Genomic DNA, 56,944 nt, shown 5'->3' with positions numbered 1-56,944 from the left:
GGCTACCGGCTTGACATCACCTCCGGGACCCGCGAGGACTTCTCCTGGGACGCCGTCACCGACCTGTCGAACGCTGCCTGGACCGCCACGACCGACAAGACCGACTTCCAGGCCAGCGGCCCCGGCGGTTCAGCCGCATCGGAGATCCCGTGCCCGGAGCAGGGCACCGAGGTGGTCGAGCCGGTGCTGATGTATGGCTGCCAGGTGTTCGTGATCCCCGAGGGTCAGCAGATCCAGTCGATCACTGTGGAGGACGTGGCCACCTGGGCCGTGGAGGAGTGAGCCGGCCGGGTCAGAGCTCAAGAGCCACCAGAGCAACGGAACAGCGAGCAGGGCGAATGTCGCCAGGGCCGCAACCATGGCCGCACCCTGGAACTGTGCGTCGAAGATCTCGAGCCCGAACGCGCCTTCCGGGATCGTCACTACCCCAGCCCAGCCAGGAGGAGAGCCAGCGACCCCCACTCACGCTCAGAGATGAGGCGATCCTCTCAAACCCAGGTGGCTACGCTCCGCCGTCGGAGGTAACGGCCATCCCACCGCCGATCGACCGTGTCCGGCTGTGCGGACTCGCGCGGGTAGTGGCGTCGAGTCGGCAGGCTCCGATGCTGACCGGGAATGTCACTGGTCGCTGGTTCAATCCGAACCATGAAGAAGATCACGATCATTGGAGCGGCGTTGTTGCTGCTCGTGGGATGCGCACCAGCGGTCGAGGACGCCGCAGCGCCGACGCCGACGGCGACCGCTTCACGCTCGGAAGCCTCATCGCCGGAGAAGTCGACGCGCCAGTCCGAGACGCCCGGCTCCGACGGAAGCGAGGCTGAGTCCCCTGAGGCCCACACCGAACCGACAGAAGAGGCGACGGTGGATGAGTACGGCGTCTCCGAGGAGACCGATCACGGGCTGCTGCTGAAGGACGTCGGTCAGCTTGCGGGACTAGTGTCGGCCTACGACGAGGAAACCGTGGTTCAGTTCACGCTCACAGATATTGTGCTGGATCTCGAGTGCACGTCGGAGTGGCCGGACCAGCCTGAGAACGGCCACTACGTCGGTCTGCACTTCGAGGTCGAGACCTTTCCGCGTCTAGCGGACGAGCCGGAGCCGCAGCTGTTCATGTCGAGCTTTGACTTTGTGGCTTGGGACGATTCCGGACGACGGGTGAACGGCCCGGCACCGATCGGTATGTGCCTCGACCCTAGCGACGAGATCCCCAGCCCAGTGGGTCCGGCTGAGACGCTCGAAGGCTGGGTGGTGCTGGATGTGCCGACAACGAGTGGGACGGTCGGATACGTGCCCAACGGGATCGGCTATGGAGGCTGGGAATGGCGGTATGACGGGTAAGGCCGATCCCTTCGCCGCCTTGACAGACAGTTTCGCTAATACGAAACTATCTGTTATGTCCCTTCTTGGTGTGCAAGAAGCTGCCGTGCGCCTGTCGGTGTCGGTGCGACAGGTGCAGCATCTGGTTGCGCTCGGCGAGCTGCATCAGGTCGCCAGGGGGCTCGTGGACGAAGCGTCGGTGGAGCGCCTTCGTCTCGTTCGTGGCGCATCACCCCGCCGCGCCTGGGCTCCGGCGACCAGCTGGGGCGCGGTGGCGATTCTCCTAGGACACACACCAGACTGGATGGGAGCTACCCAGCGGTCGCGCCTGCGAGCTCGTCTGCGTGATCTGACCGTCGACGGGCTTGTGGAGCGGACTCGCGAACGTGCGCACGCGGTGCGCTATCGCGCCCACCCGACCACGGCGTCCCGGTTGGAGAAGGAGATTGTCTCGACCGCCGAGCAGGCGGCGGCACTCGGCCTCGCTTCCGGAGGGAGCGTCGATGGTTACATACAGAGCGGCTCCCTCGACGAGCTCGTCGCCCGCCATGGACTCATCCGTGACACGGAGGGGCAGGTGACTCTGCGCGCCACCGACTTTCCGATCCGGACCGTCGGCGAGCTTGCCCAGCATGGCGTTGTCCTTGCCGCACTGGATCTTGCGGAGTCCCTCGATGTCCGTGAACGGCGCGCAGGGACCGATGGCCTGGCGCGCGCTCTAGATGTATGAGGTCATGACGTTGTCTACACGTTCGTGGACTCGGCTGGCCGGTGGCTGATCTGCACAGGCGGTATGAGGCCGATGATAGTTGTAGTGATGGACCCACACCCCGATCGCTCTCCTGCGGGCCTGCTCGGACTCATAGACGCGGGCATAGAGGCATTCCTCGGCAAGGAGTCGCTGGTAGCGTTCGACTTTCCCGTTATGCCGCGGCGTGTACGCCCGTGTCCGCTGGTGCCGCGAGGCATGCGACTGCACAGCTCTGACGAAGCGTGAGGCCCGGTAGTTCGCGCCGTTGTCCGTCACGACGCGGATGAGGCGGGTGATGCCGTGGGCTGCGAAGTACGCGCGAGCCCGGGCGAAGAACCCGATCGTGGTCTGGGCGGTCTCGTCTTCGAGTGCTTCGGTGTACGCCAGTCGGGAGTACCCATCGATGGCCGAGTGCAGGTAGGTGTATCCGACGCGCTGCTTGTGAGCGCGCTTGGACGCCAGTGCTTTGTTGCTGCCGCGTCCGTGTGCCCACCAGCCGCCCCCGTCGGGGATCTTGCCGACTTTCTTCACGTCCATGTGGAGCATGTGGCCGGGGAACCTGGCGGTGATCGTTCCGACCTGCCGGTTGTTCTCTCCTGTGGGGTCGAGGTCGCGACGCCGGCCGATCCCGAGTCGCTTCAGCCACCGGGATACCGTGCGCAGGCAGCAGTGGTGGCCGAGGTGGGCCAGTTCGTGGTGGATGCGGCGGGCCGACCACTTGTGATCGCGACGCCAGCGATCGATGAGCTCCAGCATCTCCAGGGGGATTCGTGTGGGGCGGGCTGCTGGTGCGCTGGAGCGGTCTTCAAGCCCGTCGGCGCCTTCGGCCCGATAGCGGGCCACCCATTTCGTGAGTGTGGAGCGGGCGATGCCGGCTTCAGCGGCGACGTGAGCGATGGGCCGGCCGCCTGCGAGGACGCGGGTGACGAGGCGCTGTCTTCCTTCCGGGGTCAGTGGGGCGTTAGCGTGGGTCATCGGAGCGGGTCTCTTTCTGCTGGATGGTTGCTTAGACACCACCCATCGTGCAGTCCAGGGGCCCGTTCCTTCATCCCCGCTCGGTGACTACAACGTCATGACCCACAACATCTAGAGGACTTCCGTGGCCGAGCGTGAGGAGATCAACGTGGGCGCTCCACCAGGTGGTTGGGGCGCGCCGTGGCCGCTGGTCGCGGAGATCGAGTCGGTGGTGCCCCACGAGCACTGGACTCTCGTCGGTGGACTCATGGCCCAGCTGTACAGCATCGACCGCGGCATCGCCGTCGTGCGGCCGACGGACGACGTCGACATGGTGGTGCACATAGAGACACGGCGCGGTGTACCGAACATGGTGGCCCGCGCCCTCGAGTCCATCGGATTTGTGTTCCAGCCGTCGATTGACGACCGTTCCGGCCATGGCCACAGATTCGCGAGGGTGGCGCCATCCGCGGGGGTGACAGCTGAGCGCGACGAGACGGTCGACGTCCTGATCGCAGACCATCCGGCGCCGCGTGTTGTCGAGAGACTGCATGGCCGGACGATGGTGGGAATCGAAGGCGGGACCCAGGCACTCCGGCGTACGGTGAACGCACCCGTGGAGATCGTCTCAGGCCGTGTCACGACGGTCAGCGTCCCGTCGCCGTTCGGTGCGGTGATCCTGAAAGCGGCTGCGTACCGAACGGACTCCCGTGGCTCAGTCGCTAGCGGAATGGGGCGCACGCGACCACCCGTCCCTGTCCACCTGTGAGAACGCCGCAACAGCGCGATGATAGAGACGTGTGCCCGAGACGCGGACGCACTTTCGGGCTAGGAGGCCTCTACATACGCGCCATCCGTCAGGTTCTCGCTCTGGTCGCCGTCGCTCTGCTGGCGACGATCACCGCGTGCGGCACCATCACCAACCCGGCCATCGGCACCTGGGGAACCGGAGCGGACGGTCAACCCCAGCTGAAGCTGACCCACGAGGGCGTGGTCAGCGGCACCGACGGGTGCAACAGCATCAAGGGCACCTGGGCAGAAGAGGGCAGCACCGTCACCTTCTACAACTTCTACACCACCAAGATGGCCTGCCCGGATGTGGACGTCTGGCTCACCGACCCCGCCACCGCCACCCTGGACGGCGACACCCTGCACATCCTCAGCAGCGACGGCACCGAGCTGGGCAGCCTGGAACGTTCCTGACCCTCCCGTCCGCCGGCTGCTGATGCGGGGCACGATCAGCTGCGCTCTGCTTGAATGGCAGCATGTGGACGTGGGTGCGGCGCTATCCGCTGGTGGCCTCGACCCTGGTTGCCGGCCTGGTGGTCCTGCTGCTCGCACTGCTCGGCCTGCCGGTCGCCGCCCAGGTGACCGCCACCGTCTACGTGGCCGGGATCGTGCTGGGGACCGCGGTGGACATGGTGCGCGACATCCTCCGCGGCCACTGGGGCCTGGACGTGCTGGCCGTGGTGGCGATGGTCGCCACCCTCGCCGTAGGGGAGTACGTGGCAGCACTGGTCGTCGCGCTCATGCTCACCGGCGGCGAAGCCTTGGAAGACTACGCGGCCCTACGGGCCCGGCGGGAGCTGACCGCCCTGCTGGACCGCGCACCCGAGGTCGCCCACCTGCTTGCCCGCGGCACCGATACGCACGGTGAGAACCAGGCCGAGGTGACCTCCGCCGTCGAGGACATCCCCGCTGAACAGGTGGAGATCGGGGATCTCCTGCTGGTCCGACCCGGCGAGATCGTGCCGGTGGACGGGACGCTGCTCACCGATCGCGCCTCCTTCGACGAGTCCTCGCTGACCGGTGAGCCGCTGCCGGTCACCCGCGGGGCCGGTTCGGAGGTGCTTTCCGGGGCGGTGAACGGTGCCCGCGCCGTACGTCTGCGTGCCCTGCGCCGCAGCGCGGACTCCCAGTACCAGCAGATCCTCGCCCTGGTGCGCGAGGCGGAGGAGGCCAAGGCACCGATCGTGCGCCTGGCCGACCGGTACGCCGTGCCGTTCACCGTGTTCGCGCTGCTGCTGGGCGGGGTGGCGTGGGCAGTCTCCGGCACCCCGGTGCGGTTCGCCGAGGTGCTGGTGCTGGCCACACCGTGCCCGTTGCTGATCGCCGCCCCGGTGGCCTTCCTGGGCGGGATGTCCCGCACCGCCAAGAGCGGCGTGATCGTCAAGGGCGGGCCCGTGCTGGAGACGCTCGCCCGGGCCCGGTCGGCAGCGTTCGACAAGACCGGCACGCTCACCCGCGGCCGGCCCGAGCTGGTGGCCGTGCACGCGGCAGCAGAGCTCGACGGCGATCGTCTCCTGGCGTTGGCCGCCTCGGCGGAGCAGTACTCCTCGCACGTGTTCGCCGCCGCGATCGTCACTGCCGCGAAGGAGCGGGGCCTGCCGGTGGTCGCTGGCACCGCGGCCCGCGAGCACGCCACCCACGGGGTGCAGGCGGACATCGACGGGCAGACGGTCCGGGTGGGCAAGCTCGCCTTCATCCAGGAGGTCGACCCGGGGGCCGCCGCGACGGACGTGCCGGTCGGTCAGGCGGTGGCGTACGTGTCCGTGGCCGGACGCTACGCCGGCGCCCTCGCGCTGGCGGACGCACCCCGGGAGGAAGCCCCCAGCGTGCTGGCCTGGCTGCACCAGCACGGGGTGGCCACCACCGTGATGCTCACCGGTGATGCCCGGGCCACGGCCGAGGCCGTGTCCGCTGCGGTCGGCACCCAACGCGTGCACGCCGAGCTGCTCCCGCAGGACAAGGTGCGCCTGCTGCGCGAGCTGGAGCCGAGACCGGTGCTCATGGTCGGCGACGGCGTGAACGACGCCCCCGTGCTGGCCTCCGCGGACGTGGGGATCGCGATGGGCGCCCGCGGTGCCACCGCCGCCGGGCAGGCAGCCGATGCGGTGATCCTGCGCGACGACCTCACCGGGGTGGTGGACACGGTGCGGATCAGCCGGCACACCGTGCGGGTGGCGCTCACCGCGATCTGGATCGGCATCGTGCTGTCCGTGGGGCTGATGCTCATCGCCACCACCGGCGCGATCCCGGCCGTGGTGGGCGCCCTCACCCAGGAGCTGGTGGACCTGGCCACCATCCTGTACGCCCTGCGCGCCCGCAGCGCACCCGGCCGGGACTGAGGCTGGGCCAGCGCGGTCAGCCCACCGGCGCCGGTACCGCCGCCGCCTCCGGGTGCAGGAACAGCAGCATCCCGGCCACCTGCGCGCCGGTGGCATCACTCAGGCACCGCCGGTAGGCCTGCACCTGGGCGCGGTAGTAACCCGCCCGGGCCTCGATCGCAGCGGCCCGGACCGCATCGGTCTTGTAGTCGACGACCATCAGGGTGCCGTCGTCCTCCCGGTAGACCAGGTCCACATACCCCTCCAGCACCTGCCCCGCCCCGGCGAGCTCGGCGCCGTCCTCGGTGCGCAGCGCACCGTCGGTGGCCACCGTGCCCAGGTACACCTCCCGCCAGTGCTCCCGGACCGCCGCCCGCTGCACCACCTCGGACCCCAGCGCCGAGCGCACCAGGGCGGCGACCAGCTCCTCCTGCCCGGTCACCCCCTCGGCCACACACTGCGCCGCCACCACGTCAGCCAGCCCGGCACCACTGGCCAGGTCGACCACCTGCAGCACCCCGTGCACCGCCCGCCCGACCGCCGAGCCGTAGCGGCCCTTGGACCAGGCGGGGAGCATCAGGTCCCGCACCCCCTTCGCCTCACCGTCCTGCGGCTCCGGGTCCGCGGCGAGCACCACCTCCGGTTCGGTGCCCTCCAACCCGCTCGCGCTCTGCGCCGGCACCACCGCCGAGGCCTCCCGTGCCGCCTGCACGCCGGCCAGCCACTCCTGCCACTCCGGGGGCGGAGCCACCGGCACCGGCGCAGCCGGCGGTGCCTCGACCCCCTCGCCACGGAACGGCACCGCACCCGCCGCAGCAGCGCCGTCCGCCTCGGCGATCCACCGGGCCGCGATCTCGCTCTCCGGTTTCTCGCCCCGGTGCAAGGAGACCACCAGGTGGTCCCGCGCGCGAGTGGCCGCCACATACAGCAGCCGCCGCTTCTCCTGCTCGTCCATCGACTCGTCCACCGGGGCCGCCGCGGCGAAGTCCTCGGTGGCCATCTGCGCAGAGAACCGCACCTCATAGCCGCCGTCGGCCGGCCAGAGCAGCCGCACCCCGCGCGGACGGTTCGGCCGCGCCGAGGTGCCGGAGAGGACCACGATCGGGAACTCCAGCCCCTTCGCCGCGTGGATGGTCAGCACCCGCACCGTGTCCAGGTCCGTCTCCGGCAGCACCGACTCCGCCACCCGGGTGGTGTCCTGCCCCTGCTGCGCCGCCCAGTCCAGGTACGCCCGCAGGCCGCCGCGGGAGGTCTGTGCCCACGCCCGTGCCTGGTCCACCACGAACCGCAGCCGCCGCCACGCATCCCGCGACCGCGGCCCAGAACCGGCCAGCTCGTACATCCGCCGGTCGGCCACGATCGCCGCCAGCAGCTCGCTCGGGGTCATCCACCGGGACCGGTGGTGCAGCCGGCGCAGGTAGGCCAGCGCATCGGCCACCGGCCCGGACCCACCCTCCACCTCGGAGTAGATCCGGATGCTGCCACCAGCCTGCCGCCACGCCCACAGGTCATCGTCCCCGCAGCCGAACAGCGCCGAACGCAGCGCCGCCAGCAGGGAGAGCTGGTCGGTGGGGTCGGCCACCGCCCGCGCGCACGCCAGCAGCGCCCGGATCTCGCTCGCGTGGTACACCAGCGAGCTGGCCTCCGCCCGGTAGGGGACACCCGCCCCGTCCAGGGCGTCCTCCAGGTAGGGCAGGCTGGTGCGGGAGGGCACCAGCACCGCGATGTCGCTGGCCCGGGCCGGGCGCCACCGGCCGGTCTTCGCATCGCACACCTGCCAGGGCTCACTCAGCGCCTGCCCGATCACACCGGCCACGTCGGCCGCCTCCCAGGTGCGCAGCGCGTCCACCTTCGGCGCGCCCGGGTGCTGCTCGGCGCCCAGGATGGTCACCGCCGGTCCGGCGCCGGTGGCCTCACGGTGCCAGCGCAGCTCCTCGTACGCCGGCTGCTGGTGCCCGTCGGCCACGATCAGCCGGCCGAACACCGCGTTCACCCACTCCACCACCGGGCGCACCGTGCGGAAGTTCGTGGTCAGGCTGACCGGTTCCCCCAGGTGGGTCTGGGCACCGAGGTAGGTGGCGATGCTCGCCCGCCGGAACCGGTAGATCGACTGCTTGGCGTCCCCGACCACGAAGATCCGCCCCGGCGGCACCGCCACGTCCTGCCAGTGCGCCGCCCCGCCGGCAGCACCGGCCGCGATCCGCACCGCCAGCTCGATCTGGATCGGGTCGGTGTCCTGGAACTCGTCCAGCAGCAGCCGCTGGTAGCGCTCGTGCAGCCGCTGGCGCACCTGCGGGTTGCGGCGGAGCAGGTCCCGGGCCAGCACCAGCAGGTCGTGGAACTGCAGCCGCCCCTCCCGGCGGCGGGAGTCCGCAGCCTCCAGCACGTGTTCGGCAGCCCACCGGGTGAGCCGCCGCAGGCAGGCGCCCTTCACCCGCGCCACCAACGCACCGGCCTCCTGCACCACGTCGATGTAGGCGTCCTTGACCTGCTGGATGTCCGGCCAGCTGCCCTTGCGGCCAGTGTTGCCGAGCTTGGTGCGCAGTGCGGCGACGGCGGCCAGGGCGAGCGTGCGGGACTCCAGGTCGGTGGCCTCGGTCACCCGCTGCACGAGCACCTGGAGCTGGTGCAGCCGGGCCAGCAGCCGGTCACCCGGGTCCGTGCAGCTCGCCCCCAGGTCGACGGCGGAACGCACCATGGCCTGCCACGTCGCCAGGTCCGGGAGCACCACCGGCTCCGGGTCGCCGACCAGCACCCGGTCGGCGATCAGGTCCCAGTCCGCGTCCAGGGCCCGGACCAGGGCACGCACCTGGTCGAACGTGATCCCCAGGGTCAGGCCGAGCAGCAACGGTTCGGCGATCTCGTCATCGTCCAGCAGGGCCCGTTGCAGCTCGCGCCACCGGTCCTCGAACGCCACCGACGAGCCGACCTCGTCCAGCACCTCCAGCAGCGGCGGCAGGCCGGCCTCGATCGGGTGCTCCAGCAGGATCCGCTGGGCGAAGGAGTGCAGGGTGCCGATCGCGGCGCCGTCCAGGTCCTCCAACGCACGGGCGGCAGCCTCCCGGTGCGCGCCGGACCCGTGCTGCCACGCCTGCTCCAGGTCCGCCCGGAGCCGGTCGCGCAGCTCCGCCCCGGCCTTCTCCGTGAAGGTGACGGCCGCTACGTGAGCCAGCGCTACGCCGTCGTGCAGCACCAGGTGCCGGATGCGGTGCACCAGCGCGCGGGTCTTGCCCGACCCGGCACCAGCGTTCACGAACAGGGTGGCGTCAGTGGCGTGGGCGATCCGGTCCCGGGCGGCCTGGTCGTGCAGCATCCGGGTGCCCGACTGGTCGGCGGTGCTGCTGGCTGCGCCGGTCGCAGCAGGTCGGGTGCTCATACCGGGTCTCCTGTCGCATCCGGGTCGATCGTGGCCACCAGCTCGGCGAGCACCGGGTCGTGCCGCTTGCGCTCCCAGCCGGCGCGCACCTCCGCGTGGCCGAGCCGGTCGGGGTTGCAGTACGGGCACTGCACCCAGGCGAAGTCCGCCTTCTCCGGTGCCTTCGGCGGGAACAACCCGGAGGAGATGGAGCGGGCGAGCAGGCTCAGCGCGGCCGCATGCTGGGTGGTGACGGCCTCGTTCAACGGCAGCTCGATGCGCCCGGGCTCCTTGCGCACGAACCAGTACTGCGCCCGCACCTGCTGCGCATCGCCACCGAAGGCCTGCTGGGCGGCGTGCGCGTACACCGGCAGCTGTAGCTTCGTGCCGCCGACCACCGGGTCCGCCTCGCTGATGCCGGCGAAGCGGCTCCGGCGGCCGGTCTTGATGTCGGTCACGTACACGGTGCCGTCCCGGGCCTGGTCCACCTTGTCCGCCCGCCCGCGCAGCAGCACCCGCCCGCCGGGTGCCGTGATCTCCACCGGGTCTGCGCCGTCCAGGCCGAACGGCAGCTCACTGGCCACCACCTTGGCGTCCAGCTCAGCGCGCCACCGGTCGTCCTCGGTAAGCATCACCTCCAGGTCGGCCAGGATGCGCTGCCGTTCCCGCTGCCACATCCGCGGGTGCCCGGTCAGGCCGCGGACGGTGTACTCCTCGGCCAGCCGGGCGGCGATCTGCCCCAGCTGTGCCCGGTGCTCCTTCGTCCACGGCTGGCCGTACCCGGGCAGGGTGCCGGCCTGCTTCGCGGTGGTGATCAGCTCGTCGATGCTCTCGTGGATCAGGTTGCCGATGTCCGCCGGGGAGATCTCCACCACGTCCTCCGGGTTCTCCACCGGACTGACCCGCAGCAACCGTTCGGCGAAGAACGCGTGCGGGCACGTGGCATAGGACTCCAGCGCGGTGGGGGAGACGCGCAGCTCGTCCACCAGGTAGTCCGGCAGACCGTCCTGCCCGCTGAGGTTGCCGTCGTAGCGGGTGAAGTCCCGGCTGGCGCGCGCCTCGGTCAGCGCCACCGCCGCGCGCAGCACCTCGTCCGGCAGATCCTCACCGGCGGCCACGGTGCGCACCCGCCACTCCTGCTCGGTGGCCAGCGTCTCGGTGCTCAGCAGCTCGCCGGCGAAGGAGCTGGAGGAGCGCACGGCGGTGTAGCCCACCGTGTCCCACTCGGTCGCGGCGAGCCGGGGGTTGCCGGACAGGTGGCGCAGCGTGGGCAGCAGGAACCGGCTGGGCAGCCTCCCGGTGGCCGAGCGCAGGTCCCCGCGCGGGAAGGACGCCACGGCGTGCCGCGCGGAACCCAGGGCGATGAGCAGGCAACGCTGCGCGGTGTCCACCTGCTCGCGCAGCTCCGGCAGCTCTCCGCCGGTGCGGGCACGGACCTCCTCGGGCAGCAGCGGGTCGGGGGTGATGCGGCCCGGATAGAGGTCCTCGGCCAGACCGAGCACGAACACCACGTCCAGGTCCAGCCCGGGCGCCTGCGAGACCGGCCCCACGAACACGCCCTCACCGAACCGGCCCACCCGGTCGATCGCGCCCTCCAGACCCAGGTCGAGGATCTGCCGCAGCGCGGCCAGGCCGGGGCTCGGGTCCACCCCGTCGAGGGCGGCGATCCCGTCCAGCATCGTCAGCAGCGTGGCGACGGCGTACTGCTCCTCGGGTGGCAGACGCACCAGCTGCTCCTCGGAGCCGAGCAGGGTCCGCAGCAGCTCCTGGCTCCAGGTGGCCAGCTCGCGCCAGCTGGTCAGAGCCTCGGCACGGGCGAGCTCGGTGCGCAGCCGGGTGCTGAAGGCGCGCAGTGCCTCCGCAGTGGCGACCTGGTTCTGGCCGCGTTCGATGAGCCAGTCGCGCGGGTCGTCCGCGGCGGCCTCGACCTCCAGACGCCGGCGCTCCTCGGTGATGTAGTCATCGATCCGGTCGGCCCAGTGGTCACCGGCCACCACGCCGGCGCTGCGGGAGAGGCGCTCCCACGCTGAGACCGGGATGCGGGCGCCGGTGAAGTCGCGTGCGGGGGCGTTGGCCAGCGCCCGGAACAGGTCCCCGCGGGCCAGGTCCCGGTCGGCGAGGGAGAGCACCTCGATCAGCAGCCGGGCCGTGGCCCGCTCGGCGACCGGGCGGGCGCCGGGGCCGTTGATCGTGACCCCGACAGCGGTGAGGTGCTCCTGCAGCAACCGGGCGTAGGGGTCCGCGCTGGCATACAGCACCCCGATCCGGTGAGCGGGGGTACTGCGCAGAGTGGTGAGCACCTCGCGGACCACACAGCGCACCTCGTCGTCGGAGTCGGAGGCGTGGATGACCCGGTCAGCAGTGCGGGGTGCGGCGGCCGCCTGGCTGGTGACCTGGCCACCGGCAGCGCGCACAGCGTCGAGCACGGGAGCATCGGCCCGGTCGGCGCCGGTACGCCCAGCGATCACCACGAGGTCGGTCCGCTCTGCCAGGGCGCGCAGGAAGTCGATCTCCGGTGGGGTGAGCAGCTGGGGCAGGTAGAGCACCACCGTGCCCAGCTCAGCGCAGGCCTCCTGCGCGCGGTCCAGCAGGTCGCGGCGGTCGTACCAGTCCGGGGCCAGGCGGGCTACGACCCGCCGGTGCAGGTCGACCACGTCCGCGCTCACCCCGCCGGCAGCGGCGATCTCATCCAGCGCCGCCGCTGAGACGGTGCGCAGGCGTTCGTGCGCGGCAGCTACGGCCTGCACCGTGGCCGGGTGGGTGGCGACCTCACCGAGACCGGCGGGGTCCTCGGCGAGCGTGCGCCGCCACGCACCGGAGAGGACCGGGCCGGTGGCCGGGCGCCGCGGGGCGAGCAGGTGGGCGGCCAGCCGCTCCGCCAGCCGCGGCACCGTGGTTAGCTCGATGCCCGCTACACCGGGGCCGTCGCTGCCCAGCCCGTGGGCAAGATGCCGCCGCACGGCGATCCCGGCCACAGTGTGCGGCACCAGGATCGTCACCGGTGCCATCGGGTCGGTGGACTTGGCGCTGGCGACCACCTCGCGGAGCGCGTCGAGAGCAGCCGGACCGTACTGCGTGACCTGCACCTGCACCGACATTCGCTTCGCAGCTCCCACCTCGACGTCCTACTCGCATCATCGCAGCCCACCCCGACACCGCGCGCGCAGTCCTGCTCCCTCACCGGCACCGAGGCACGTTTGTGACACTGAGGTGCAATTCGCGCACCTCCATGTCGCAGGAGTGCCTCGGTAGTGGGTGCCGCAGGTGTGGGGGTAGGGCGAGGTGGGCCATGATGGGTCTGTGACCCGGGCCGCGGGTGCACCCCCGAGGAGGAGACCCCACCACATGCACATCGTCCGCAGGAGGATCGCCCTGCTCACCGCGTGCCTGCTGGCCCTGCTGGCCACCGGCTGCGGCACCGGAACGGCCAGCTCCCCGGAGGGCACCTGGACCGGACCGGAGGACACCGAACTCGAGCTGGCCGAGGACGGCTCGGTCACCGGCAGCGACGGCTGCAACCACCTCAGCGGCAGCTGGGAGCAGGACGGGGACACCATCGTGTTCTCCGGCATGATCAGCACCCTGATGGCCTGCATGGACGTGGACGTGTGGCTCACCGACCCCAGGAGCGCGACCATCGAGGGCGATACGATGGTCGTCTACGGTCCCGAGGACGCCGAGCTCGGCGAGCTGCAGCGGAGCTGACCGCTACGATCGCCGCATGCCCTCGCTGATCTTCGGCCTCATCGGCGCGGGGCTGACCGCCCTTGCGGTGTGGTTCCGGGTGGGGACGTCGCGGGCAGCGCGCTGGTGGGTCCGGCCCGTCCCGGTCCCGTTCCGCGGCCATGACCCGTGGTGGGCGAAGGAGCACATCGCGTTGGTCGCCGTCCCCTACGTCGCCCAGCTGTTCCTGCTGCTCGCGATCGGGATGCTGCCGCAGTTCCACGAGATGGTGCCGGTGTTCCTGCTGCTGATCGAGATCCTCGTGGGCGGTATCGGTGGCGGGCTGCTTCGGTACCGCTACATCCTGCCGCTGTGGCTGTACCCCGCCTGGCTACGCCCGGTGCGGGCGAAAGAGCGCGACGAGCTGCGCCGTCTGCGGGCATAGCCCCTCGCACCGGGCCACGGCACTGTCACATCGCGAGTGCTGCTGCACGGTGGTACACACAAGGCATGGACACTGACACCGCTCTCCAGTTCCTCCGGGACAACCACCACGCCGTGCTCGCCACCCGCCGCAGCAACGGAGAGGTGCAGCAGTCGCCGGTGCTCGCCGTCGCGCACGAGGGACGGGTGCTGATCAGCACCCGGGAGACGGCGATGAAGGTGCGTCACCTGCGCCGCGACCCACGCGCCTGGCTGTGCGCGATCCCCGACTCCTTCTTCGGCACCTGGGTGCAGATCGCCGGCCCGGTGCAGATCATCTCCTTGCCGGAGGCGATGGACCTGCTGGTCGAGTACTACCGGCTGGCTAACGGCGAGCACGAGGACTGGGACGACTACCGGGCGGCGATGGCGAAGGAGCAGCGGTGCATCGTGGCCATCACCCCGGAGCAGGTCGGCCCGACCATCAGCGGCTGATCCGACGACCCGCGCGGGAGGGTTTCACCCGTCCCACACGCCCGTGTTAGACATTGAGCACAACTCCCATCGACGTGAGGGACTCACCATGTCTTCCATTCGTGCACGACGCCGCACCACCGGGCTGATCGCCGCCGCGGCTGCCACCCTCCTGGCGCTCACCGCCTGCGCCGACACCGAGGACATCGACGGCGGTGGCGACGGGGACGGCGGTGGCGGCATCATCACCGTCGGAACCACCGACACCGTGTTCAACCTGGACCCGGCCGGCGCCTACGACAACGGGTCCCTGGCCGTGTTCGTGCAGGTGTACCCGTTCCTGATGAACACCCCCTACGGCAGCCCGGACGTGGAGCCGGACATCGCCGAATCGGCAGATTTCACCTCACCCACCGAGTACACCGTCACTCTCAAAGAGGGCCTGACGTTCGCCAACGGCAACGAGCTGACCGCCTCGGACGTGAAGTTCAGCTTCGACCGGATGGTCGACATCGCGGACCCGAACGGGCCAGCCTCGCTGCTGGCGAACCTGGAGGAGGTGGAGATGGTCGACGACCTCACCGTGACCTTCCACCTGAAGAACCCGGACGACCAGGTGTTCCCACAGGTGCTGTCCTCCTCCGCCGGGCCGGTTCTGGACGAGGACGTGTTCTCCGCCACCGAGATCACCCCGGCCGAGGAGATCGTGGACGGGGACGCGTTCGCCGGCCAGTACACGATCACCGACTACAACGAGAACGAGCTGGTGCAGTTCGCCCCGTTCGAGGACTATCAGGGCCTGCTCGGACCGGCCGAGAACGACGGCGTCACCCTGTCCTACTACGCCGACGAGACCTCGATGAAGCTCGCCGTGCAGGAGGGCAGCATCGACGTGGCGGCACGGTCACTGAGCCCGACCGACCTGGAGGACCTCTCCGGGAACGAGAACCTCACCATCCACGACGGACCCGGTGGCGAGACGCGGTACATGGTGTTCAACTTCAACACCATGCCCTACGGCGCCGAGACTGAGGAGCCCGACCAGGACAAGGCCCTGGCCGTGCGTCAGGCGATGGCACACCTGATCGACCGGCAGCCGCTGTCCGAGGAGATCTACGCCGGGTCCTACACCCCGCTCTACTCCTTCGTGCCCGAGGGCCTCACTGGCGCCATCGACCCGCTGTTGGAGATGTACGGCGACGGTGAGGGCGGGCCGGACCCGGATCGGGCCGAGCAGGTGCTCGCCGACGCCGGTGTAGAGACCCCGGTGACCTTGAACCTGCAGTACAACTCCGACCACTACGGCAACTCCTCCGACGAGGAGTACGCGATGATCGAGAGCCAGCTGGAGGCCGACGGCCTGTTCGAGGTCGAGCTCTCCCAGACCCTGTGGGACACATACAACAGCCAGCGCACCCAGGACGCCTACCCGGTGTACCAGCTGGGCTGGTTCCCGGACTACTCCGATGCGGACACCTACCTGACCCCGTTCTTCCTGCCGGACAACTTCCTGGTCAACCACTACGAGGACGACGAGGTGACCGATCTGATCCAGCAGCAGGCCACCACGGAGGACCCGGACGAGCGTGCGGCGCTGATCGAGCAGGTGCAACAGTCGGTGGCCGAGGACCTGCCCATCCTGCCGTTCCTGCAGGGAGCGCAGGTGGTGGTCGCGCAGAACGACATCGAGGGGGTCACCCTGGATGCCTCGTTCAAGCTCCGCTTCGCCCCGCTGCACCGCTGACCGGTGACGATCGCCGATGAACGGACCGTCGGGGCCAGCAAGGCACCCGGCACCGGGCTGGGCCGCTACATCCTGGTCCGGTTCCTGCTGATCATCCCGACGGTCTTCATCCTGGTCAGCCTGGTGTTCTTCCTGATGCGGGTGGTCGGGGACCCGATCAGCGCCTCGGTCGGGGGTCGCCTGACCCCCGACCAGCTGGCCGAACGGCTGGCCGAGGCGGGTTACGACCGTCCGTTGCTGGTGCAGTACGTGGAGTACCTCGGGCAGACCTTCACCGGCGACTTCGGCCGCACGCTGACCGACAACCGGGCGATCGGGGAGATCCTTCTCACCTACGGCACCGCGACGCTGGAGCTGGTGCTGTTCTCCCTGGTGGTGGCACTGGTGGTGGGGATCCCGTTCGGGATGCTGGCCGCCTACCTGCGGGACCGGTGGCCGGACGCGGTACTGCGGATCTTCGCGATCCTCTGCTACGCCACCCCGGTGTTCTTCGCCGGTCTGCTGCTGAAGCTGGTGTTCTCCGTGTGGCTGGGCTGGCTGCCCCTGTCCGGCCGCGCCACCCCGCAGGTGCAGCTGGTGCTCGGCCGCATCTCCGGCTCCACCGGGATCAACATCATCGACGCGCTGCGCACCGGCCGGTGGGACCTGATCTCCGATGTGCTCGCCCACGCCGCCCTCCCGGCGATCGCGCTCGGATTGCTCACCGCCGGGGTGTTCCTGCGGCTGGTGCGCACCAATGTGATCGGCACGCTGGGCCGGGAGTACGTGGACGCGGCCCGCTCCCGCGGGGTGAACGAGTCCCGCCTGGTGCGCAAGCACGCCTACAAGCCGGCTCTGATCCCGATCATCACGGTGATGGGCATGCAGATCGCGATGATGCTCGGCGGCGCAGTGCTCACCGAGACCACGTTCGAGTGGCGGGGCCTGGGTTTCGAGCTGGTGCGCTACCTGGGCGCCCGGGACTTCGTGGCCGTGCAGGGCATCGTGGCACTGCTGGCAGTGATCGTGGCGGTCACGAACTTCATCGTGGACGTCGTCGCGGCGCTGATCGACCCGAGGGTGAGGTACTGAGATGACTGAGAACACCTCCGCCCCGCCGCCGGAGGCACCCGTGGCGGACCGGACCGGACCGGCGTGGTCCCGGATACCGGTGCTGCGTGAGCTGCGGCAGTCCGTGGGACTGCAGCGCGGCATGCTGGTGGCCGGCCTGGCGCTGTGCCTGCTGTTCGTGCTGATGGCCCTGCTCGCGCCGCTGGTCGCCCCCTACCGATATAACCAGCTCGCCGACGACGCCGGCACCTTCGCCCGGCAAGCACCACCAGGGGATGGGCACCTGTGGGGCACCACCGTCGGCGGCTACGACGTGTTGTCCCGGGTGATCTGGGGAGCGCAAACGGCGCTGTCCACGGTGATCATCGCCGTGGTAGCGGCCCTATTCCTCGGGGTGCTGCTCGGGCTGGTCTCCGGGTACCTCGGCGGCTGGCTGGACCGGGTGCTGGTGACCATCGCCGATGCGATCTACGCGTTCCCCACGCTGCTGCTGGCGATCGTCATCTCCATCATGATCTCCGGTGGCCAGTCCTCCAAGTGGGGCGGCATCATCGCCGCGGCGCTGTCCATCACGGTGGTGTTCATCCCGCAGTACTTCCGGGTGGTGCGCGCGGAGACGGTGCGGTTGAAGGCCGAACCCTTCGTGGAGGCCGCGCAGGTGATCGGCACCCCCACCGGCCGCATCCTGTCCCGGCACGTGCTGCGCAACGCCACCCGGTCCCTGCCGCTGATCATCACCCTGAACGCCTCAGAGGCCATCCTCACCCTCGCCGGGCTCGGCTTCCTCGGCTTCGGCATCCTGCCCACCTCGGCCGCCGAGTGGGGCTACGACCTGAACCGCGCCATCTCTGACGTCGCCTCCGGCATCTGGTGGACTGGCGTGTTCCCCGGCGCCGCGATCGTGCTGCTCGTGCTCGGGGTGACCCTGGTGGGGGAGAGCCTGAACGACCTGGCCGACCCCCGGCTGCGGATCCGCAGGCGAGCCATCGGCGGGGCGAGCATCGAGAACCGGGACGAGGAGGAGCAACGATGAGCCAGAGGACCCCTGCGCCCGGTGACGCACCCGAGACCGGCGGCTCCGCCGTCGTCGACATCCGCGACCTGCGGATCACGTTCGCCACCGACGCCGATCCGGTGCGTGCCGTGGACGGTGTGGACCTGACCGTGCGGCCCGGGGAGGTGCTCGCCGTGGTGGGCGAGTCCGGCTCGGGCAAGACAGTCACCGGCAAGTCCATCCTCGGGCTCCTGCCGGAGACCGCGACCGTGCAGGGTGCCGTGCTGCTCGACGGGCAGGACGTGACCACCCTCAGCGGCACGCAGCTGCGGCAGGTGCGCGGCCGCGATGCGGCGATGGTGTTCCAGGAACCCTCCTCCGCGCTGAACCCGGTGTACACGATCGGCTGGCAGCTCACCGAAGGGCTGCGCGCGCACGGTGTGCGGTCGAAGAAGGCAGCCCGGGCGAAGGCGATCGAGGTGCTCGGCCAGGTGGGCATCCCGGACCCGCAGAGCCGGGTGGACCACTACCCGCACCAGTTCTCCGGCGGCCAGAAGCAGCGCATCGTCATCGCCATGGCCCTGGTGCTCGGGTCGAAGGTGATCGTGGCCGACGAGCCGACTACCGCCCTGGACGTGACGGTGCAGGCGGAGATCCTGGACCTGCTGCGCCGGGTGCGCACCGAGTTCGACACCGCGATCGTGCTGATCACCCACAACATGGGCGTGGTCGCCGACCTGGCCGACCGGGTGGCCGTGATGTACCAGGGGAAGGTGGTGGAGGAGGCGCCGGCGCGGGCACTGTTCGCCGACCCGCAGCACAGCTACACCCGGGCGCTGCTGGCGGCGGTACCGGCACTGCCGACCCGCGCCGGCTCCGCAGGGGTGGGCGAGCGGCAGGCCACTGCGGAAGACCCCCAGCCGGACGGCGGAGCTCCCCTCGTGCAGGCCCGTGACCTGCACGTGGTCTACCCAAGCAGGTTGGGCCGGCCCGGGTTCCACGCGGTGGCCGGTGCCTCGTTCGAGATCGCGCCCGGGGAGGTGCTCGGGTTGGTCGGGGAGTCCGGGTCCGGCAAGACCACGATTGGGCGGGCGATCGCCGGGCTCACCCGCGCCACCGGCGGGTCGCTGCAGGTGCTCGGGCACGAGATGGTCGGCTTTCGGGAGCGGGCGTTCCGGCCGCTGCGGGCCCGGATCGGGTTCGTGTTCCAGGACCCGGCCACCTCGTTCAACCCGTTGCTGACGATCGCCGACTGCATCGCCGAACCGCTGATGGTGCACACCTCGGCCACACCGCGGGAGGTGCGCAGCCGGGTGGCGGCGCTGCTGGACGCGGTGCACCTGCCGCAGCACTTCGGCGACCGGTACCCGCACGAGCTCTCCGGCGGGCAGCGGCAGCGGGCCAGCCTGGCGCGGGCGCTGGCGCTGGACCCGGAGCTGCTGATCGCCGACGAACCCACCTCCGCGCTGGATGTGTCCGTACAGGCGCGGGTGCTGGAGGTGTTCACCGAGCTGCAGGAACGGCTCGGTTTCGCGGCCCTGTTCATCAGCCACGACCTGGCCGTGGTCGGCATGCTCGCCCGCCGGATCGCTGTCCTGTACCGCGGAGAGCCGGTGGAGCTGGGGGAGAGCGCTAGCGTGCTGCTCGACCCGCAGCACAGCTACACCCAGCGGCTGCTCGCCTCTGTGCCGGTGCCCGATCCGGTGGCCCAGGAACGGCGACGGGAGGAGCTGGCGGCGCTGGCGGACTGAGGCGCACAGGTTGGTCTGCGTGCAGCGTGCCGCTATCGGAGGTGGCTCCGGTCAGCGCCGCGGCGGCAGGGCGCGCACCTGGTCGGTGCCGGGCCGGTAGGCCACCAGGTGGTTGGTGCCGACCTCGAACTGGGGCTTCTCGGAAATCCGCAGCAGGTACTTCTCCTCCCAGCCGAGAAACTGCTGCCCCTGCTTGGTGTGCACGTGGTAGGTGATCCGGTAGAGCGGCGTCTCGTTGACCTTCCGGTACATGTACTGCAGGTCGGTCACCACGCCGTGACCCACCGGTGCGCCCTGGAACGCGGGGTCCAGGGTGGTGCGCCGCTTCCGGCGGGCGCGCAGCAGCAGGATAATCCCCCCGACCATCAAGGCGAACAGCGCCAGGTTGACGATGATGAGCACCGCCGGGGAGCCGGAGGAGGAGCTGGCAGTGACGATCTCGGCAAGCACGGCGACCACCCTACGGCCTGCGGGCGGGTGGTCCGCCGTGGCGGCGGGTGCGGGCCCGCACCTGGTCGCTGCCGAGCCGGTAGGCGACCCGGTGCCGGGTGCCGACACTGAACGCAGTCGCCGCGTCGGCCGGGGCGAGGTACTTCTCCTCCCAGCCGTGGTACTCGTGCCCCTGCGGAGTGGTCACCTCATAGCTGATCCGGTAGCGGAGCTTGCCCTTGGCAGCGCCCGGGAGGGGTTCGGCGTCCTCCTCGGTCACCTGCTCGCAGGCCAGCACCACACCGTCACCGATCGGTGCGCCCCGGAACACCAGCTCGAGCGGATCCTCGGGGCCACGGATGCGCCGGAACACCAGCATGATCACCACCACCACGACCGAGGCTGCCACGATCAGCGGGCTGCTCACCAGGGTGGAGGCACCGGCCGCGGTGGCGGCCACGATCGGTTCGGGCACCGCACCACCCTACGTGAGCCGGGCCGCACCGCCGTGGTTGGATTGCCTCATGAACCACCTGGCCCAGTACACTGACGACCTCGGGGCGTTCATCACCGCCTCGCCCTCCTCCTACCACGCGGCCGCGGAGGCCGCCCGCCGCCTGGACGACGAAGGGTTCACCCCGCTGGCCGAGGACCAGGACTGGCCCGCGCAGCCGGGCGGCTACTACGTGCTGCGCGACGGTGCCCTGATCGCCTGGCTGCAGCCGGCCTGTGCGGGACCGACCACACCGTTCCGCGTGCTGGGTGCGCACACCGACTCACCCGGCTTTAAGCTCAAGCCGCGAGCTTCCACCGGGTCGCACGGGTGGCTGCAGGCCGGGGTGGAGGCCTACGGCGGGCCGCTGCTGAACTCCTGGTTGGACCGGGAGCTGGAGCTGGCCGGCCGCCTGGTGCTGCGGGACGGCACTGAGCACCTGGTGCGCACCGGGCCGCTGCTGCGCATCCCGCAGCTGGCGATCCACCTGGACCGGGAGGTGAACAACGGCCTGGTGCTGGACCGGCAGCGGCACCTGCAGCCCGTCTGGGGAGTGGGTGACGGCGGAGACCTCCTTGGTCTGCTCGCCCGCCGTGCCGGGGTGGAGCCCGGCGAGGTCGCCGGGTACGACCTGCTGACTGCGGACACCCAGGCCCCGGCGCGGTTCGGCCGCGAGGAGGAGCTGCTGGCCGCCGGGCGGATGGACAACCTGCTCTCCGTGCACGCGGGGGTGCGGGCGATGATCGCGGCCGCGCACGAGGGCGGCTCCGAGCACATCAGCGTGCTCGCCGCCTTCGACCACGAGGAGCTCGGGTCGCAGACCCGGTCCGGGGCCTCCGGCCCGGTCCTGGACGACGTGCTCACCCGGATCGGGGAGACCCTCGGTGCCACCCGGTCCCAGCAGCGGCAGGCCTACGCCGCCTCCTGGTGCCTGTCCGCCGACTGCGGGCACGCTGTGCACCCGAACTACCCGGAACGGCACGACCCGGCGAACCAGCCGTCGGCCGGCGGGGGAGTGCTGCTGAAGATCAACGCCAACCAGCGCTATGCCACCGACGCCACCGGTGCTGCCCTGGGGGCGCGGCTGGCGGCCGCCTCCGGCGCCCCGTACCAGGAGTTCGTCTCCAATAACACGGTCCCGTGCGGGTCCACCATCGGTCCGCTGACCGCCACCCGGCTGGGCATCCGCACCGTGGACGTCGGCGCGCCGCTGCTGTCCATGCACTCCGCCCGAGAGCTCGTGCACACCGCCGACGCCGCCGCCCTGGGCGATATGGTCGGCGCCTTCTTCGCCGGCGCCTGACCCCCCAGGGTTCGCGAACGCTCGCCTTTGCGGCTGCTGAACCGATTCAGGCCGCAAAGGCGAGCGTTCGCGAACCCTGGGCCTAGAGCTGGAACGGCGGCTTGGCGCCCACGGGTGCCAGTCCGTACTGGTTCGCGACCGGTTGGGAGGGCAGTGCGCACAGCACGAGCAGGGCGATGCTGCCGATCGAGGGGATGAACACGATCAGGTACAGCCACCCGCTCTGCCCGATGTCATGCAGCCTGCGGGCGGTGGCTGCGATCGTGGGCACGATCGTGCCCAGCACCACCACGATGATCCAGAGGCTGAACAGGCCTGCCAGCGCCCCCTTGCCCGGGGCGGTGTTGGTGGACACGCCGACCACGAGCAGCAGCACCACGGGCACGAACACGGCGAGGAGCTGCGCCAGCGTCCACCACCAGTACTCGCTGCGGGAGGCACGACCGCTGAACGTCGCGTAGTTGCTGAGCACCCGCTTGACCGCCTCGAAGAGGCCCAGACCCGACGGGGTGGGGATCTGCGGGGTGTTGAACATGCCGTACGACGTGTGCGGGGTGCCGTAGCCGTAGGCGTGCGGTGGCGGCTGGGTGTAGCCACCCTGCGGGACGCTGTAGCCACTCTGGTCGGGGCTGTGGGCGGGCGGCCCGAAGGGCGAGGGGCCGTACGCGCCCGGAGCGCCTGGTGCACCTGGTGCACCTGGAGCGCCCGGTGCCCCTGGAGCGCCCGGAGCACCCGGCGGGCCCGGCGGGGGAGGCGGCGGCGGGTGGGGTACCGCAGCGGTTGGCTGGCCCGGTGCTGGCGGGACCGGTTGGCCCCAGCCGGCATCTGCCTGCTGCAGTAGCGGCGACCCGCACTGCGGGCAGCTGCTCACGGCCGCCGTCACCGGCGTCCCGCACGTCGTGCACGTCATTCCAGGTCCCCTTCCACGTCCTGCTGCCGGTGTGCACCGGGCAGGTACTGCCGGGCAGAAGGGTAGTCGGTCCCGGCGCCGGGCGGCGCCGGTGGGCCCGTGGGGTGGCGCCCGTGCGGCAATGAGCCGGTGGCAGCGTGGTCAGTGCTTGGCGACGCTGAGCAGGAAAGCGGTCTCGGTCACGGCCTCGATCGAGTGCCGCTCGTCGGGCACGGTGAGGAAGTCGCCCTGACGGCCCTCCCAGGACACGTCCCCGGCCAGGAGCTTCAGCCGTCCGTGGATCACCAGCACCGTGGCGTCGCCCGGATTCTCGTGCTCGGCGAGCTCCGTGCCGGCGGTCATCGCCACGATCGTCTGGCGCAGCCGTTTCTCGTGCCCGCCGTAGACGGTCTCCGCCGCCCGACCGCTGGACGCGCGGGCCGCCCGCTCGCCGAGCTGGCGGGCCATCGCGTCCAGGCTTGGTTTTCGCACGGTCACCCCTCCCGGGTGCTCTGCTGGGGGTGCACGTGCTCGATCGCGGACATCGCGAGCGTGGAGTGCGCATAGGCACCACCGGCCCGCATCTCTGCCGCCACCCAGATCGCCTCCATGATCTGCTCCGGACTGGCGCCCTTGCGCACGGCCAGCTTGGTGTGCCCGTCGATGCAGTACGGGCACTGCGTGGTGTGCGCGACCGCCACGGCGATCAGCTGTTTGGTGGTCTCGTCCAGGGCACCGGGGGCGAACACCGCCCGGCTGAACGCCTCGAACGCCTCGTGTGCCTCGGGTGCGAGCTCCTTGCGGCGTCGCGCTTCAGCGGCTGTGGTGGGGTGGTAGAGCGAGTCTGACACCTGAGACCTCCTTCGGAAGACGGCGGCGCACACGTCCGCACGCCGCAGCACCCGCGTGCAGCGGGCACCTGCTGCCATTCAACCGCGGATCGACCCGGTGTGCCCGATCGGTCCAGGCGTCAGCGTCCGCCGGCGGGTGGTCTTCGTCCACCGGACAGTGGGGTCGGGCCGCAGGCCCGGCCCTTGGCACCTCACCCCTTCACGGCCCCGCGCATCAGTCCCGCGACCAGATACCGCCCGAAGAACACCACCAGCACCAGGATCGGCACCAGGGCCAGCACGGCACTCGCCGTCAACGGACCCCACTGCCGGCCGAACGCACTGATGAACTGGTAGACCGCTACCTGCACCGGCCGGTACTCGGAGGAGTTGACCATCACCGAACCGGCCACGAACTCGTTCCAGGATCCGATGAACACGAAGATGCTGGCCGCGCCCAGGCTCGGCCGGCACAGCGGAAGCACCACGGAGAAGAAGGTCCGCAGCCTGGAGGCACCGTCCAGCGTGGCCGCCTCGTCCAGCTCGGTGGGTACCCCCTCCATCGCACCCTTGATGATCCAGACGGCCATCGGCAGGTTGTAGCCCAGGTACAGCAGCGGCAGGATCACCGGAGTGTCCAGCAGCCCCAACGCCGCGAAGTACAGGTAGTTCGGGATCACCAGCACCGCTGCACCCATCGACAGCGGGATACAGGCCACGATCACTCCGAACAGCTGCCGACGCAGCGGGAACCGGAACCGGTCGAAGGCATAGGCGGCGATCGCCCCGAGCACCACAGCGGCCAGCGTTGCCACACCGGAGTACAGCACGCTGTTCGCCAGGTTTCGGGTGAAGGTCCCCTCGAGCACCTGGGCGTAGTGCTCAGTGGTGAGGTCTCCGACCAGGAACGAAGGCGGGAACGCGAAGATCCTCTCCGGCGGCCGTACCGAGGTCGCCACGCCCCAGAGCACCGGGGCGATGTTGATCAGGGCGACGACCGCAGCCGCCAGCACCACGACGATCCGGACGACCTGCCGGCGGGTGCGGACCCGAGGCTGCAACGACTCTGCCATCACACGCTCCACCGGGCGAGCCGCAGGTAGGCGAACACCAGGCCGACGTTCAGCACCAGGGCCACGGAGGCCAGTGCCACACCACCGGAGAAGTCGAAGTGGGTGAACGCCTGCTGGTAGATGGCCAGCGGCAGGATCTGCGTCGCATCCCCTGGGCCGCCGCCGGTGGTCACGAGCGGGGCCTCCACATTGTTCAGGTTGCTCATCGTGAGCACCACCGTGGTGATGACCAACGGCGTCTTCAGCATCGGCAGGGTGATGAGCCGGAACTGCTGGCCGGTGTTGGCGCCATCCACCGTCGCGGACTCGTAGTACTCGGCCGGGATCGCCTTGATCCCGGCGAGCAGGATGAGGACCGCGAAGCCCAGCGTGCGCCACAGGGCCACCAGGATCAGCGTGACCATCGCCAGGGTCGGGTCGGTCAACGGCTTGATGTGCAGACCCAGCAGGCTCGCCAGGTAGACGCCCGGGCTGATGTCCGCCACGAAGAACCAGCGGAAGAGCAAGGCTCCGACGATCGTGGAGATCACCCAGGGCAGCACCACCAGGATCTGCACCGCGGTGGCTCGGCCCGTCGTCAGCCGGTCCAGGAAGACGGCCACCACGAGGGCTGCTGCCAACGTCAGCGCTACAGTCACCACCGCGAACCCGAGGGTGCGCACCAGCACCTCGACCATCTCCGGGTCGGAGAACACGCGCTGGTAGTTCTCCAGCCCGGCGAACCCGACCGGCCGCACGGACTGCAGCTTCAGCAGGCTGTAGTAGATGGCGAACCCGGCCGGCAGGATGAGCACGACCAGCAGGACGAGCATGACCGGCGCGACGTAGACCAGGCCCATCCAGTCCCGCCGGTGCGCCCGTTCCGGTGCTGTCGACCGCCGACCCGGGGCTAGTGTCGACTCAGCCATGGTCGAGGGACTGGGCGGCCGCTTCCATCGCCTGCGCAGGGTCTGCCTCTCCGAGGAGCACCTGCTGCACTGCGCCGTTCAGCGCCTCACGCCAGCCTGCGGTCGGGATGGTGGTCGGTGGCAGCCAGCCGTACTCCTGAGATCCCTCCAGCACCACCGAGAGGAAGGAGTTCTCCGGATCGGCGAGGAAGTCCGCGTTGTTCTCCGCGGTGGAGGCGTACAACGGAGGCTGCTGTGCGTCGAGCATCCACTGCTCGTCCGCCTCGGGGCTGGACATGTAGGCGACGAAGTCGGCAGCCTGCTCGGCAACCTCGCTGCCCGCCCACACACCGACCGACCAGCCTGCCAGGTTGCCCGGAGCCGGGTTCTGCCCGTCCTCGGAGGGGTAGTGCATGAACCCGACGTTCTCCGCGCCCACCTGTTCCTGCATGGTGGGTACGCGGACACTGGCGGCGTTGATCATCGCCACCTGGCCGGCGGAGAACAGCTCGTAGAGGTCCTCAGCGGTCAGGCGCACGGAGTCGTCCGGAGTGACCTGGCTGTCGGTGACGAAGCCGGCCTGGAACTCCATGGCGGCGATGCCCTCGTCGGTGGCCCACAGGGGAGTGCCGTCATCACCGAACATCGCACCCTGGCTCTCCACGAGCCGGGCGGAGAGGATCTGCGGGTCGGCGAACGACGTGCCGAACGCCTGCCCCAGGCCCCACCGGTTCTCACCCGGGGCGGTCAGCTCTTCGGCTGCTTGGGTGAGGTCGTCCCAGGTGGTGATCTGCTCCGGGTCGATTCCGGCTTCCTCGAGCAGGTCCGCTCGGTACATGATGCCGAAGTAGTTGCGGGAGTGGACCACGCCGTAGCTGGCGCCGTCATCGGTCTCCATGGTGTCCCAGTACACGTCGTGCAGCTCTTCGAGCTGGTCGGCGGGAAGGTCACCGAAGGCGAGCGAGTTCAAGTCGGCCAGGGCGCCCTGCTGTACGGCGCTGTAGACCTGGTCCAGCGCCACCCACATCACGTCCGGCGCGGTACCGGAGACGTCCGCTGCGAGGAACTGCTGGGTCATCGTGTCCCACTGCTGCACCTCGACGTTCACCGTGACCTCTGGGTTGGCCTCCTCATAGGACTCGATGAGGTCGCCGAGCACTTGCTCGCGTCCGGAGTCCCCGGCGGGATCGAGGAACGTCCACATGGTGATCTCGGTGCTGGAGCTGTCTCCGCCGCCGCTGCAGGCGGCGACGAGACCGAGGGTGAGCGTGGCGCTGGTCAGGGTGAGCATGCGCCGTCTGCGGGTGTTCCGTGCCGACATCCTTGTCTCCTTTCGAGGTGGACGGGCCGTGTGCCCGGGTCACCGGTCTTCTCTGGTCAGTAGGTGTGCACGCCGACGGCGGAGCGCGCCGGCATACCGGGAAGGATCGCGCCCTGGTCGTGCAGGTCGGCCCGAAGACGGGCGACGTCGACGTCCTTCACCGACCCGCCGGTCTCGACGGCGCTCGCCGCGGCGAGCCCGGCCGATTCGGCGATCGCCATGCAGGTGCCCATCACCCGTGCGGCGGCGAACACGGTGGAGTCCACCGAGATCGTCCGGCCGCTGAGCAGCAGGCCGTCGACCTGCTGGGGCACCAGGCAGCCGTACGGGATGCCGAACGGCTCCTCGACCACCTGCAGGTCGATCCCGTCACCGGTGCCGGAGTGGATGTCGATGTTGTAGGCGGACAGCGCGATGGCTTCCTCGCTGGTGGTCGGGCTGTCCAACGTGCCCATGGTGAGGCGGTGCTCGCCGATGAAGTGGCGTGTCTCTCGGATGCCGAGCGCCGGGGCGATCTGGGAGAGCTCCACCTGCTCGAAACCGGGCATGCTGCTGCGCATGAAGTCGAGCAGCTCAAGTACCTGCCCGTACCCGGTCTCCAACCCCTTGGAGAGCTGGACGGGGTCGGAGGCGTCGATCCGGGTCACTCGGGAGGTGTTGATCGCCAGCTGCCGGTCCGAGGCGGTGGAGATGTAGATGAACTGGTTGCGCGGGATGGTGAACGCGCCTGCCGCCCGAGCCTGTGCAATTCGCTGGGTCATGCCGATGAAGCAGTGTCCGGGGGTGCGCCGGAGGAAGTCGACGTCGTAGTCCACGGCGTAGGACTCCTTGATACCCATCTCCTCCGGATCGTCGTCCAGGAAGGCGAAGAAGCGGTCCAGGTCGTGTCCGGTGACGGTGAACATCAACGTGCTCGGTTGCATGGTGCGGGTGCCGTCCTGGCCCAGGGTGTGCGGCACGCCGGCGAGGTAGGCGAGGTCCCCGTCGCCGGTGGCGTCGATGAAGACGCGCGCCTCGATACGGGTCTTGGTGAGCTTTCCGTAGACAGTCGCCGAGCGGAGGGTGTCCGAGGGGTCGATGTCGACGTCCAGGAGCTCGTTCTCGAACAGGATGTCGACGCCGGCTTCCTGGCACATCTGGACCGCGACGATCTTCAGCAGGTCCGGAGAGATCGGGGTGATCGAGTTGTGCACCGGGCAGCGGAAGTGCCCGGGCGACCCACCGACGGCGACGAGCCGGTCGACCAGCTCCTGCGCGATGCCGCCCAGTGCTGGGTTGCCAGCCCGGTCGAGGAAGCCGAGGATGCCCAGCCCGGAGGCCGCGGCGCCGCCCAGAGCTGCGGTGCGCTCCACCAGGATGGTGCGGGCTCCCGCACGGGCTGCGGCGATCGCCGCAGGCAGTCCGCCGGGTCCACCGCCGATCACGGCGACGTCATAGCTGACTGCGTTCTCGCGCAGTGGGGGTCTCATCAGAGCCTTTCGTCCGAGGGTGAGCACGCCGCAGGGTCGCCTTGCAGGGCGTGCAGAGTCGACGGACGGGTGTGGTGCCCGTGAACTGGTTCGCCTGCGGCTAGTGGAGCCCAAACCTGGTGAACAATCGATTTTTCAGGACACTAGTGACAGGATGGTCGAGTGTCAACCCCGTCGTCTCGATATCGTGCGACCATGTATCCGCGCGGCCACCCGACGTTGCGGGACGTGGCGAACGAGGCCGGCGTCTCGCCGGCGATCGCCTCCCGCGTGCTGAACGAGGATCCGAAGGTCCGGGTACGAGACGACACCCGCGAACGGATCCGGTCTGTGGCCACCGCGTTGGGATACGTGCCGCACTCGGTGGCCCGCTCGTTGCGTGGCGCCCGGTCCGGAGCGATCGGCCTGGTGATGCATGGTCTGGACAGTCCGATCAATGTCGATGTGCTGGCCGGTGCGCAGAGCCGCTGCACCCGTGCCGGGTATGTCACGCTGCTGGCAGAGGCCGAGGAGCTGGCCGAGAACGACAGCCAGCTCCGGGCGTTCGTGGCCCGTGGACGCCTGGACGGAGTGATCCTGCACAGCGGCTACGGGCAGGAAGACCGGTTAGTGGAGGCGATCTCCTCATCGGTGCCGGCCGTGCTGGTGAACGCCGATGACGGGCGGAACGTCCCGACCGTGCGGGTCGACGACGCGGCGGCGGGTGTCCTCGCGACGGAGCACCTGCTCGGTCTCGGCCATCGTGAGATTGCGTTTGTGGCGGGACCGGACGGATCGCAGACCTCGGATCGTCGGGAGTCGGGCTACCGGGCGGCGCTCCGGCAGGTGGGGCTGGCGGGCGGGGCAGACATCGTGCACGCGGGCTGGTCACCGCGGTCGGGAGCTGTTGCAGCAGAAGAGATCCTGCAGAGACCGCACCTGCCGACGGCGCTGGTGGTGGTGAACGCAGTGACGGCGAGCGGTGTGCTCAGCACGCTGCGAGACGCGTGGGTACGGGTGCCGGAGGAGATTTCGGTGGTGACGATCCATGACGCGTGGTTCGTCGAGCACCTTGCGGTGGCACTCACCGCAGTCCGCCTGCCGCTGCACCAGCTGGGCTCGACCGCTGCCACTTTGCTGATCGATGCTATCGACGGGCGGAGCCCGGAGACGAACACCTTCATCACTGAACCGGCTCCTGAGCTGGTGCTCAGACGATCCACGGACCATCCGCCGTCACGCGAGGGTTGAGCAGGGCCAGACATGACTGAGGGGCCGACCATGATGGCCGGCCCCTCAGCTTCGGTCCCCCTCGGACGGTTACCAGTGTGCGTCAGCACGCTTTCATCTCGCTGTCATCGGCGCGAATGCAACCCGCAGGCTGTCCTCAGGGCGCTGGCGCGTGTGCGCTCGTCACTACTCCGTGAACAACCAGAAGGAGTTGATCAGCGTCATCGACACGTTGGACCAGGTCCCGGGCATGACCGGCAGACGGCACTGGGTGCCGTTGCCGTTCTTGCACGCGGAGGCGTACGCGCGTCCGTACTGGTTGTTGAATACGCGGTGCCAACCCCACTGGTCGTAGACCTTGTGGACCCCGTAGGAGTAGAAGATGTACGTGGGGTTCCCACCATTCCAGCCCTCGCCTGGGTAGATGCACACGGCGCCGCGTGGACAGCCATGCGTGGACGCGGTGACGTCGTCGCTGGTCGCTGCGGGTGCTTCAGCAGCCTGAGCGGTGCTGGACAGCCCCGTCAAGGTGATCAGGGACAGGGCGAGCGAGGCGAGCACGGCGGTGAGCCTGGTACGGGTTCGAGTGCTAGTCATGGCAGATCTCCTCCAGAGTGCTGCGTGGAGAGTCGCCGGCTCAGTAGCTGAAGAGCCGGATCGACTCGACGTCAGTGAGATTGATGTCGGTGTACTCGCCAGGCGCGATCAGGTTGTCGCAGTCGGTGCCGTCGGTCCCGGCGCACAGCTCGACGTAGCCGAGGTCGTCCTGGTTGTTGAAGATGCGGTGCTCGTCGTACTGGTAGGAGACGCGGTGCGTGCCCTGCTCGTAGAAGACATGGCTGGGGCTGCCCCAGTTCCAGCTGTCGTCCGGGTAGAGACACACTGCACCGTCTGGGCAGCCGGTGAGCTCGCCCGATGGCGGCTCATGGCCAGCTGCCTGAGCGGCGCCCGAGACGCCGGCGATCGCGATGATCGTGATACCGGCAGTGGCCAGCAGGCGTCCTGCCCGCCTGGGTGAAGACGATCGGATCATGGGGTTCTCCTCCTCTGCGGTGATCGCTAGCTGGCGGGGCGGAGCTTGATCGCGTTGATCGGCGTGAAGCCGTAGTCGGCATAGAAGCCGGCAGGCATGAAGTTGCCGCAGTCGCTACCGGTATCCATGCACAGTCCCGCCCTGGCACCGTGCGTCTGGTTGTTGTAGATGCGGTGCTGCCCGTACTGGTTGTAGATCAGGTGCACACCGTAGGACCAGAACACATAGGTGGGGTTACCGCCGTTCCACCCTGCGCCGGGGTAGATGCAGACGGCGCCGCGCGGGCAGCCGTGGGGCGAGTCCGTGTAGCCGTAGTCCTGAGGTACGTAGGTCTCCGATGCCTGTGCGGCGCCGGAGACGCCGGTGATGGCCAGCAAGGACAGCGCAAGTGATGCGAGCACACCGGTGACCTTCCGCCGGCGAGTGCGAGTGGTAGTCATATGTGGAGCGTCTCCTTGCTCGGTGTCAGATGCAGGAACGACGCTGCTGCATAGTGCTTTCACTGTTCTTTCAGACTGCACAGGGTGAGGTGCCTACCGGGGTCTTTCTGCGACGGGCAACTACTGCTACCCTCCACTAGAGGCAGGAAAGCGCTTGCCGACGGGGAGGACGATGATGTCAGTACGTGTTCGCTTTTTTCGCAGGAGTCTCGTGGCGGCGGGAGCGGCCGCGGCAGTGTGTCTCGCGATGGTGACGACGCCCGCTGGAGCCGATCCGGGAGACGTCACCTTCACCGAGGTGTTCGACTTCGAGGAGTACAGCACCGGCGGCCTGGATGGGCAGGACGGGTGGAGCGCGACCGAAGCAGCGCAGGTCATCCCGGATCCGTTGAACGGGAACAACCGCGTGGTGGAGATGACCGGTGGCGCGCATTGGGCACGGCGCGCCACCGCCGAGATCCCTGAGGGGGAGACCGGCACTCTGTTCTTCCGGTTCCTGCGAACCGGGAGCGTGGACACCTCGTTCGGCCTCACCGACGTCGACGAGCCCACCACGTACGAGAACAGCCGCGCCTACGTCAACAACCAGAACGACGACAGGATGCTCGTTCGCGACGGGGACCACTTCGAGGAGGTTGGTGACTGGGGCCGAGGTGCGTGGCAGTGTGTCTGGATCGTCGCGGACAACGCCTCCGACCAGGTCTCTGTGTACAGCCAGGGCGGGCCGTACGAGGAGCAGACCCGCCTGCCGGAAGGTGCCGAGAGGCAGTTCGGCTTCCGACAGGCGGTGGACGGTCCGCTGGATCGGTTCTTCTGGATCAACGGCTCTTCCAGCGAGGGTCAGCTGATGCTGGACGACGTCGCCGTGGACACGACCGGGGAGAACCTCGACATTGCCACGGGCAATCCTGGGGACTGCGCACCCGGCGGCGACGAGACCGAGGAGCCGTTGCTGAACCCGCTGCCCGACCCCAGCCTTTCTCGGTTGGGCATAGAAGTCGAAGAGTTCGTCCAGCTGCCCGAGTCGCACACCACCCCGGAGACCCAGGATCCGCGTCTTGACCGACACAACCGGATCACCCACGTGGACGAGGTGCCGGACGGTTCAGGGCGCCTCATGGTGCCGGACATGAACGGCATGCTCTACCTGGTGGACAAGGAGTCCGGGGACTACGTCCCGTACCTGGATGTCCGGGAGCACTTCATCGACAACTTCCACAACCATGCCGGACTGGGCACCGGCCTGGGCTTCGCCGAGTTCCACCCGGCTTTCGCAGCGAACGGGATCTTCTACACCGTCCACACCGAAGCCGGTAGTGCCTTGGAAGAGGATGTCCCGGACTTCCCGGGTTACGGCAGCGTGGGGTTCCACAGCGTGCTCACCGAGTGGACAGCCGCCGATCCGTCAGCGCCGAGCTTCGAGGGCACCAGCCGGGAGATCATGCGGGTCCCCTACAACGGGCGTGTGCACACTATGCAGCAGATCGCGTTCAACCCGACCGTCGAGGAGGGAGACCCGGACTACGGAATGCTCTACATCCTCTCCGGTGACGGCGGTAACGGGGTCGGCAACGACAACCCGCAGGACCCCGCCACTCCACAGGGCACGATCATGCGGATCGACACCGCTGGCACCAACAGCGCCAACGGCCAGTACGGCATTCCGGCCGACAACCCGTTCCTAGACGTGCCAGGTGCGCTCGGGGAGGTCTACGCCGTCGGCATGCGTGACCCGCACCGGATCAGCTGGGACACAGAGGGCGACCACCAGCTCTACCTCGGTCACATCGGCGAGTGGCAAGTCGAGTCGGTGTACGAGGTGCAGGCAGGCGACAACTTCGGCTGGTCCGAGCGGGAAGGACCCTTCCGTGCCGAGAACCGGCAGATCTACCCGTTGCCTGAGGACGACGCGGAGCGCGGCTTCACCTATCCAGTGGCCGCCTACGACCACAACCGTGACCCGGGTCAGACCGGCGACGCCGGCATCGCTCTGAACGGAGGGTTTGTGTACCGCGGCAGCATCCCGGAGCTGCAGGACAAGTACCTGTTCACCGACCTGGTGCACGGATGGGTGCTGTCCACCGAGCACGAGGAGATGGTCCGCAACGATGGCGATGTCGATGCCCTGGCAGAGATCTCTCGGCTGCGCGTCTTCGCCGACGGTGAGGAGACGACGTTCGCTGAGCTGGTCGGGGACAGCCGGGTGGACCTGCGGTTCGGGTCCGACGCAGACGGTGAGCTGTACCTGATCGCCAAGGCGAACGGGAAGATCTGGCGCGTGACCGGCGCGCAGGAGGTCAGTGGTTCGTCACCGATCGTGCTTCCAGAGCTGGCTGAGCACACGGTGGCCCACTACGACTTCGACCACCCGGTGGAGGACGATGCCACCCTGGAGTCCGATCAGGGCTACTCCGGCACCGAGATCGAGCTGGTCAACGGTGGGCCCCAGATGCGCCTGGCCGACGCTGCCTACCCGGGTGCTGGTCAGTCCCTGCAGACCCAGCAGATGAGTGCCCAGGAGGACGGTGGCGATCCCCCAGGTGCCAGCAACGATGACTGGAAGGCAGGCACATACAACGAAGACGGTGTGGCTACGCTCAGTCCGTTCGCCGGCGCCGAGGCGATGAGTGTGATGGGCTGGTTCAAACCCACCGGGGACAACCCGCCACCGAACACCAACACCGACGACCCGGACGACCGCTATGGGGCCATCGGGCTGGCAGGCGTGCTCAGCGGAGGCTCCGACGGGCACAACGTGCGCGCCCTGCTGGAGGTCATCTCGGTCGGTGGCGAGCTCAAGCTGGTGGCACTGGGCCGGCAGCTGGACGGTGAGGGCTCGTGGACGTACGCGGCCGACCTGCCGTGGGAGGACATCCTCGTCCGCGGCGAGTGGGTACACCTGGCTGCCACCTTCGACTTCGTCGGCCAAGAGATGCGGCTGTACATGAACGGCGAGCCGCTCGAGGGCAGCTATACCTCCGAGACGACGCCGTGGGACGGCGGACCGGCCTCGGAGACGCTGCCTGCCGGTATCAAGATCGGCGGCAGCTACCCGCAGAACACCGAGGAGTTCAATCCGTTCGACGGACGGATGGACGACCTGATGTTCCTGGACACCGCGGCGACGCCGGAACAGGTCGCGGCGCAGTACGCCAGGTTCGAGGTCGAGCCCACACCGGTGCCCGAGCCGCCGTCGTGCGAGCTCGGAGAGCCGGTGAGCGACCTGATGGCTGCGGAGAACTGGACCCCCCGGACGCCCGAGCTCTGGGACCTTCCCGGTGACGAGATCATCCTCGCTGAGGCCGGTACCGACCCAGGTGACGGAATTCGCCGTCCGTTCGAGTATGCGCTCCTGGACTCTGTAGTGCCCGATGGGTCGGTGGAGCTGACGGCCGACGTCCGGCTGGACACACCCGCATCGATCGACAACCGGGACATCATCCTGGTCTTCGGTCACCAGTCGGACACGGAGTACTACTACGCCCACATCTCGCAGGACAACACGATCTACGCCCACAACGGCATCTTCAAGGTGGACAACGCCGACCGGGAGCGGATCGACGACCAGTGGGACGGCACGATCGGGGCGCCACCGGCGATCACCGACGAGGAGTTCCACCAGGTACGGCTGGTGCACTGTGCCGACACCGGCGAGATGGCCGTCTGGATCGACGGCCTGGATCGACCGTTGTTCACCGCGACGGACACCACCTTCGACTCCGGACAGGTCGGCTTCGGATCGTTCGACAACATCGGCCGGATGCGGAACCTGGCTGTCTCTGTGGCGGCTGACAGCACCACGCTGAGCGTCGATCCGAACCAAGCACAGCCCGGGCAGAGCGTGACAGCCACCGGGACTGGGTTCGAACCGGGGGAGCTGGTGTTCCTGCGCCTGGACGGCGTGCACGGTCTGGCTGGTCGCGTGGCGGCCGACGGAGAAGGGGCGTTCCAGACCGAGATCCGGGTACCCCGCCAGACCCGCGCCGGCAGCTACGACGTGGTCGCCCTCGGTCGGCGCTCCGACGCCGTGGCACGCGCGGACCTGGAGGTGCTGGACCGGTAGCCGGGCACCGCGAGGTGGGGTCGATCGGGGCCGGAGCGCCCGGTCGACCCCACCTTCCTCGAAACGGGCGGATACTGCTTTGACACACCCAGATGGCACACCTAGAATTCACGCCACGGATAGCGTTTTCCGGAGCTATCTCCGCAATGACGAGGACTCGCATGACAGTGACAGACCAGAAGTCGGGCGGCTCGCCGTCTGGGTCGAACGGACGCTCGAGCGTTGCTGGTGGCTTCCTGCGCTGGTGGTTGCAGAGTTGGCACCCCATCGTCTTTCTTGCCGTGGTGATCGTGCTCTGGTGGCTGGTCACCGCTCAGGGCTGGGTCCAGCCGTACATCATTCCGGCGCCGTCAGACACCTGGGCGGCGTTCGCTGAGAACGCGGAGTACCTGCTCCAGCACACCTGGGTGACAACCTATGAGACGCTCATCGGGTTTGCCATCGCCGGTGTCGCCGGTCTCCTGGTCGCGGTGATCATGGTCTACTCCAAGGGCTTGGAGAAGACGTTCTACCCGGTGATCTTGTTCGCCCAGGTGATCCCGAAGATCGCTATTGCCCCCTTGTTCATCGTCTGGCTCGGCTTTGGTGCGGCGCCGAAGATCCTGGTGGCTGTGCTGATGGCGTTCTTCCCGGTGGTGATCTCTGGACTGGCTGGTCTGCGCTCGGTGGATCCGGAGATCCTGCAGCTCGTCTCCACGATGGGCGCGAGCCGCCTGAAGGTGCTTCTCAAGGTCCGGTTGCCAGCGGCGCTGCCCGAGCTCCTCTCGGGCCTCAAGGTGGCGGCTACGCTGGCCGTGACCGGTGCGGTGGTGGGTGAGTTCGTCGGGGCCAACGAGGGTCTCGGGTATGTGATCTTGCAGGCGAACGGCATCTTGGACACGGCGATGCTGTTCGCGGCTCTGATCATCATGTCCGTCATGGGCGTGGTGCTGTTCGCGATCATCCAGATCGCCGAGAAGTTCCTCATTCCCTGGCATGCTTCCCGGCGGGACGTCGCCGCCGCCACTGTCCGCTTCTGACCCAACTACAGCGCGGTGCCTGCCCTGGCCTCTTACTCATGGAAGAAGGAAATCAATGAAGACCTCACGTACCGCACTTGGCGGAATTGCGTTGGCCACGGCCGCGGCGCTCGCCGTGGCGGGTTGCGGCGGATCGGACGGAGAGTCCGGGGGAGACGGGGAGATGAGCGACGTCACCCTGATGCTCAACTGGTACCCCTATGGTGAGCACGCGCCGTTCTACTACGGCGTGGAGCAGGGCATCTTCGAGGAGCACGGCATCAACCTGGAGATCCAGGCCGGCCAAGGCTCCACCAAGACCGCGCAGGCGGTCGGCCAGGAGCAGGTCGACTTCGGATGGGCGGACACCCCCGCAGTGCTGGCAAACATCGACAGCGGCGTGGCGATCCACTCCGTCGGTGTGTTCCTGCAGACCACCCCCTCGGCCGTGCAGATCTTCAGCGACTCGGGCATCGAGACCCCGGAAGACCTGGTCGGCACCACGATCGCTGTGTCCGCAGGCGATGCGCCGACGACTGTGTTCCCGATGTACCTGGAGGCCGTGGGGCTCTCGGAGTCCGACGTGACGCAGCAGAACCTGGACCCTGCCGGAAAGATCGCCGCAATGCTCTCCGGCCAGGTCGACGGCCTGATCGGCTTCGCGCACGACCAGGGTCCGACCATCCAGGCTGAGAGCGGCCGCGAGGTCAGCTACTTGCGCTACTCCGACGCGGGTCTGAACTTCTTCAGCAACGGTCTGATCGCACCGGACACCACGATCGCTGACGACCCGGAGCTTGTCTCGGCGATGGCTGCGGCCACCTCGGAGGCGTTCCAGGCCGCCGCCGACGACCCGCAGGCTGCGGTCGAGGCGATGGACGGCAAGGACCCGCAGATGCCGGAGGCCGACGTCCTGCAGAACCAGTGGGAGGAGACGATCCTGCTGTTGCACACCGACGCGACCGAAGGTGAGGCACCCGGTGTGACCGCTGCCGAGGACTGGGAGAACACGCTGACGCTGCTCTCCGATGCCGAGCTGATCTCCGGTGAGGGATCCGTCGAGGACTACTTCGACGACTCGTTCGCACCGGGGGCATGATCCGATGACCTCGTCCACGCACCACGCACGCTGGCATCGCGTGCTGTCTGGAAGGAGCTGCCGGTGACTGAGGTTGTCGACACCTCGACCGTGCTGCAGGTCAGTGACCTGTCGATCACCTTCGCCTCCAAGCGCGGCCGGGTCAGTGCGCTGGAAGGTATCGATCTGGACGTGCAGGCGGGCGAGTTCATCACGATCGCAGGCCCGTCCGGATGCGGCAAGTCGACCCTGCTGAAGGCTGTCGCCGGGCTGACTGCTCCGAGCGGCGGGTCGGTACATCTCCGCGGTGACCCGGTCACCGGGCCCAGGCAGGACATCGGGTTCGTGTTCCAACGGGCTGCGCTGCTGGAGTGGCGAAACGTTCGTGGCAATATCTTGCTGCAGGCCGAGATGCGCGGCATGAACATGCGCAAGGCCCAGGAGCGTACCGACGAGCTGATCGAGATGACGGGGCTGAGCGGGTTCGAGAGGGCGCTACCGCATGAGCTCTCCGGCGGTATGCAGCAGCGGGTGTCCCTTTGCCGCGCTCTGCTGCACGAACCGCGTGTGCTGCTGATGGACGAGCCGTTCGGCGCTCTCGATGCGCTCACCCGGGAGCGGATGAACGTGGAGTTCAACCGCATCTGGAGCCAGACCGGGACCAGCGTGCTGTTGGTCACCCACTCGGTGGCAGAAGCGGTGTACCTCGCCAGCCGGGTCGTCGTGATGAGCCCGCGGCCGGGCCGGATCATCGAGGAACACGTGGTGGACCTGCCGGCGCGGCGCGACTACGCCGAGACGTTGGAGAGCTCCGAGTTCCACCGGGTCTCCAGCCGGGTCCGCGAGCTGCTTGGTTCGCCCTCCGACGCCGACTAGTGATGGCAGTCAACCGACGCGGCGGCGGTGCGAGAATCACTCAGTGAGCCCCACTGACCGTTGCTCGTTCGCCGTACCAGCAGAAGACGCACACACTGAGGCACTCTTGTCACACGGAGGCAGAAAAGGAATGCCTCAGTGTCACAGAAGTGCCTCAGTGCGGGGTGGATGGGTGGGCGGGCCCGCTCCGCAAGCTCCGCTCACTCCTCACAGGTCGCTACCCATGACGACCTGTCTGCGGGGCTCGCTCCGCTCACTCCTCACAGGTCGTAGTAGAGCTCGAACTCGTGCGGGTGCGGGCGGAGCCGGATCTCGTCCACCTCGTGGGTGCGCTTGTAGTCGATCCAGGTCTCGATCAGGTCCGGGGTGAACACATCCCCCTCGGTGAGGTAGTCGAAGTCCGCCTCGAGCGCGTCCAGCGCCGCCGGCAACGAGTCCGGCACCTGCTCGATCTCCGCGTGCTCCTCCGGCGGCAGCTCGTACAGGTCCTTGTCGATCGGCTCCGGTGGCTCGATGCGGTTGCGGATCCCGTCGATCCCGGCCATCAGCATCGCAGCGAACGCCAGGTACGGGTTCGAGGACGGGTCGGGCACCCGGTACTCCACCCGTTTGGCCTTCGGCGAGGACCCGGTCACCGGGATGCGGATGCACGCCGACCGGTTCCGCGCCGAGTACACCAGGTTCACCGGCGCCTCGAACCCCGGCACCAGCCGGTGGTAGGAGTTCAACGAGGGGTTGGTGAACGCCAGCAGGCTCGGCGCGTGCCGCAGCAGCCCACCGATGTACCAGCGCGCCAGGTCCGACAGCCCGCCGTAGCCGCGCTCGTCGTAGAACAGCGGCTTCCCGTCGGACCACAGGCTCTGGTGAGAGTGCATCCCGGAGCCGTTGTCCCCGAAGATCGGCTTGGGCATGAACGTGGCCGACTTGCCCGCCCGCCAGGCCACGTTCTTGATGATGTACTTGAACTTCATCAGGTCGTCGGCCGCGCCGCGCAGCGTGTTGAACCGGTAGTTGATCTCCTGCTGGCCGGCGGTGCCCACCTCGTGGTGCGCCCGCTCCACCTCCAGGCCCGCAGCCTGCATCACCGTGACCATCTCGTCGCGCAGGTCGGCCATCTGGTCGTTGGGGGAGACCGGGAAGTAGCCGCCCTTGTACCGGGTCTTGTACCCGCGGTTGCCGCCGTTCTCCTCCCGGCCGGTGTTCCAGGCAGCCTCGTTGGAGTTGATGTAGTAGAAGCTGGCGTCCGCGCTGGTCTGGAACCGGACGTCGTCGAAGATGTAGAACTCGGCCTCCGCGCCGAAGAACACAGTGTCGGCGATGCCGGTGGACGTCAGGTACGCCTCCGCCTTCGCGGCGATGTTGCGCGGGTCGCGCGAGTATGGTTCGTCGGTGAACGGGTCCACGATGGAGAAGTTCACCACCAGGGTCTTCTGCTCCCGGAACGGGTCCACGAACGCGCTGGTCACGTCCGGCACGAGCTTCATGTCGGACTCGTGGATCGCCTGGAAGCCGCGGATCGAGGAGCCGTCGAACATCAGGCCCTCGGTGAAGGCCTCACCGGTGAACGTCTCCACCGGGATGTTGAAGTGCTGCATCACTCCCGGCAGGTCGCAGAAGCGTACGTCGACGAACTTGACGCCCTGCTCTTTGGTGAAGGCGATTGCCTCCTCGGCACTTGTGAACATCCGTTGCTCCTCGGTGTTGGTGTGTTGCCGCACACGCTGGGCCGACGGCGGTCTGCACCGTCACCGCAATGTGTCGCTATGTTAACGACCGCAGCTGGTGCTGTGCGGGAGGCGACCTGTATGCGGACACCCGCGTCCCGCCGTCGACGGCGTAACCTGGTCGGGTGAGCGACGTGACCCGCGCCGGTGAACCCCAGACCTCCCACGACGGCGAGCTGCCGTTCCCGGGGTACTGGGGCCGGCGGATCCTGGCGATCTGCATCGACTGGGCCCTCGCCTCGGCGATCAGTGCCGGCTTCTTCGCCTACGACGCGATGGCCACGCTCGCCGTGTTCGGTCTGATGACCTTCGTGCTCGTCGGCACCGCTGGCACCACGATCGGGCACCGCATCTGCGGGCTGGGCATGCGCACCCTCGACGGTGGGCTGCCCGGGCCCCTGCGCGGCCTGGCCCGGACCGTGGGCGTGCTGCTGGTCATCCCGCCCGTGGTGACCGACCCGGCCGGACGCAGCCTGCACGACCGGTGGTCGGGCACGCAGGTGGTTCGCCTCTGAGCGGCACCGCCCGGTCCGCTAGGCGTCGGGGCCGAACGGGCGTACAGTGCCAGGTATGACGGCGAAGCTCCAGGTGGTCGTCCTCGGTGCCGGTTTCGGTGGGCTCGAGGTGGCACGAACCCTGTCCGAGACGCTTGGCGAACAGGTGCAGACCACGCTGGTGGACCGAGCCGAGAGCTTCGTCTTCGGGTTCTCCAAGCTCGACTTCATGTTCGGGCACACCGATGCCGACCATGTGCGGCTACCGTATGCGAACGTCAGGGGACCGGGCCTGCAGGTGCTGCGGGCCGAGGTGCGCGCCATCGACCCGCACACCCGCACCGTCACCTTGGACGACGACCGCCAGCTGCACGCGGACCTGCTCGTGGTGGCGCTCGGTGCCGACCTGGACCCGGCAGCCACTCCCGGGCTGGAGGCGGCCGGGCAGGAGTTCTACACCGTCGCTGGTGCCGAAGCGGCCCGGGACGCGCTGGAGTCCTTCGACGGTGGGCGGCTGCTGATCGCCGTGACGTCCACACCGTTCAAGTGCCCGCCGGCGCCCAGCGAGGCCGCGCTGCTCGCCCACGACTTCCTCACCCAGCGGGGGCTGCGGGCGGGTAGCAGCATCGACCTGGTGATGCCGCTGCCCACCCCGGTGCCGCCGGCCCCGGCTGCCTCGGAGGCGATCCTGGCCGCGTTCGCCGAACGGGGCATCGGCTGGCACCCCAAGCAGCAGGTGCAGCGGGTGGACCCGGAAGCTCGCAGCATCGTGCTGACGGACGGTAGCCGGCTGGACTTCGACCTGCTGCTGGCTGTGCCCGCGCACCGGGCGCCCCAGGTGGTGGTGGACGCCGGGCTCACCGAGGACGGCTGGATCCCGGTGGACGCCCGTACGTTGTGCACGCGATACCCCGGCGTGTTCGCCATCGGGGACGTGACCAGCGTGGGCACCCCGAAGGCCGGTGCGTTCGCCGAAGGGCAGGGCCAGACGGTGGCCGCCCAGATCATCGACCAGGTGCGCGGCGGCACGAGCGCCGACGGCTACGGCGGCCACGGCGCCTGCCTGATGGAGTTCGGCGGTGGGCAGGTAGCCAAGGTCGAGGTGACCTTCGCGCCCGGTGAGGCGCCCTACGGCAGGCTGGTTCCGCCGTCGCTGGAGAACGCCACGGAGAAGCAGAGCAGCGGCACGCGCCGTGCGCAGCGCTGGTTCGGGCAGGACTGGCGGCCGCTACCGGCACGGAGCTGAGTGCTCAGCGGCCGCGCATCCCCTTGCGGTCCGGGCGGGCCCGGCGCGGGTCCACCCCCTTGGGGATCGGCAGCGCACGTGACTGCAGCGCCCGCAGCCGCTTGGACACCTCGGCCACCTCGCTCTTGGTGAGCTTCGGCTTCTGCTTGCGCACCGTGGCCGCGATCTTCGGCAACGGGACCTGCCCCTCACCGCGGCCGCACTGCAGCAGGACGATCGGCACGTTCGGGATCACCCGCGCCACCCGCTTGCGCTCACCCTCGAGCAGCTTGGGCACCCGGTGCGGCGGGCCCTCGGAGATCAGCACCACACCGGGGCGCCCCACGGCCCGGAACACCACATCCTGGTGCCGCGGGTCGATCGCCACCGGTTCCTCCTCGATGTTCCAGCCGCGCTTGATCGTGCCCAGAGCGGCCGAGACCGCACCCGGCTCACCCTCGATCCGTTGGTAGGCGACCGACTCCGCGCGCCGGGCGAGCACGAACATCGCCGCCAGCAGCGCGAACGGGACGGCGAGGAAGGTGAAGTAGAGGATCTGGTCGAAGAGGAACCCGATGAGGAAGCCGATGGCGACCACACCGAGGAAGATGCCCAGCAGCACGAACGGGATCGACGGCTGAGCCCGCCGCACCATCTGGAACACGTCCCAGATCTGGTGGTACCAACGCTGCTTCTTCTGCTTCGGCGGGGCGCCCGCGTCCGAGGTCTTCTTCTTCGCCATGATGGGCCTTAGCCTACCGGTCCACCCGTGCCCTCAGAGTGCTGAGCGGACCGCTGCACGTACCAGCTCGGCGGCCGTGTGCCGGTCGCCGGCTGCCCGCACCGAGCACAGCACCACACCGGGGCGCACCTGGTGCCACCAGGCCCCTGCACCAGCAGCACCAGCGCGCACCCGTTCAGGCTGTGCACCGGGGTGCCGGTCTCGGCGGCCACCTGGTGCACCACCTCGTTCACCACCGGCCAGTCGATCAGGTCCCGGCTGTGCCGCTCGGCCTGCAGCTGCCGGTCCACCCAGCCGCGCGGGGTGCGGCCCACCGCCCGGGCGGCAGCCTGCAACCCGGGCCGCTCGGCCAGCCCCTCGAGCCTCGGCGGGCGGGCGAGCATCTTCACCTGTGCCTGCAGCTCCCGGTTCACCTTCGCCCAGGAGGTGGTCACCTGGTCCGGACGGAGCAGCTGTCGGTGGCCCTCCAGGGCGACGATATCCCGCCACCAGGTGAGCCAGTCGGCACCGGTGAGCACCGGGTCCAGGTCCAGGTCCAGGCCGGCGGCCGGCTGGGGTGGGTCCTGCAGCGGCGGCGGCACGTCCGGGGCCGCCGGCACCTGTAGGCCGGCCGCATCGCGCACCCGCAGCACCAGGTGCACCAGCTCACCGGTGTGGGCGGCGAACCGCCAGGACCGGCTGCCGGCCAGCTTCATCACCGGATCCTCAGCGGGCGAGCAGCGAGGCTGCCTCCTGGCGGGCGGTGCCCGGACGGGCCAGGTGCGCCAGCTCCTCCGGGATGGTCTGGCCGCGGCGGGCCATCGCCTGCCCCCAGAGCCGGCCGGCCCGGTAGGAGGAGCGCACCAGCGGTCCGGCCATCACCCCGAGGAACCCGATCCGCTCGGCTTCTTCGGAGAGCGCCACGAACTCCTCAGGCTTCACCCACCGGTCCACCGGGTGGTGCCGCAGCGACGGGCGCAGGTACTGGGTGATGGTGATCAGGTCCGTGCCGGCCTCGTGCAGCTGCTCCAGGGCGTCCACGGTCTCCTCGTAGGTCTCACCCATGCCGAGGATGAGGTTGGACTTGGTGACGAACCCGTCCTCGTGGGCGGCGGTGAGCACCGACAGCGACCGGTCGTAGCGGAACCCGGGCCGGATCCGCTTGAAGATGCGCGGCACGGTCTCCAGGTTGTGCGCGAGCACCTCGGGGCGGGAGGAGAACACCTCGGCGAGCTGGTCGGGGTCGGCGTTGAAGTCGGGGATGAGCAGCTCCACGCCGGTACCGGGGTTGACCTGGTGGATCTGCCGGACCGTCTCGGCGTACAGCCAGGCGCCACCGTCCTCGAGGTCGTCGCGGGCCACACCGGTCACCGTGGCGTACCGCAGCCCCATCGCCTGCACCGAGGCGGCCACGCGGCGGGGTTCGTCAGCGTCGAACTCGGCGGGCTTGCCGGTGTCGATCTGGCAGAAGTCGCAGCGGCGGGTGCACTGCGAGCCGCCGATGAGGAAGGTGGCCTCACGGTCTTCCCAGCACTCGAAGATGTTCGGACAGCCGGCCTCCTGGCAGACGGTGTGCAGACCCTCCCGCTGCACCAGGGCGCGCAGCTCGGTGTACTCCGGGCCCATCGTGGCGCGGGTCTTGATCCAGGAGGGCTTCTTCTCGATCGGCACTGCAGCGTTGCGTGCCTCGACGCGAAGCATCTTGCGTCCTTCAGGAGCGACAGCCATTTTCGCTTACCTTCCGTCGGGGGCTCGGGCTCACCCTATGCCGGGGTGCCGGTGGGGGAGCACAAGGGGGTGAGACCTGCACCACACCCTGCTCTCGGGTCGTCATGCCAGGAGTGCGCCAGAGCGCACGCCGGACATGACGGCCCCGGGGTGCGGGCGGCGGGCGAGCAGCGGGGTGAGCGCCTCGAGCAGGTGTGGTTCGAACGCGTCCGCGCAGTCGGTGACCGTGACCGTCTTCCCGGCCAGCTCGGACAGGGAGGTGACGCCGGCGTCGGTGATGCCGCACGGGACGATCGCGGAGAACGCCGCCAGGTCCGGGCATGCGTTGATCGCCACTCCGTGCATCGTCACCCCGCGGGCCACCCGCACCCCGATCGCGGCGATCTTGCGGTCCGGGACCAGGCCCTGGCCGCGCACCCAGGCGCCGGTGCGGCCTTCGATCCGCTCGGCGGTGATGCCCCAGTGGGCGCAGGTGTCGATCACCGCCTGCTCCAGGGCGCGCACGTAGGCGACCACGTCCACCGGTTCGGCCAGGCGCACGACCGGGTAGGCCACCAGCTGTCCCGGTCCGTGCCAGGTGATCCGTCCACCGCGGTCCACGTCCACCACTGGGGTGCCGTCGGTGGGGCGGTCCCAGCGGGCGGTGCGGCGCCCGGCGGTGTACACCGAGGCATGTTCCAGCAGCAGCGTGGTGTCCGCACCACCCTCGACCACCGCCTGGTGCAGGTCTCGTTGCCGCTGCCAGGCAACCTGGTAGTCGACGAGCTGCTCCCCGAGATCCCAGCGGTGGCTGATCATGATGCCCACTGTATGCCCGGTCCGGCGGTGCCCGTGGGTAGGCCGAGGTAGCGTTCACAGTGTGAGCGACCTGCAGTGTGCGGCCCGGTTCCTGGTGGTCCGGCACGCCGAGGCTGCCTACCCCGACCCGGATCCGGTCGGTGGCGCCGACCTCGGGCTCACCGAGGCTGGCCGGTCCCAGGCGCGTTCTCTGGGGCAGCGGGTGGCAGGCGAGCGGGTCGCAGCGGTCCTCGCCTCCAAGATGGGCCGGGCGGCCGAGACGGCGCAGATCGTCGCTGCGGAGCTGGGCTGCACCGCCGAGGAGCTGGACGGGGTGCAGGAGTACGCCATCGGCGACCTGGCCGGCAGTCAGGACCCGGCGGCGGTGGCCGCGGTGTTCCAGTCCTGGGTGGCCGGTGACCTGGCTGCCTCCTTCCCGGGCGGGGAGTCCGGGAGGGAGCTGGTAGCCCGGTTCCGGGCGGCGATCGAGGACGTGGCCGACTCCTACCGGGGCGAGACTGTGCTGGTGGTCAGCCACGGGGGAGTGATGTCGGTGGCGATCCCGCGACTGACCGGCCGGGCCACCCCTGAGCTGCTCGCAGCGCACTGGGTGCCGCACTGCGGTACCGCCCGGGTGGACGTGGACGCCGACGGTTGGCTGCTGCACTCCTGGCCGGGGTCGGCGGACCCGGCCGCCGCTGGCGGGGCTGTGGACAACTCCGCGGACTGACCGGTTTCAGCCGGCACCTGTGGACAACGCTCCCGCGGGAGCGCCCCGTGGTGTTCCCTGACCAGATGAGCGCAGCGATCACGGTCCCCGGGTACACGGTCACCGGTGTGGCCGGGATCGGCGGGCACGGGACCGTGCTGCAGGGCCGGAGCGAGACCGGGGCGGAGGTCGCGCTGCGGATCGTGCCGGAGGCGCCCGCAGGCCTGGTGCGCCGGGCCCGGGTCGCGGCCAGGGTGCGGCACCCGGCGGTGGCGCCGGTGCGGGAGGTGGTGCCGCTGCCCGGCGACGGGCTCGCGGTGGTGACCGAGCTCGTCCCCGGCCCCACGTTGGCCACGCTCCGGGCGGCCCGCCGGGGACTGAGCGTGGCCGAGTGCGTCCAGGTGGCCACGGAGCTGCTCACCGCGCTGGAGACGCTGCACGCGGCCGGGATCGTGCACGGCGACATCGCACCCGCGAACGTGATCGTCGCCCCCGAAGAGGAGGAGACCGGCCGCCTGGTGCTGGTGGACCTGGTCGGCGGCGCAGCGGCCGATCGTGGCACCCGCGGGTTCCGGGCACCGGAGCTGGACCAGGGCGCGCTACCCTCGGCGGCGGCCGACGTGTACTCGGCGGCGCAGCTGAGCCTGTGGGTGGCCGAGCCGGGCGCTCGGCCGGAGGTGACCGAGCTGCTCGAGGCGTTGCTGTCGACCGACCCGCAGGTGCGCCCGTCCGCGCACCACGCGCTGCAGCTGCTCGACGGCGTAACCCGGGCGGGGGTACGTCTGGCACCTGCCGAGGTGCTCGCCTCGGCCACGCTGCGTGAGCATGCGGCCCGGGAGCTGACCACCCGGGCACGGGCCCGCCGGCGCCGAGGGCGCAGGCGGCACCGGGCCCGGCCGCGCCGCTGGCTCGTACGGAGCATCGCCGGGGCCGCCGCTGCGGCAGCGGTGCTCACCGGGCTGCGGCTGCACGGCCCGGGACCGCCGACGGGTGGACCAGCACCGGCGCCCCCGTCTGATGGGGTGGCCGACGCGGTGCGAGACTTGCTCGCCGACCGTGACGATGCTCTGGCCGGCGCCGACCGGGAGGCGCTCGGGACGGTGACCGTGCCCGGCTCCCCGCTGGCCGCAGCGGACACCGCCCTGCTCACCGAGCTGACCACGGCCGGGGTACGGCTCCTGGGCTACCGGACCGAGGTGCTCGAGGTGGAGGTGGTCGAGGCAGGCCACGACGCGGCATCGGTGCGGCTGCACCTGCAGCAGAGCGCGCACCAGCGCACCGGCCCCGAAGGGGTGACCACCCAGGTGCCCGCCCAGCCGGTGCAGTGCCTGGACCTGGCGCTCACCCGGCACGGGGGCTCCACCTGGCGGGCCGTCACCGCCACCGCCTGCTGACCCAAGCGGCGGTGCCAGGGGTCAGGACGACAGCAGGTGCTCAGCCGCCGGCTCCAGCTCCGGCCAGGTGAACTCGAACCCGTCGGCCAGCAGCTGCTCCGGCAGGATCCGTTGGGAGATCGCCAGCTCGCCGGCGAACTCACCGGCCACGAGCCGCACCGCGAACAACGGGATCGGGAGCACCGCCGGCCGGTGCAGCGCCCGGGCGAGCGCTGTGATCACCTCGGCGTTGCGGCGCGGGTGCGGTGCGCTCAGGTGCACCGGACCGGACACGTCGGCCTCGACCAGGTGCACCACCGCACGCACCCAGTCTTCTCTGGTGATCCACGGCCACCACTGTCGGCCGCCGGCGATAGGACCGGCGACCCCGGCCTTGAGCGGCAGCATCAGCTGCTGCAGCGCACCACCGCTGGGGTCCAGCACGATCCCGGTGCGCAGGTGCACCACCCGGTGACCGGCGTCCTTGGCTGCGCCGGTGGCTGCTTCCCAGGCAGCGCACACCCCGGCGAGGAAAGAACCGCCAGGAGGGTCCGCCGTCGTGATGGTCTCCTCGCCCCGGTCGCCGTAGAAGCCGACCGCGGAGGCGTTGATCAGCGGGACCTCAGGGCGGCCGGTGGCGGCCAGCGCGCGGGCGAGCAAGCTGGTGGCAGCCACCCGGGAGGTGACCAGGACCTGTTTGCGGGCTGCGCTCCAGCGCTTGTCCCCCACCCCGGCACCGGCGAGGTTGATCACCGCGCTGACCCCGTCCAGCGCCCCGGGCGGCAGCTGCCCGGCGGACGGGTCCCAGGTGAGCTCGTCGGCGCTGGTGTCCGGTCGGCGCACCAGCCGGGTGACCTCGTGCCCCGCCTCGCGCAGCGCGGCCACCAGGGAGGTGCCGAGAAAACCGGAGACGCCGGCGGCCAGTACATGTCCCATACCGGCCAGCCTGCCAGCAACCCCCGGACCGCGCAGAACGCCTCGGCGCGCCGCTGCTGCCACCCGGCCTGCCCGCAGACCGGGCGGGCCAGGGCAGAGACGCGGCTGTTGCCTAGATCGACGAGCTTGTTCTGCAGAGACAAGATTGCTCGTCGATCCGGCCACGATTCGTAGCCAGATCGACGAGCAACTTCAGCACCGAAGGCGGGGCGGGGCCGGGGTCCGGCCCAGCGGGCCGGTCAGAGGCCCAGCTGGCCCTCGAAGTTGCCCTCCTCGAGCCGCTTCTTGATGGCGGTGAGGAAGCGGGAGGCGTCCGCACCGTCGATCAGCCGGTGGTCGTAGGAGATGGCCAGGTAGACCATGTGCCGCACGGCGATCACATCACCGCCGTCCGGGCCGGGCACCACGACCGGGCGCTTGACGATCGAGCCCACACCGAGCATCCCGACCTGCGGCTGGAACAGGATCGGGGTGTCGAACAGGGCACCGCCGGAACCGGTGTTCGTGATGGTGAACGTGCCACCGGTGAGCTCGTCCGGGGTGGCCTTGTTCGTGCGGGTGCGCTCGGCGAGGTCAGCGATGGACCGGGCGATCCCAGCCAGGTTCAGGTCACCGGCGTCCTTGATCACCGGCACGATCAGGCCACGCTCGGTGTCCACTGCGATGCCGACGTTCTCCGAGCCGTGGTAGACGATCTCGTCACCCTCGATGCTGGCGTTCAGCTTCGGGTACTGCTTCAGCGCCTCGACCGCCGCCATGGTGAAGAACGGCAGGTAGGTGAGCTTGACCCCCTCGCGGGCGAGGAAGTCGTCCTTCGCCTGGGCCCGCAGGCGGGCGATCTTGGTGACGTCCACCTCGAGCACAGTGGTCAGCTGGGCGGAGACCTGCAGGGACTCCACCATCCGCTTGGCCACGATCTTGCGCAGCCGGGACATCTTCTCCCGGGTGCCGCGCAGCGGGGAGACCGCCGGTGCCGGGGCCTCCTTGGCCGCTGCCGGTGCCTGTGCCGGTGCCTCCTGCGGGGCGGGCTTGGCCGCAGCCTCAGCAGCGTCCAGCACGTCCTGCTTGCGGATCCGGCCACCCACTCCGGTGCCGCTCAGGGTGGACAGGTCCACGCCCTTGTCGGCGGCCAGCTTGCGTACCAGCGGGGTGACGTAGCTGGTCGGTGCCTCGGTACCGGAGGCGGCCTTCGGCGCCTCCGGGGACTTCGCCGCAGCGGGGGAGGGGGCAGGCTCCTGGGCAGCGGCCTCCTGCGCGGGGGCGGGTGCCGGCCGCTCAGCCTTCGGCTCCTCCTTGGGGGCCTGCTGCTGCGGCTGCTCCGGGCTCTCCGCCTTGGGCTGCTCCGGATCCGGGGACTGTGCCGCCGGGGCAGCCGACTGGGCGCTCTTGTCGCCGATGATCGCCAGCACGCCACCGACCTCGACGGTCTCGTCCTCGTCGGCGCGGATCTCCAGCAGGGTGCCTGCCACCGGGGAGGGCACCTCGGTGTCCACCTTGTCGGTGGAGACCTCCAGCAGCGGCTCGTCCTCGGCCACCTCATCACCCACGGACTTCAGCCACTGGGTGACCGTGCCCTCGGTCACGCTCTCACCGAGTGCCGGGAGCGTGACCTCGGTGCCCTGCGCGGTGCCACCGGAGGCAGGCTGCCCGGCCGGTGCCTCCTGGGCGGACTCCTGCGCGGGTGCCTCCTGCGCGGACTCCGCAGCGGGCGCCTGCTCCTGCTCCGGCTCGGCCGGTGCCGGCTGCTCGCTCTCCTGCTGCTGCGCATCGTCGGCTGCCGGGGACTCGCCCACACCACCGGCACCCGAGCCGATCAGCACCAGGTCCTCGCCGACCTCGACGGTCTCGTCCTCCTCGACCAGGATCTTCTCCACCACCCCGGCCACCGGCGAGGGCACCTCGGTGTCCACCTTGTCGGTGGAGACCTCGAGCAACGGCTCGTCGACCTCCACCTCCTCGCCCACGGCCTTCAGCCAGCGCGTCACTGTGCCCTCGGTGACACTCTCGCCAAGGGCGGGCATTTTCACGGATTCGGACATGACCGGGAGTCTCCTTCTCGGTGTTTCAGTTGTGGGAGTGCAAGGGCGTACCGGCCAAGGCCAGTGCAGCCTCACCCAGTGATTCGTTCTGTGTCGGGTGTGCGTGGACGAGCGGTGCGACGTCTTGAGGGTAAGCCTCCCAGTTCACCAACATCTGCGCCTCTCCGATCTGTTCGCCCATCCTGGCACCGAGCAGGTGAACTCCCACGATCGGTCCGCCGCGGCGGCGCACCATCTTCACCATGCCGGACGTGCCGAGGATCTGGCTCTTGCCGTTGCCGGCAAGGGACTGTTCCACGGTATCGATCTCATCACCAAACTGCTCGCGGGCCGCCGGCTCGGTGAGCCCGACCGAGGCCACCTGCGGGTCGCAGTAGGTCACCCGGGGGATGTTCTCCTCCGGCACCGGGGCCGGGTCGAGCCCGGCGATCCGTTCCGCCACCACGATCCCGTGCCGGAAACCGCGGTGGGCCAGCTGTAGGCCACGGACCACGTCACCGACCGCGTACACCCCCGGTGCCGTGGTCTGCAGGCGCTCGTCGGTGCGCACGAAACCGGCCTCGTCGAGCTCGACGCCCGCCTCTGCCAGACCCAGGTCCGCGGTCACCGGGCCGCGCCCCACGGCCACCAGCAGCAGGTCACCGTCCAGGGTGGTGCCGTCCTCGAGCACCAGGTGCGCCGCGTCGTCGTCCTCGTGTGCGGAGGCCACCCGGGCCCCGGTACGCACGCTGATACCGCGCTTCTTCAGCGCCCGCACCAGCCCCTTGCTGATCGCCGGGTCCTCTGCCGGCAGCAGGCTGTCCAACGCCTCCACGATGGTCACCTGCGCACCGAGGGAAGACCAGATGGAAGCGAACTCCACACCGATCACGCCACCGCCGAGCACCAGCGCCCGGGTGGGCACCCGCTCCAGCCGCAACGCCTGGTCCGAGGAGACGATCCGCGCACCCAGGGCCACGCCGTCGAGGGTGCGCACCTGCGAACCGGTGGCGATCACCACGTGCCGACCACGGACCAGCTGCGTCCCCTGCTCGCCACGGACCGCGACCGTGTCCGCAGCGACCAGGTGCCCCCGGCCGGGTAACCAGTCCACCCCCGCGGCCGCGACGAGCCCCTGGAGACCCTGGTAGAGCCGGTCGACCACGGACTGCTGGTAGGCGAGCAGACCAGGCCCGTCCACGCCGTCGAACGTGGTCTGGACCCCCACCCGGGCCGCCTGGCGCGCCTCGTCGGCGACCTCAGCCGCGTGCAGCAGCGCCTTGGTGGGGATGCAGCCGCGGTGCAGGCAGGTGCCGCCGAGCTCGGCCGCGTCGACCAGCGCCACCCGCAGGCCGAGCTGGGAGGCGCGCAGCGCGCACGCGTACCCACCGCTTCCTGCGCCGAGGATGACGACGTCGTAGCCGGCCTCCTGCGGTTCGCTCACCTGCTGCTCCTCCTCCGGTGCACGCTTCGGGCGCACCTTCACCAGTGCCAGACCATCTTGTCACCGGGGGGTGCTCCTGCCCATCGTTTGCTCAGCGCACGTACGTGAGTTTCCTCACGCACCGACGGCGCAGAGCAGCTCCACGAGGGTGCGTACCCCCATGCCGGTACCCCCCTTGGGCACGTAGTGGCGGGCGCCGCCCTCGTTGAACGCTGGCCCGGCGATGTCCAGGTGGGCCCAGGGCAGCCCACCGGTGAACTCCTTGAGGAACAGGCCGGCCACCAGCATGCCGCCCATCCGCTCACCGATGTTCGCCAGGTCCGCGGTCGGGGTGTTCAGCGAGGCACGCAGCTCCTCGGGCAGCGGCATCGGCCAGAACTGCTCCCCGGCGCGGCTGGCGGCCTCGGCCACTGCAGTGCGCTCGGCGTCGGTGCCCATCACGGCACCGACCTGGCTGCCCAGGGCCACCATCTGTGCCCCGGTGAGCGTGGCGATGTCCACCAGCAGGTCCGGCTTCTCCTCCCCGGCGGCGACCAGGGCATCTGCCAGCACCAGGCGGCCCTCCGCATCGGTGTTCAGCACCTCGACCGTCTTCCCGCCGCGGATGGTGATCACGTCCGAAGGGCGCTGGGCGGTGGCCGAGGGCAGGTTCTCCGCCAGCGCCAACCAACCGGTGACCGCCACCGGCAGCTCCAGCGCGGCCGCAGCGATCACCGTGTGCAGCACGGCGGCGGCGCCAGCCATGTCGCTCTTCATCGTCTCCATGCTCTTCGGCGGCTTCAGCGACAGCCCGCCGGAGTCGAACGTGATGCCCTTGCCCACCAGGGCGACGGTGCGCTTGGCGCGGGCGGGGGAGTAGCTGAGCCGCACCAGCCGCGGCGGCCGGGCCGACCCCTGGCCCACACCGGTGATGCCGCCGTAGCCGCCGTCGCGCAGCTGCTTCTCGTCCAGCACCTTGATGGACACCTTGGTGCCCTTGACCGCCTTCGCGGCCCGCTCGGCGAACGAGGCGGGGTAGAGCAGGTTCGGGGAGGTGTTCACCAGGTCGCGTGCCGCGTGCACGGCTGCTGCGGTCACCTCGGCACGGGTCAGCGCGGCCTTGAGGCCCTTGCTGCGGGCGCCGGCAGCGATCTCCACCGCACCCACCGGTGCCTTGATCGAGTCCTTGTCCGTGCCCGGGCGGTCGTAGACGTAGCTGCCGAGCAGCGCGCCTTCAGCCACGGCGCCGACATCCTGCGCGCCGTCGGTGGGCAGCGCGAGGACCACCTTGGCCGTACCGGCCAGGGCGGCTGTGGCCGATCCGGCCGCACGCCGCAGCCGCTCCCGGCGACCGTCCTCGTCCTCCACGGTCTTGCCCAGCCCGACCAGCGCCAGCAGGTCCGCCTTGACCGCGTCCCCGGCGGGGATCTTCGTGATCTGGCCGGTGTCGCCGGTCACCCCGAGCAGGGTGATCGCCCGGCTCACCGACTCCGCGGCGCTGCGGGAGAGGAAGTCGGCCCCCTCCACCGTGGCCGACCCGCCGGCGCTGCGCACTCCGATCACCAGGGCGTCGGCGGCGAGGCGGGCAGGGTCCTTCGAGCTGAGATTCAGAGTCGTCACGACTTCATCGTAGGGGCATGCTCAGCCCGGGGTGGGCGGACAGGAGGTCAGGGCGCGCCGGTGCGACGGTGGTGCCGGTTCGGTCCGCACGCCGCACCGACTACGCTGCTCAGGTGACCCTTACCGTCGGAGCGCTCGTCGCCTGCAGCCTGGCCCTCGGTGTCTGGGCCGCGGTACGCACCGCCCGGGACCAGCCGGTGATCACCCGGCAGCTGATCGGTGGCGCGGTGATCGAGGCCGGCATCCTGGTGCAGATGGTGGTCGCCGGGGTGCTGGTGGCCACCGGCCACCAGGTGCCGGAAGCCGTCACCTTCTGGGGCTACCTGGTGGTCGCACTACTGGTGCTGCCCGCTGCCGCAGTGGTCGCCGTGATCGAGCGGACCCGGTGGAGCTCGGTGGCGCTCATCCTGGCGTGCGCGACACTGGCGGTCATGCAGCTGCGCGTGCACCAGCTGTGGAGCGGGGCATGACGGGGCGCGATGGCACAGGACGGAGCGGCACCTGGTGGGATCTGACACTGCGGAGCGGGACGTGACCGAGAACGAGCAGGTGGGGGACGGGCAGGTGGAGGACACCCGCCGGCCCGCCTATGGTCCCGGTCGGGTGCTGATCTTCGTCTACGGCGTGTTCGCCGTCTCCGCGACCGCACGCGCCTCGGTGCAGCTGATCCGCAACGCCGCCGAAGCACCGCTGGCCTACAGCCTGTCCGCGGTCTCTGCGGTGGTGTACGCGGTGGCCACGGTCGCCCTGGCGCACAACGGGCGCCGGATGCGCCGGGTGGCCTGGGTGGCGGTGACCTTCGAGCTGGTCGGGGTGATCACCGTGGGCATCCTGTCCAGCACGCACCCGGAGCTGTTCCAGCACGACTCGGTGTGGTCCCGGTTCGGCGCCGGGTACGGGTACGTGCCCGCGGTGCTGCCGGTGCTCGGGCTGTTCTGGATGTGGCGCTCCTCCCCGGCGCGGATCGCGCAGACCTGAGGTTCGGCGCCCAGTCGGCGGCCCAGTAGGCTTCCGGTCGTGCCCCGGATCTACGACACGCTCTTCCGCCTCGGCCTGGCCCGCATGGATGCCGAGACCGCCCACCACCTGGCCGGCACGCTGATCCGGTTCGCCGGTGCAGTGCCGCCGCTGCGTGCCACCGTCCGCGCGACGTTCGGACGCTCCACCGGCGCTCCGGTGCGCTTGTTCGGCCGGGAGGTCCCCGGGCGGCTCGGTCTGGCCGCCGGGTTCGACAAGGACGCCACCATGGCCGCCGGCCTGGGTGCGCTCGGGTTCGCGTTCGTGGAGGTGGGCACCAGCACCGCGCACGCCCAGCCCGGCAACGACAAGCCCCGGCTGCGGCGCGTGGTGGAACGTTCCGCGCTGGTGAACCGGATGGGCTTCAACAACGCAGGCGCCGCGGCCGCCGCCCGCCGCCTGGCCCGGCTGCGCCGCACCCCGCACGGACGGCGGATGCTGCTCGGGGCGAACATCGGCAAGACCAAGCTCACCCCGGCACGCCACGCCGTCACCGACTACGTGACCAGCGCCCGGGCGCTCGCTCCGCACGTGGACTACCTGGTGGTGAACGTCTCCTCCCCGAACACCCCCGGGCTGCGCGACCTGCAGCAGGTCGAGACGCTGCGCCCGATCCTGGCCGCGGTGCGCGATGCCGCCGCTGCTGCCGCTGCCCGGGAGGTGCCGGTGCTGGTGAAGATCGCCCCGGACCTGGCCGATGCGGATGTCGACGGCGTGGCTCGCCTGGCTGCCGAGCTGCACCTGGCCGGGGTGGTGGCCGTGAACACCACGATCGGCCACGACTACGGCGCCGGCGGGCTGTCCGGGGCGCCGCTGCTGGACCGTGGTGTGCAGGTGGTGCGCCGGGTACGGGCGGCGCTCGGCGAGGAGGCGGTGGTGATCGGCGTGGGCGGGATCTCCTCGGCGGCCGACGCGCAACGCTACCTGGACGCCGGCGCCACAGTGGTGCAGGCCTATACCGCGTTCGTGTACCGGGGCCCGGCCTGGCCGGGCCGGGTGAACCGGGAGCTCGCGCGCCGCTCCGTGCCCGGAGCACCACGACGACAGGAGCGAGGTTGATGGCCGAGGTGACGATCGTCGTCTGCGACGTGTGCGGCACGATCGAGCGGCCCACAGCCCGGTACTAGATCGCCAAGGGCGCGCACTCCGCGTTCTTCGACCTGTGCCCGGAGCACACCGGGCCGGTGGAGCCGAGCCGGCCCGGCGCCCGCGGGCGGGCGCCGGGGATCAGACGAGCCGCTCCTTCGGGGAGGTGTCATAGGTGTGCTGCGGGTCGCGCACCACCTCATCACCGAGCACCTCGTCGATCCGGGTCATCAGCTCGGCCGGGATGTGCACACCGGAGGCGGCCACATTCTCGGCCACCTGCTCCGGTCGGGAGGCCCCGATCAGCGCAGCCGCCACGTTCCGGTTCTGCAGCACCCACGCCACCGCCAGCTGGGCCATCGACAGGTCCAGCTCCTCGGCGACCGGCCGCAGGCCCTGCACCCGGCGGAGCAGCTCTTCGTTGCCGAGCAGACCGGAGATCATCTGCTGACCACCTTTCGCGTCCGAGGCGCGTGACCCCTCCGGCGCCGCCTGGCCGGGATGGTACTTGCCGGTGAGCACCCCTTGGGCCACCGGGGACCAGACGATCTGGGAGATGCCCAGGTCTTCGCAGGTGGGGATGACCTTCTCCTCGATGACCCGCCACACCATCGAGTACTGCGGCTGGGAGGAGATCAGCTGGATGCCCAGGTCGCGGGCCAGGGCGTGACCGGCGCGCAGCTGCTCCGGGGTCCACTCGCTCACCCCGATGTAGAGCGCCTTGCCGGAGCGGACCACGTCGGCGAACGCCTGCATGGTCTCTTCTAGCGGCGTGGCGTAGTCGTAGCGGTGTGCCTGGTACAGGTCCACGTAGTCGGTGCCCAGGCGGCGCAGCGAACCGTTGATCGACTCCAGGATGTGCTTGCGGGACAGGCCGGTGTCGTTCGGTCCCTTCGGACCGGTGGGGAAGTAGACCTTCGTGAAGATCTCTAGCGACTCCCGCCGCTGCCCGGCCAGGGCTTGTCCGAGGACCTCCTCGGCGCGGGTGTTGGCGTAGGTGTCGGCGGTGTCGAAGGTGGTGATGCCGGCATCCAGGGCGGCCTGCACGCACCGGGTGGCGGTCTCGCTGGCTACCTGGGAGCCGTGCGTGAGCCAGTTGCCGTAGGTGATCTCGCTGATCTTCAGGCCGGAGCGGCCGAGGTGTCGAAAGCGCATGCTTCGATCCTAGGAGCGGGCGGTCAGGTCGGGAACTCTCCGCGCTGCACCTGCGGCTTGGGCAGCCGGGTGCGTCGGATCTGGAACACCCGCATCGCCACGTACATCACCGAACCCTTGCGGGCCCCTTCGCCGAACTTCTCGATCGCCTTGCGCCGCACCCGGTAGCCGAGGATGATCGCGTCGATCAGCGCGATGAACATCACGATGTACAAGCTGAAGAACGCACCGGTGGCCACCTGGGCCGGGATCGGAAGGAAAGCAGCGAACAGCATGATCACCACGATCACCAGCGCCATCGGCATGAACACCTCACCGAGGCTCCACCGCGCGTCCACGTAGTCGCGCAGGAACCGGCGGGTCCGGCCCCGGTGCTGGGCGGGTAGGTACTGGTCGTTTCCGGTGACCATCGCCTCGTCCATCTTCGCCCGCGCCTCGGCCATCTTCTGGCGTTGTGCGCGGCGGGCGGCAGCGCGGTCGGTGGGCACCAGGGGTCGCTTGTTGCGCGCCTCGGCGTCTTTGCGCTTGGGCGTGGGGCGCCCCTTGCCGACCGGCGTGGGCTCCTCGGCCTCGGCGGGCTGGGCCGCCTCCTTCTTCCGTCCGAACACCCTTGCAGACTAATGGAGCCCACGAGCTGCTGGCACCAACGCTCGCCCGCTCCACCCTCGGGTCGTCATCTCCAGCGCGGGCTAGGTGTACCCGGCCAGGAGGTTGGTAGCACTCGGCGGGTCTGGTTGACCTAGGAGGAGCCTCCGAGTGGGGTGTGGCTGTTCGAAGGCTGCACCACCACAAGGAGGCTCCGTGTCACACCGTAATGCCCGCCTGACCTTCTATGGTCGGCGTCTGATCGTCGACTGTCACCGGGATGGTTGGAAGCAGGCCCACATCGCTGCCGCGATGGGTGTGTCCCGCAAGTGCGTCAAGACCTGGATCGACCGCTACCAGGCTGAGGGCGAAGGGGGGG

53 protein-coding genes (1 of these 53 cut by a window edge) are annotated in these 56,944 nt (G+C 69.8%); 27 read left to right on the top strand and 26 right to left on the bottom strand.

What is annotated here, in order from left to right:
• The 3 genes from K338_RS0116335 to K338_RS25700 all read left to right on the top strand — a co-directional run.
• Positions 1-282, top strand: partial view of a hypothetical protein gene (locus K338_RS0116335; protein WP_157612567.1) — the 3' portion only. Its footprint begins 240 nt before the window's first position; the window shows 282 of its 522 coding nt (coding positions 241-522); its start codon lies beyond the left edge, outside the window; its stop codon occupies positions 280-282.
• Positions 283-645: 363 nt separating this feature from the next.
• Positions 646-1,338: a hypothetical protein gene (locus K338_RS0116330; protein ID WP_022919235.1), complete on the top strand. Its 693-nt coding sequence runs from the start codon at positions 646-648 to the stop codon at positions 1,336-1,338.
• Positions 1,328-2,047, top strand: coding sequence for a hypothetical protein (locus tag K338_RS25700; RefSeq protein ID WP_157612565.1), 720 nt, complete (start codon positions 1,328-1,330; stop codon positions 2,045-2,047). The genes K338_RS0116330 and K338_RS25700 overlap by 11 nt, the downstream gene beginning before the upstream one ends.
• Here K338_RS25700 and K338_RS0116320 read toward each other — a convergent pair.
• The gene (locus K338_RS0116320) at positions 2,036-3,043 is read right to left on the bottom strand and encodes an IS481 family transposase (protein WP_022919233.1); all 1,008 of its coding nucleotides are present in this window, start codon (positions 3,041-3,043) and stop codon (positions 2,036-2,038) included. The two genes, K338_RS25700 and K338_RS0116320, sit on opposite strands and share 12 nt — an antisense overlap.
• Positions 3,044-3,167: 124 nt before the next feature.
• Here K338_RS0116320 and K338_RS23415 point away from each other — a divergent pair, with 124 nt between their 5' ends.
• The 3 genes from K338_RS23415 to K338_RS23410 all read left to right on the top strand — a co-directional run bounded on the left by K338_RS23415 (position 3,168) and on the right by K338_RS23410 (position 6,150).
• Complete coding sequence (locus K338_RS23415; RefSeq protein ID WP_022919232.1) at positions 3,168-3,791, top strand: hypothetical protein; 624 nt, start codon at positions 3,168-3,170, stop codon at positions 3,789-3,791.
• Between the two features lie 29 nt (positions 3,792-3,820).
• Positions 3,821-4,225 (top strand): META domain-containing protein, encoded by a 405-nt coding sequence (locus K338_RS0116310; protein ID WP_022919231.1) that lies wholly within the window; start codon positions 3,821-3,823, stop codon positions 4,223-4,225.
• Between the two features lie 62 nt (positions 4,226-4,287).
• Positions 4,288-6,150 (top strand): heavy metal translocating P-type ATPase, encoded by a 1,863-nt coding sequence (locus K338_RS23410; RefSeq protein ID WP_022919230.1) that lies wholly within the window; start codon positions 4,288-4,290, stop codon positions 6,148-6,150.
• A gap of 16 nt (positions 6,151-6,166) precedes the next feature.
• Here K338_RS23410 and K338_RS0116300 read toward each other — a convergent pair whose 3' ends face one another.
• Together K338_RS0116300 and K338_RS0116295 are read right to left on the bottom strand one after the other, a co-directional pair.
• Positions 6,167-9,505, bottom strand: a complete 3,339-nt coding sequence (locus K338_RS0116300; protein ID WP_022919229.1) for a UvrD-helicase domain-containing protein — start codon at positions 9,503-9,505, stop codon at positions 6,167-6,169.
• Entirely contained in the window at positions 9,502-12,600 is a 3,099-nt protein-coding gene (locus K338_RS0116295) for a PD-(D/E)XK nuclease family protein (protein WP_211218252.1), read from the bottom strand. The genes K338_RS0116300 and K338_RS0116295 overlap by 4 nt, the downstream gene beginning before the upstream one ends.
• 229 nt (positions 12,601-12,829) lie before the next feature.
• Between K338_RS0116295 and K338_RS0116290 the strand changes: the two genes are divergently transcribed.
• The 7 genes from K338_RS0116290 (at position 12,830) to K338_RS0116260 (ending at position 19,583) form a co-directional block, all read left to right on the top strand.
• Positions 12,830-13,189 carry an META domain-containing protein gene (locus tag K338_RS0116290; protein WP_022919227.1) on the top strand — a complete coding sequence of 120 codons (360 nt, stop codon included), beginning with the start codon at positions 12,830-12,832 and terminating at the stop codon, positions 13,187-13,189.
• A gap of 16 nt (positions 13,190-13,205) precedes the next feature.
• Positions 13,206-13,592 carry a hypothetical protein gene (locus K338_RS0116285; protein WP_022919226.1) on the top strand — a complete coding sequence of 129 codons (387 nt, stop codon included), beginning with the start codon at positions 13,206-13,208 and terminating at the stop codon, positions 13,590-13,592.
• A gap of 65 nt (positions 13,593-13,657) precedes the next feature.
• Entirely contained in the window at positions 13,658-14,065 is a 408-nt protein-coding gene (locus K338_RS0116280; RefSeq protein ID WP_022919225.1) for a PPOX class F420-dependent oxidoreductase, read from the top strand.
• An 88-nt stretch (positions 14,066-14,153) separates the two neighbouring features.
• The gene (locus K338_RS0116275; protein WP_022919224.1) at positions 14,154-15,788 is read left to right on the top strand and encodes an ABC transporter substrate-binding protein; all 1,635 of its coding nucleotides are present in this window, start codon (positions 14,154-14,156) and stop codon (positions 15,786-15,788) included.
• Positions 15,789-15,791: 3 nt separating this feature from the next.
• Positions 15,792-16,859, top strand: a complete 1,068-nt coding sequence (locus tag K338_RS0116270; RefSeq protein WP_022919223.1) for an ABC transporter permease — start codon at positions 15,792-15,794, stop codon at positions 16,857-16,859.
• A 1-nt stretch (position 16,860) separates the two neighbouring features.
• The gene (locus tag K338_RS23405; RefSeq protein ID WP_022919222.1) at positions 16,861-17,871 is read left to right on the top strand and encodes an ABC transporter permease; all 1,011 of its coding nucleotides are present in this window, start codon (positions 16,861-16,863) and stop codon (positions 17,869-17,871) included.
• The gene (locus K338_RS0116260) at positions 17,868-19,583 is read left to right on the top strand and encodes a dipeptide ABC transporter ATP-binding protein (RefSeq protein WP_022919221.1); all 1,716 of its coding nucleotides are present in this window, start codon (positions 17,868-17,870) and stop codon (positions 19,581-19,583) included. Before K338_RS23405 ends, K338_RS0116260 begins: the two co-directional genes overlap by 4 nt.
• A 51-nt stretch (positions 19,584-19,634) precedes the next feature.
• Here K338_RS0116260 and K338_RS0116255 read toward each other — a convergent pair whose 3' ends face one another.
• Entirely contained in the window at positions 19,635-20,033 is a 399-nt protein-coding gene (locus K338_RS0116255; protein WP_157612562.1) for a hypothetical protein, read from the bottom strand.
• A 10-nt stretch (positions 20,034-20,043) separates the two neighbouring features.
• Positions 20,044-20,487, bottom strand: coding sequence for a hypothetical protein (locus K338_RS0116250; RefSeq protein ID WP_022919219.1), 444 nt, complete (start codon positions 20,485-20,487; stop codon positions 20,044-20,046).
• A gap of 49 nt (positions 20,488-20,536) precedes the next feature.
• Here K338_RS0116250 and K338_RS0116245 point away from each other — a divergent pair, with 49 nt between their 5' ends.
• Complete coding sequence (locus tag K338_RS0116245) at positions 20,537-21,808, top strand: M18 family aminopeptidase (protein ID WP_022919218.1); 1,272 nt, start codon at positions 20,537-20,539, stop codon at positions 21,806-21,808.
• Positions 21,809-21,890: 82 nt separating this feature from the next.
• On the opposite strand, the gene K338_RS0116240 is transcribed toward K338_RS0116245, so the two are convergent.
• The 7 genes from K338_RS0116240 to K338_RS23395 form a co-directional block, all read right to left on the bottom strand.
• Complete coding sequence (locus K338_RS0116240) at positions 21,891-22,343, bottom strand: DUF805 domain-containing protein (RefSeq protein ID WP_022919217.1); 453 nt, start codon at positions 22,341-22,343, stop codon at positions 21,891-21,893.
• Between the two features lie 516 nt (positions 22,344-22,859).
• Positions 22,860-23,189, bottom strand: a complete 330-nt coding sequence (locus K338_RS0116230; protein WP_027286941.1) for a cupin domain-containing protein — start codon at positions 23,187-23,189, stop codon at positions 22,860-22,862.
• 2 nt (positions 23,190-23,191) lie between these two features.
• Entirely contained in the window at positions 23,192-23,548 is a 357-nt protein-coding gene (locus K338_RS0116225; RefSeq protein ID WP_022919215.1) for a carboxymuconolactone decarboxylase family protein, read from the bottom strand.
• A 191-nt stretch (positions 23,549-23,739) separates the two neighbouring features.
• Complete coding sequence (locus K338_RS0116220; protein ID WP_022919214.1) at positions 23,740-24,600, bottom strand: carbohydrate ABC transporter permease; 861 nt, start codon at positions 24,598-24,600, stop codon at positions 23,740-23,742.
• Positions 24,600-25,508: a carbohydrate ABC transporter permease gene (locus K338_RS23400; protein ID WP_084481377.1), complete on the bottom strand. Its 909-nt coding sequence runs from the start codon at positions 25,506-25,508 to the stop codon at positions 24,600-24,602. The genes K338_RS0116220 and K338_RS23400 overlap by 1 nt, the downstream gene beginning before the upstream one ends.
• Positions 25,501-26,808 carry an ABC transporter substrate-binding protein gene (locus K338_RS0116210; RefSeq protein WP_084481374.1) on the bottom strand — a complete coding sequence of 436 codons (1,308 nt, stop codon included), beginning with the start codon at positions 26,806-26,808 and terminating at the stop codon, positions 25,501-25,503. The genes K338_RS23400 and K338_RS0116210 overlap by 8 nt, the downstream gene beginning before the upstream one ends.
• A gap of 56 nt (positions 26,809-26,864) precedes the next feature.
• Entirely contained in the window at positions 26,865-28,277 is a 1,413-nt protein-coding gene (locus K338_RS23395; protein ID WP_022919211.1) for an FAD-dependent oxidoreductase, read from the bottom strand.
• 195 nt (positions 28,278-28,472) lie between these two features.
• Here K338_RS23395 and K338_RS0116200 point away from each other — a divergent pair, with 195 nt between their 5' ends.
• Positions 28,473-29,507, top strand: coding sequence for a LacI family DNA-binding transcriptional regulator (locus K338_RS0116200; RefSeq protein ID WP_022919210.1), 1,035 nt, complete (start codon positions 28,473-28,475; stop codon positions 29,505-29,507).
• Positions 29,508-29,672: 165 nt separating this feature from the next.
• Here K338_RS0116200 and K338_RS0116195 read toward each other — a convergent pair whose 3' ends face one another.
• The 3 genes from K338_RS0116195 to K338_RS0116185 are packed head-to-tail and all read right to left on the bottom strand — an operon-like array spanning position 29,673 to position 30,959.
• Complete coding sequence (locus K338_RS0116195; protein ID WP_022919209.1) at positions 29,673-30,083, bottom strand: hypothetical protein; 411 nt, start codon at positions 30,081-30,083, stop codon at positions 29,673-29,675.
• A gap of 40 nt (positions 30,084-30,123) precedes the next feature.
• A complete protein-coding gene (locus K338_RS0116190) occupies positions 30,124-30,519 on the bottom strand; it encodes a hypothetical protein (RefSeq protein ID WP_022919208.1) in 396 nt (131 codons plus the stop codon).
• Positions 30,520-30,545: 26 nt separating this feature from the next.
• Positions 30,546-30,959, bottom strand: a complete 414-nt coding sequence (locus K338_RS0116185; RefSeq protein WP_022919207.1) for a hypothetical protein — start codon at positions 30,957-30,959, stop codon at positions 30,546-30,548.
• Between the two features lie 247 nt (positions 30,960-31,206).
• Here K338_RS0116185 and K338_RS25285 point away from each other — a divergent pair, with 247 nt between their 5' ends.
• The 4 genes from K338_RS25285 to K338_RS0116165 all read left to right on the top strand — a co-directional run bounded on the left by K338_RS25285 (position 31,207) and on the right by K338_RS0116165 (position 37,974).
• Positions 31,207-35,022: a PQQ-dependent sugar dehydrogenase gene (locus K338_RS25285; protein ID WP_084481388.1), complete on the top strand. Its 3,816-nt coding sequence runs from the start codon at positions 31,207-31,209 to the stop codon at positions 35,020-35,022.
• Between the two features lie 161 nt (positions 35,023-35,183).
• Positions 35,184-36,041, top strand: a complete 858-nt coding sequence (locus K338_RS0116175; RefSeq protein WP_022919205.1) for an ABC transporter permease — start codon at positions 35,184-35,186, stop codon at positions 36,039-36,041.
• 55 nt (positions 36,042-36,096) lie between these two features.
• Positions 36,097-37,119 (top strand): ABC transporter substrate-binding protein, encoded by a 1,023-nt coding sequence (locus tag K338_RS0116170; protein WP_027286938.1) that lies wholly within the window; start codon positions 36,097-36,099, stop codon positions 37,117-37,119.
• Between the two features lie 63 nt (positions 37,120-37,182).
• Positions 37,183-37,974 (top strand): ABC transporter ATP-binding protein, encoded by a 792-nt coding sequence (locus K338_RS0116165; protein WP_022919203.1) that lies wholly within the window; start codon positions 37,183-37,185, stop codon positions 37,972-37,974.
• Between the two features lie 260 nt (positions 37,975-38,234).
• Here the strand turns inward: K338_RS0116165 and glnA are convergent, their stop codons facing one another.
• On the bottom strand, positions 38,235-39,659 hold the full coding sequence (gene glnA / locus K338_RS0116160; protein WP_022919202.1) for a type I glutamate--ammonia ligase: 1,425 nt from the start codon (positions 39,657-39,659) through the stop codon (positions 38,235-38,237).
• 164 nt (positions 39,660-39,823) lie between these two features.
• Between glnA and K338_RS0116155 the strand changes: the two genes are divergently transcribed.
• On the top strand, positions 39,824-40,213 hold the full coding sequence (locus tag K338_RS0116155; protein ID WP_022919201.1) for an RDD family protein: 390 nt from the start codon (positions 39,824-39,826) through the stop codon (positions 40,211-40,213).
• Between the two features lie 55 nt (positions 40,214-40,268).
• Positions 40,269-41,438, top strand: coding sequence for an NAD(P)/FAD-dependent oxidoreductase (locus K338_RS0116150; RefSeq protein ID WP_022919200.1), 1,170 nt, complete (start codon positions 40,269-40,271; stop codon positions 41,436-41,438).
• Between the two features lie 4 nt (positions 41,439-41,442).
• Here the strand turns inward: K338_RS0116150 and K338_RS0116145 are convergent, their stop codons facing one another.
• From K338_RS0116145 to lipB, 4 genes are all read right to left on the bottom strand, one after another.
• A complete protein-coding gene (locus K338_RS0116145) occupies positions 41,443-42,159 on the bottom strand; it encodes a DUF4191 domain-containing protein (protein ID WP_022919199.1) in 717 nt (238 codons plus the stop codon).
• Between the two features lie 8 nt (positions 42,160-42,167).
• Positions 42,168-42,854: a hypothetical protein gene (locus K338_RS0116140; protein WP_022919198.1), complete on the bottom strand. Its 687-nt coding sequence runs from the start codon at positions 42,852-42,854 to the stop codon at positions 42,168-42,170.
• A 10-nt stretch (positions 42,855-42,864) separates the two neighbouring features.
• Positions 42,865-43,866, bottom strand: coding sequence for a lipoyl synthase (locus K338_RS0116135; protein WP_022919197.1), 1,002 nt, complete (start codon positions 43,864-43,866; stop codon positions 42,865-42,867).
• Positions 43,867-43,968: 102 nt separating this feature from the next.
• Positions 43,969-44,664 carry a lipoyl(octanoyl) transferase LipB gene (lipB, locus tag K338_RS0116130; protein ID WP_027286935.1) on the bottom strand — a complete coding sequence of 232 codons (696 nt, stop codon included), beginning with the start codon at positions 44,662-44,664 and terminating at the stop codon, positions 43,969-43,971.
• Positions 44,665-44,725: 61 nt separating this feature from the next.
• Here lipB and K338_RS24750 point away from each other — a divergent pair, with 61 nt between their 5' ends.
• Both K338_RS24750 and K338_RS23380 read left to right on the top strand, forming a co-directional pair.
• Positions 44,726-45,373, top strand: a complete 648-nt coding sequence (locus K338_RS24750; protein ID WP_022919195.1) for a histidine phosphatase family protein — start codon at positions 44,726-44,728, stop codon at positions 45,371-45,373.
• A gap of 65 nt (positions 45,374-45,438) precedes the next feature.
• Positions 45,439-46,746 (top strand): protein kinase domain-containing protein, encoded by a 1,308-nt coding sequence (locus K338_RS23380; protein ID WP_157612560.1) that lies wholly within the window; start codon positions 45,439-45,441, stop codon positions 46,744-46,746.
• A gap of 21 nt (positions 46,747-46,767) precedes the next feature.
• Here K338_RS23380 and K338_RS0116115 read toward each other — a convergent pair whose 3' ends face one another.
• The 4 genes from K338_RS0116115 to K338_RS0116100 form a co-directional block, all read right to left on the bottom strand.
• Positions 46,768-47,661, bottom strand: a complete 894-nt coding sequence (locus K338_RS0116115; RefSeq protein WP_022919193.1) for a TIGR01777 family oxidoreductase — start codon at positions 47,659-47,661, stop codon at positions 46,768-46,770.
• Positions 47,662-47,900: 239 nt separating this feature from the next.
• Positions 47,901-49,700 carry a 2-oxoglutarate dehydrogenase, E2 component, dihydrolipoamide succinyltransferase gene (sucB, locus tag K338_RS0116110; RefSeq protein WP_022919192.1) on the bottom strand — a complete coding sequence of 600 codons (1,800 nt, stop codon included), beginning with the start codon at positions 49,698-49,700 and terminating at the stop codon, positions 47,901-47,903.
• A gap of 25 nt (positions 49,701-49,725) precedes the next feature.
• Positions 49,726-51,159 carry a dihydrolipoyl dehydrogenase gene (gene lpdA / locus K338_RS0116105; RefSeq protein WP_245542992.1) on the bottom strand — a complete coding sequence of 478 codons (1,434 nt, stop codon included), beginning with the start codon at positions 51,157-51,159 and terminating at the stop codon, positions 49,726-49,728.
• Between the two features lie 78 nt (positions 51,160-51,237).
• Complete coding sequence (locus tag K338_RS0116100; protein ID WP_022919190.1) at positions 51,238-52,722, bottom strand: leucyl aminopeptidase; 1,485 nt, start codon at positions 52,720-52,722, stop codon at positions 51,238-51,240.
• Positions 52,723-52,835: 113 nt separating this feature from the next.
• Between K338_RS0116100 and K338_RS0116095 the strand changes: the two genes are divergently transcribed.
• The 3 genes from K338_RS0116095 to K338_RS0116085 are packed head-to-tail and all read left to right on the top strand — an operon-like array spanning position 52,836 to position 54,798.
• Positions 52,836-53,192, top strand: a complete 357-nt coding sequence (locus K338_RS0116095) for a hypothetical protein (protein WP_027286933.1) — start codon at positions 52,836-52,838, stop codon at positions 53,190-53,192.
• Between the two features lie 34 nt (positions 53,193-53,226).
• Complete coding sequence (locus K338_RS0116090) at positions 53,227-53,700, top strand: hypothetical protein (RefSeq protein WP_022919188.1); 474 nt, start codon at positions 53,227-53,229, stop codon at positions 53,698-53,700.
• A gap of 39 nt (positions 53,701-53,739) precedes the next feature.
• Positions 53,740-54,798 (top strand): quinone-dependent dihydroorotate dehydrogenase, encoded by a 1,059-nt coding sequence (locus K338_RS0116085; protein WP_022919187.1) that lies wholly within the window; start codon positions 53,740-53,742, stop codon positions 54,796-54,798.
• A 168-nt stretch (positions 54,799-54,966) separates the two neighbouring features.
• Here the strand turns inward: K338_RS0116085 and K338_RS0116080 are convergent, their stop codons facing one another.
• Together K338_RS0116080 and K338_RS0116075 are read right to left on the bottom strand one after the other, a co-directional pair.
• Positions 54,967-55,980 (bottom strand): aldo/keto reductase family protein, encoded by a 1,014-nt coding sequence (locus K338_RS0116080; RefSeq protein WP_022919186.1) that lies wholly within the window; start codon positions 55,978-55,980, stop codon positions 54,967-54,969.
• Between the two features lie 23 nt (positions 55,981-56,003).
• On the bottom strand, positions 56,004-56,588 hold the full coding sequence (locus K338_RS0116075) for a DUF3043 domain-containing protein (protein ID WP_022919185.1): 585 nt from the start codon (positions 56,586-56,588) through the stop codon (positions 56,004-56,006).
• A gap of 193 nt (positions 56,589-56,781) precedes the next feature.
• On the opposite strand from K338_RS0116075, the gene K338_RS25280 reads away from it, so the two are divergent.
• Positions 56,782-56,944: helix-turn-helix domain-containing protein (locus K338_RS25280; protein ID WP_157612558.1), on the top strand; the 163-nt coding region annotated here is incomplete at its 3' end.

Origin of the sequence: Ruania albidiflava DSM 18029, assembly GCF_000421225.1 — a bacterium.
Classification (GTDB): domain Bacteria; phylum Actinomycetota; class Actinomycetes; order Actinomycetales; family Beutenbergiaceae; genus Ruania; species Ruania albidiflava.
The sequence above is the reverse complement of the archived record's forward strand: the minus strand, read 5'-3'. Positions and strand labels throughout refer to the sequence as shown.

Bases quoted from the DNA above. Each gene is read 5' to 3' on its own strand.
- K338_RS0116320 (WP_022919233.1), bottom strand. From the start codon at position 3,043: ATGACCCACGCTAACGCCCCACTGACCCCGGAAGGAAGACAGCGCCTC.
- K338_RS0116115 (WP_022919193.1), bottom strand. From the start codon at position 47,661: ATGGGACATGTACTGGCCGCCGGCGTCTCCGGTTTTCTCGGCACCTCC.
- K338_RS23400 (WP_084481377.1), bottom strand. From the start codon at position 25,508: ATGGCTGAGTCGACACTAGCCCCGGGTCGGCGGTCGACAGCACCGGAA.
- K338_RS0116260 (WP_022919221.1), top strand. From the start codon at position 17,868: ATGAGCCAGAGGACCCCTGCGCCCGGTGACGCACCCGAGACCGGCGGC.
- K338_RS23410 (WP_022919230.1), top strand. From the start codon at position 4,288: ATGTGGACGTGGGTGCGGCGCTATCCGCTGGTGGCCTCGACCCTGGTT.
- K338_RS0116080 (WP_022919186.1), bottom strand. From the start codon at position 55,980: ATGCGCTTTCGACACCTCGGCCGCTCCGGCCTGAAGATCAGCGAGATC.
- K338_RS0116200 (WP_022919210.1), top strand. From the start codon at position 28,473: ATGTATCCGCGCGGCCACCCGACGTTGCGGGACGTGGCGAACGAGGCC.
- K338_RS0116245 (WP_022919218.1), top strand. From the start codon at position 20,537: ATGAACCACCTGGCCCAGTACACTGACGACCTCGGGGCGTTCATCACC.
- K338_RS0116135 (WP_022919197.1), bottom strand. From the start codon at position 43,866: ATGGCTGTCGCTCCTGAAGGACGCAAGATGCTTCGCGTCGAGGCACGC.
- K338_RS25700 (WP_157612565.1), top strand. From the start codon at position 1,328: ATGACGGGTAAGGCCGATCCCTTCGCCGCCTTGACAGACAGTTTCGCT.
- K338_RS23395 (WP_022919211.1), bottom strand. From the start codon at position 28,277: ATGAGACCCCCACTGCGCGAGAACGCAGTCAGCTATGACGTCGCCGTG.
- K338_RS0116140 (WP_022919198.1), bottom strand. From the start codon at position 42,854: ATGAAGCTGGCCGGCAGCCGGTCCTGGCGGTTCGCCGCCCACACCGGT.
- K338_RS0116210 (WP_084481374.1), bottom strand. From the start codon at position 26,808: ATGTCGGCACGGAACACCCGCAGACGGCGCATGCTCACCCTGACCAGC.
- K338_RS0116290 (WP_022919227.1), top strand. From the start codon at position 12,830: ATGCACATCGTCCGCAGGAGGATCGCCCTGCTCACCGCGTGCCTGCTG.
- K338_RS0116145 (WP_022919199.1), bottom strand. From the start codon at position 42,159: ATGGCGAAGAAGAAGACCTCGGACGCGGGCGCCCCGCCGAAGCAGAAG.
- K338_RS0116285 (WP_022919226.1), top strand. From the start codon at position 13,206: ATGCCCTCGCTGATCTTCGGCCTCATCGGCGCGGGGCTGACCGCCCTT.
- K338_RS0116175 (WP_022919205.1), top strand. From the start codon at position 35,184: ATGACAGTGACAGACCAGAAGTCGGGCGGCTCGCCGTCTGGGTCGAAC.
- glnA (WP_022919202.1), bottom strand. From the start codon at position 39,659: ATGTTCACAAGTGCCGAGGAGGCAATCGCCTTCACCAAAGAGCAGGGC.
- K338_RS0116190 (WP_022919208.1), bottom strand. From the start codon at position 30,519: ATGATCCGATCGTCTTCACCCAGGCGGGCAGGACGCCTGCTGGCCACT.
- lipB (WP_027286935.1), bottom strand. From the start codon at position 44,664: ATGATCAGCCACCGCTGGGATCTCGGGGAGCAGCTCGTCGACTACCAG.
- K338_RS0116150 (WP_022919200.1), top strand. From the start codon at position 40,269: ATGACGGCGAAGCTCCAGGTGGTCGTCCTCGGTGCCGGTTTCGGTGGG.
- K338_RS0116195 (WP_022919209.1), bottom strand. From the start codon at position 30,083: ATGACTAGCACTCGAACCCGTACCAGGCTCACCGCCGTGCTCGCCTCG.
- sucB (WP_022919192.1), bottom strand. From the start codon at position 49,700: ATGTCCGAATCCGTGAAAATGCCCGCCCTTGGCGAGAGTGTCACCGAG.
- K338_RS0116275 (WP_022919224.1), top strand. From the start codon at position 14,154: ATGTCTTCCATTCGTGCACGACGCCGCACCACCGGGCTGATCGCCGCC.
- K338_RS0116170 (WP_027286938.1), top strand. From the start codon at position 36,097: ATGAAGACCTCACGTACCGCACTTGGCGGAATTGCGTTGGCCACGGCC.
- K338_RS25285 (WP_084481388.1), top strand. From the start codon at position 31,207: ATGGTGACGACGCCCGCTGGAGCCGATCCGGGAGACGTCACCTTCACC.
- K338_RS0116330 (WP_022919235.1), top strand. From the start codon at position 646: ATGAAGAAGATCACGATCATTGGAGCGGCGTTGTTGCTGCTCGTGGGA.
- K338_RS0116185 (WP_022919207.1), bottom strand. From the start codon at position 30,959: ATGACTACCACTCGCACTCGCCGGCGGAAGGTCACCGGTGTGCTCGCA.
- K338_RS23405 (WP_022919222.1), top strand. From the start codon at position 16,861: ATGACTGAGAACACCTCCGCCCCGCCGCCGGAGGCACCCGTGGCGGAC.
- K338_RS0116220 (WP_022919214.1), bottom strand. From the start codon at position 24,600: ATGGCAGAGTCGTTGCAGCCTCGGGTCCGCACCCGCCGGCAGGTCGTC.
- K338_RS0116240 (WP_022919217.1), bottom strand. From the start codon at position 22,343: ATGTTCAACACCCCGCAGATCCCCACCCCGTCGGGTCTGGGCCTCTTC.
- K338_RS0116280 (WP_022919225.1), top strand. From the start codon at position 13,658: ATGGACACTGACACCGCTCTCCAGTTCCTCCGGGACAACCACCACGCC.
- K338_RS0116300 (WP_022919229.1), bottom strand. From the start codon at position 9,505: ATGAGCACCCGACCTGCTGCGACCGGCGCAGCCAGCAGCACCGCCGAC.
- K338_RS23380 (WP_157612560.1), top strand. From the start codon at position 45,439: ATGAGCGCAGCGATCACGGTCCCCGGGTACACGGTCACCGGTGTGGCC.